58 protein-coding genes, 1 tRNA gene and 1 other annotated feature (1 of these 60 cut by a window edge) are annotated in these 57,671 nt (G+C 31.8%); of the genes, 52 read left to right on the top strand and 7 right to left on the bottom strand.

Annotated features, from left to right (window positions below; translation table 11 throughout):
- The 6 genes from hisB to hisE all read left to right on the top strand — a co-directional run.
- Positions 1-288, top strand: partial view of an imidazoleglycerol-phosphate dehydratase HisB gene (gene hisB, locus ACWW38_RS08330; RefSeq protein WP_456260321.1) — the 3' end only. 303 nt of this gene lie to the left of the window's left edge; the window shows 288 of its 591 coding nt (coding positions 304-591); its start codon lies beyond the left edge, outside the window; the stop codon is at positions 286-288.
- 96 nt (positions 289-384) lie between these two features.
- Positions 385-999 carry an imidazole glycerol phosphate synthase subunit HisH gene (hisH, locus tag ACWW38_RS08325; protein WP_456260320.1) on the top strand — a complete coding sequence of 205 codons (615 nt, stop codon included), beginning with the start codon at positions 385-387 and terminating at the stop codon, positions 997-999.
- Positions 996-1,712 carry a 1-(5-phosphoribosyl)-5-[(5-phosphoribosylamino)methylideneamino]imidazole-4-carboxamide isomerase gene (gene hisA, locus ACWW38_RS08320; protein WP_456260319.1) on the top strand — a complete coding sequence of 239 codons (717 nt, stop codon included), beginning with the start codon at positions 996-998 and terminating at the stop codon, positions 1,710-1,712. Before hisH ends, hisA begins: the two co-directional genes overlap by 4 nt.
- Before the next feature lie 13 nt (positions 1,713-1,725).
- Positions 1,726-2,487, top strand: coding sequence for an imidazole glycerol phosphate synthase subunit HisF (hisF, locus tag ACWW38_RS08315; RefSeq protein WP_456260318.1), 762 nt, complete (start codon positions 1,726-1,728; stop codon positions 2,485-2,487).
- A gap of 43 nt (positions 2,488-2,530) precedes the next feature.
- Positions 2,531-2,869, top strand: coding sequence for a phosphoribosyl-AMP cyclohydrolase (gene hisI, locus ACWW38_RS08310; protein WP_456260317.1), 339 nt, complete (start codon positions 2,531-2,533; stop codon positions 2,867-2,869).
- Positions 2,870-2,942: 73 nt separating this feature from the next.
- A complete protein-coding gene (gene hisE, locus ACWW38_RS08305) occupies positions 2,943-3,275 on the top strand; it encodes a phosphoribosyl-ATP diphosphatase (protein ID WP_456260316.1) in 333 nt (110 codons plus the stop codon).
- Between the two features lie 160 nt (positions 3,276-3,435).
- On the opposite strand, the gene cls is transcribed toward hisE, so the two are convergent.
- Together cls and ACWW38_RS08295 are read right to left on the bottom strand one after the other, a co-directional pair.
- Complete coding sequence (gene cls / locus ACWW38_RS08300; protein WP_456260315.1) at positions 3,436-4,878, bottom strand: cardiolipin synthase; 1,443 nt, start codon at positions 4,876-4,878, stop codon at positions 3,436-3,438.
- Positions 4,879-5,015: 137 nt separating this feature from the next.
- Entirely contained in the window at positions 5,016-5,396 is a 381-nt protein-coding gene (locus ACWW38_RS08295; protein ID WP_456260314.1) for a hypothetical protein, read from the bottom strand.
- 360 nt (positions 5,397-5,756) lie between these two features.
- Between ACWW38_RS08295 and ACWW38_RS08290 the strand changes: the two genes are divergently transcribed.
- Positions 5,757-6,134: a carbonic anhydrase gene (locus ACWW38_RS08290; RefSeq protein ID WP_456260313.1), complete on the top strand. Its 378-nt coding sequence runs from the start codon at positions 5,757-5,759 to the stop codon at positions 6,132-6,134.
- A gap of 106 nt (positions 6,135-6,240) precedes the next feature.
- On the top strand, positions 6,241-7,152 hold the full coding sequence (locus ACWW38_RS08285) for a WG repeat-containing protein (RefSeq protein WP_456260312.1): 912 nt from the start codon (positions 6,241-6,243) through the stop codon (positions 7,150-7,152).
- 17 nt (positions 7,153-7,169) lie between these two features.
- On the opposite strand, the gene ACWW38_RS08280 is transcribed toward ACWW38_RS08285, so the two are convergent.
- The 3 genes from ACWW38_RS08280 to ACWW38_RS08270 all read right to left on the bottom strand — a co-directional run bounded on the left by ACWW38_RS08280 (position 7,170) and on the right by ACWW38_RS08270 (position 9,315).
- Positions 7,170-8,000 (bottom strand): DegV family protein, encoded by an 831-nt coding sequence (locus ACWW38_RS08280; protein WP_456260311.1) that lies wholly within the window; start codon positions 7,998-8,000, stop codon positions 7,170-7,172.
- A gap of 200 nt (positions 8,001-8,200) precedes the next feature.
- Positions 8,201-8,335 carry a hypothetical protein gene (locus tag ACWW38_RS08275; RefSeq protein ID WP_456260310.1) on the bottom strand — a complete coding sequence of 45 codons (135 nt, stop codon included), beginning with the start codon at positions 8,333-8,335 and terminating at the stop codon, positions 8,201-8,203.
- A 224-nt stretch (positions 8,336-8,559) separates the two neighbouring features.
- On the bottom strand, positions 8,560-9,315 hold the full coding sequence (locus tag ACWW38_RS08270) for a tetratricopeptide repeat protein (protein WP_456260309.1): 756 nt from the start codon (positions 9,313-9,315) through the stop codon (positions 8,560-8,562).
- Positions 9,316-9,682: 367 nt separating this feature from the next.
- Here ACWW38_RS08270 and pepV point away from each other — a divergent pair, with 367 nt between their 5' ends.
- The 8 genes from pepV to ACWW38_RS08230 all read left to right on the top strand — a co-directional run bounded on the left by pepV (position 9,683) and on the right by ACWW38_RS08230 (position 17,166).
- Complete coding sequence (gene pepV, locus ACWW38_RS08265; RefSeq protein ID WP_456260308.1) at positions 9,683-11,071, top strand: dipeptidase PepV; 1,389 nt, start codon at positions 9,683-9,685, stop codon at positions 11,069-11,071.
- A gap of 137 nt (positions 11,072-11,208) precedes the next feature.
- On the top strand, positions 11,209-12,465 hold the full coding sequence (locus ACWW38_RS08260; protein WP_456260307.1) for an MDR family MFS transporter: 1,257 nt from the start codon (positions 11,209-11,211) through the stop codon (positions 12,463-12,465).
- 30 nt (positions 12,466-12,495) lie between these two features.
- Positions 12,496-13,134: a histidine phosphatase family protein gene (locus ACWW38_RS08255; RefSeq protein WP_456260306.1), complete on the top strand. Its 639-nt coding sequence runs from the start codon at positions 12,496-12,498 to the stop codon at positions 13,132-13,134.
- 209 nt (positions 13,135-13,343) lie between these two features.
- A complete protein-coding gene (locus ACWW38_RS08250; RefSeq protein WP_456260305.1) occupies positions 13,344-13,931 on the top strand; it encodes an ECF transporter S component in 588 nt (195 codons plus the stop codon).
- 113 nt (positions 13,932-14,044) lie between these two features.
- Entirely contained in the window at positions 14,045-15,010 is a 966-nt protein-coding gene (locus ACWW38_RS08245) for a P1 family peptidase (RefSeq protein WP_456260304.1), read from the top strand.
- Between the two features lie 270 nt (positions 15,011-15,280).
- Positions 15,281-15,475 (top strand): hypothetical protein, encoded by a 195-nt coding sequence (locus ACWW38_RS08240; RefSeq protein WP_456260303.1) that lies wholly within the window; start codon positions 15,281-15,283, stop codon positions 15,473-15,475.
- Positions 15,476-15,558: 83 nt separating this feature from the next.
- Entirely contained in the window at positions 15,559-16,185 is a 627-nt protein-coding gene (locus ACWW38_RS08235; protein WP_456260302.1) for a hypothetical protein, read from the top strand.
- Positions 16,186-16,617: 432 nt separating this feature from the next.
- Positions 16,618-17,166: an NADH peroxidase gene (locus ACWW38_RS08230; protein ID WP_456260301.1), complete on the top strand. Its 549-nt coding sequence runs from the start codon at positions 16,618-16,620 to the stop codon at positions 17,164-17,166.
- A 141-nt stretch (positions 17,167-17,307) separates the two neighbouring features.
- On the opposite strand, the gene ACWW38_RS08225 is transcribed toward ACWW38_RS08230, so the two are convergent.
- Complete coding sequence (locus ACWW38_RS08225) at positions 17,308-18,720, bottom strand: sigma-54 interaction domain-containing protein (RefSeq protein ID WP_456260300.1); 1,413 nt, start codon at positions 18,718-18,720, stop codon at positions 17,308-17,310.
- 254 nt (positions 18,721-18,974) lie between these two features.
- Between ACWW38_RS08225 and ACWW38_RS08220 the strand changes: the two genes are divergently transcribed.
- The 12 genes from ACWW38_RS08220 (at position 18,975) to disA (ending at position 33,866) form a co-directional block, all read left to right on the top strand.
- On the top strand, positions 18,975-20,858 hold the full coding sequence (locus ACWW38_RS08220; protein WP_456260299.1) for an NHL repeat-containing protein: 1,884 nt from the start codon (positions 18,975-18,977) through the stop codon (positions 20,856-20,858).
- A gap of 490 nt (positions 20,859-21,348) precedes the next feature.
- Positions 21,349-21,831 carry a hypothetical protein gene (locus ACWW38_RS08215; RefSeq protein WP_456260298.1) on the top strand — a complete coding sequence of 161 codons (483 nt, stop codon included), beginning with the start codon at positions 21,349-21,351 and terminating at the stop codon, positions 21,829-21,831.
- Positions 21,809-23,347, top strand: coding sequence for a sodium:solute symporter family transporter (locus tag ACWW38_RS08210; RefSeq protein ID WP_456260297.1), 1,539 nt, complete (start codon positions 21,809-21,811; stop codon positions 23,345-23,347). Before ACWW38_RS08215 ends, ACWW38_RS08210 begins: the two co-directional genes overlap by 23 nt.
- 61 nt (positions 23,348-23,408) lie before the next feature.
- Complete coding sequence (locus ACWW38_RS08205; protein ID WP_456260296.1) at positions 23,409-23,828, top strand: hypothetical protein; 420 nt, start codon at positions 23,409-23,411, stop codon at positions 23,826-23,828.
- 68 nt (positions 23,829-23,896) lie between these two features.
- A complete protein-coding gene (locus tag ACWW38_RS08200) occupies positions 23,897-24,937 on the top strand; it encodes a 3-oxoacyl-ACP synthase (protein ID WP_456260295.1) in 1,041 nt (346 codons plus the stop codon).
- A gap of 21 nt (positions 24,938-24,958) precedes the next feature.
- A complete protein-coding gene (locus tag ACWW38_RS08195) occupies positions 24,959-26,287 on the top strand; it encodes an acetyl-CoA hydrolase/transferase family protein (protein ID WP_456260294.1) in 1,329 nt (442 codons plus the stop codon).
- Between the two features lie 305 nt (positions 26,288-26,592).
- Entirely contained in the window at positions 26,593-27,051 is a 459-nt protein-coding gene (locus ACWW38_RS08190) for a CtsR family transcriptional regulator (protein WP_456260293.1), read from the top strand.
- 117 nt (positions 27,052-27,168) lie between these two features.
- Positions 27,169-27,687, top strand: a complete 519-nt coding sequence (locus ACWW38_RS08185; RefSeq protein ID WP_456260292.1) for a UvrB/UvrC motif-containing protein — start codon at positions 27,169-27,171, stop codon at positions 27,685-27,687.
- A gap of 15 nt (positions 27,688-27,702) precedes the next feature.
- Positions 27,703-28,737 carry a protein arginine kinase gene (locus ACWW38_RS08180; protein ID WP_456260291.1) on the top strand — a complete coding sequence of 345 codons (1,035 nt, stop codon included), beginning with the start codon at positions 27,703-27,705 and terminating at the stop codon, positions 28,735-28,737.
- A 20-nt stretch (positions 28,738-28,757) separates the two neighbouring features.
- A complete protein-coding gene (locus ACWW38_RS08175; RefSeq protein WP_456260290.1) occupies positions 28,758-31,199 on the top strand; it encodes an ATP-dependent Clp protease ATP-binding subunit in 2,442 nt (813 codons plus the stop codon).
- Between the two features lie 209 nt (positions 31,200-31,408).
- Positions 31,409-32,767: a DNA repair protein RadA gene (radA, locus tag ACWW38_RS08170; protein WP_456260289.1), complete on the top strand. Its 1,359-nt coding sequence runs from the start codon at positions 31,409-31,411 to the stop codon at positions 32,765-32,767.
- Positions 32,768-32,801: 34 nt separating this feature from the next.
- The gene (disA, locus tag ACWW38_RS08165; protein WP_456260288.1) at positions 32,802-33,866 is read left to right on the top strand and encodes a DNA integrity scanning diadenylate cyclase DisA; all 1,065 of its coding nucleotides are present in this window, start codon (positions 32,802-32,804) and stop codon (positions 33,864-33,866) included.
- A gap of 36 nt (positions 33,867-33,902) precedes the next feature.
- Here disA and ACWW38_RS08160 read toward each other — a convergent pair whose 3' ends face one another.
- Positions 33,903-34,304: a DUF1573 domain-containing protein gene (locus tag ACWW38_RS08160; protein WP_456260287.1), complete on the bottom strand. Its 402-nt coding sequence runs from the start codon at positions 34,302-34,304 to the stop codon at positions 33,903-33,905.
- A gap of 470 nt (positions 34,305-34,774) precedes the next feature.
- On the opposite strand from ACWW38_RS08160, the gene ACWW38_RS08155 reads away from it, so the two are divergent.
- The 24 genes from ACWW38_RS08155 (at position 34,775) to rpsG (ending at position 57,650) form a co-directional block, all read left to right on the top strand.
- The gene (locus ACWW38_RS08155; RefSeq protein ID WP_456260286.1) at positions 34,775-35,854 is read left to right on the top strand and encodes a PIN domain-containing protein; all 1,080 of its coding nucleotides are present in this window, start codon (positions 34,775-34,777) and stop codon (positions 35,852-35,854) included.
- Between the two features lie 26 nt (positions 35,855-35,880).
- Entirely contained in the window at positions 35,881-36,567 is a 687-nt protein-coding gene (gene ispD, locus ACWW38_RS08150; RefSeq protein WP_456260285.1) for a 2-C-methyl-D-erythritol 4-phosphate cytidylyltransferase, read from the top strand.
- A gap of 286 nt (positions 36,568-36,853) precedes the next feature.
- Positions 36,854-38,065 (top strand): threonine ammonia-lyase, encoded by a 1,212-nt coding sequence (gene ilvA, locus ACWW38_RS08145; RefSeq protein ID WP_456260284.1) that lies wholly within the window; start codon positions 36,854-36,856, stop codon positions 38,063-38,065.
- 11 nt (positions 38,066-38,076) lie between these two features.
- On the top strand, positions 38,077-39,474 hold the full coding sequence (gene cysS, locus ACWW38_RS08140; RefSeq protein WP_456260283.1) for a cysteine--tRNA ligase: 1,398 nt from the start codon (positions 38,077-38,079) through the stop codon (positions 39,472-39,474).
- Between the two features lie 194 nt (positions 39,475-39,668).
- On the top strand, positions 39,669-39,923 hold the full coding sequence (locus ACWW38_RS08135; RefSeq protein ID WP_456260282.1) for a hypothetical protein: 255 nt from the start codon (positions 39,669-39,671) through the stop codon (positions 39,921-39,923).
- A 260-nt stretch (positions 39,924-40,183) separates the two neighbouring features.
- Entirely contained in the window at positions 40,184-40,597 is a 414-nt protein-coding gene (locus ACWW38_RS08130) for a Mini-ribonuclease 3 (RefSeq protein ID WP_456260281.1), read from the top strand.
- A gap of 18 nt (positions 40,598-40,615) precedes the next feature.
- On the top strand, positions 40,616-41,356 hold the full coding sequence (gene thyX, locus ACWW38_RS08125) for an FAD-dependent thymidylate synthase (protein ID WP_456260280.1): 741 nt from the start codon (positions 40,616-40,618) through the stop codon (positions 41,354-41,356).
- Between the two features lie 143 nt (positions 41,357-41,499).
- Positions 41,500-42,330, top strand: a complete 831-nt coding sequence (gene rlmB / locus ACWW38_RS08120) for a 23S rRNA (guanosine(2251)-2'-O)-methyltransferase RlmB (RefSeq protein WP_456260279.1) — start codon at positions 41,500-41,502, stop codon at positions 42,328-42,330.
- An 8-nt stretch (positions 42,331-42,338) separates the two neighbouring features.
- Positions 42,339-42,848, top strand: a complete 510-nt coding sequence (locus ACWW38_RS08115) for an NYN domain-containing protein (protein ID WP_456260278.1) — start codon at positions 42,339-42,341, stop codon at positions 42,846-42,848.
- 91 nt (positions 42,849-42,939) lie between these two features.
- Positions 42,940-43,590, top strand: a complete 651-nt coding sequence (sigH, locus tag ACWW38_RS08110) for an RNA polymerase sporulation sigma factor SigH (protein ID WP_456260438.1) — start codon at positions 42,940-42,942, stop codon at positions 43,588-43,590.
- Positions 43,591-43,725: 135 nt separating this feature from the next.
- A tRNA-Thr gene (locus tag ACWW38_RS08105) sits at positions 43,726-43,801 on the top strand.
- A gap of 111 nt (positions 43,802-43,912) precedes the next feature.
- Positions 43,913-45,094: an elongation factor Tu gene (gene tuf / locus ACWW38_RS08100; protein WP_456260264.1), complete on the top strand. Its 1,182-nt coding sequence runs from the start codon at positions 43,913-43,915 to the stop codon at positions 45,092-45,094.
- 234 nt (positions 45,095-45,328) lie between these two features.
- Positions 45,329-45,478 (top strand): 50S ribosomal protein L33, encoded by a 150-nt coding sequence (gene rpmG, locus ACWW38_RS08095; RefSeq protein ID WP_456260277.1) that lies wholly within the window; start codon positions 45,329-45,331, stop codon positions 45,476-45,478.
- Between the two features lie 40 nt (positions 45,479-45,518).
- Positions 45,519-45,740: a preprotein translocase subunit SecE gene (gene secE, locus ACWW38_RS08090; RefSeq protein WP_456260276.1), complete on the top strand. Its 222-nt coding sequence runs from the start codon at positions 45,519-45,521 to the stop codon at positions 45,738-45,740.
- Between the two features lie 46 nt (positions 45,741-45,786).
- A complete protein-coding gene (gene nusG, locus ACWW38_RS08085; RefSeq protein ID WP_456260275.1) occupies positions 45,787-46,308 on the top strand; it encodes a transcription termination/antitermination protein NusG in 522 nt (173 codons plus the stop codon).
- Positions 46,309-46,381: 73 nt separating this feature from the next.
- Positions 46,382-46,807 carry a 50S ribosomal protein L11 gene (gene rplK / locus ACWW38_RS08080; protein WP_456260274.1) on the top strand — a complete coding sequence of 142 codons (426 nt, stop codon included), beginning with the start codon at positions 46,382-46,384 and terminating at the stop codon, positions 46,805-46,807.
- Between the two features lie 54 nt (positions 46,808-46,861).
- Positions 46,862-47,560 (top strand): 50S ribosomal protein L1, encoded by a 699-nt coding sequence (gene rplA, locus ACWW38_RS08075; RefSeq protein WP_456260273.1) that lies wholly within the window; start codon positions 46,862-46,864, stop codon positions 47,558-47,560.
- Between the two features lie 48 nt (positions 47,561-47,608).
- Positions 47,609-47,746: a sequence feature (ribosomal protein L10 leader region), on the top strand.
- A gap of 14 nt (positions 47,747-47,760) precedes the next feature.
- Complete coding sequence (gene rplJ / locus ACWW38_RS08070) at positions 47,761-48,270, top strand: 50S ribosomal protein L10 (RefSeq protein WP_456260272.1); 510 nt, start codon at positions 47,761-47,763, stop codon at positions 48,268-48,270.
- Between the two features lie 58 nt (positions 48,271-48,328).
- Entirely contained in the window at positions 48,329-48,694 is a 366-nt protein-coding gene (rplL, locus tag ACWW38_RS08065) for a 50S ribosomal protein L7/L12 (RefSeq protein WP_456260271.1), read from the top strand.
- Positions 48,695-48,951: 257 nt separating this feature from the next.
- Positions 48,952-52,695: a DNA-directed RNA polymerase subunit beta gene (gene rpoB, locus ACWW38_RS08060; protein WP_456260270.1), complete on the top strand. Its 3,744-nt coding sequence runs from the start codon at positions 48,952-48,954 to the stop codon at positions 52,693-52,695.
- 20 nt (positions 52,696-52,715) lie between these two features.
- The gene (rpoC, locus tag ACWW38_RS08055; RefSeq protein ID WP_456260269.1) at positions 52,716-56,252 is read left to right on the top strand and encodes a DNA-directed RNA polymerase subunit beta'; all 3,537 of its coding nucleotides are present in this window, start codon (positions 52,716-52,718) and stop codon (positions 56,250-56,252) included.
- A 118-nt stretch (positions 56,253-56,370) separates the two neighbouring features.
- Entirely contained in the window at positions 56,371-56,613 is a 243-nt protein-coding gene (locus ACWW38_RS08050) for a ribosomal L7Ae/L30e/S12e/Gadd45 family protein (protein WP_456260268.1), read from the top strand.
- A 57-nt stretch (positions 56,614-56,670) separates the two neighbouring features.
- Entirely contained in the window at positions 56,671-57,048 is a 378-nt protein-coding gene (gene rpsL, locus ACWW38_RS08045; RefSeq protein WP_456260267.1) for a 30S ribosomal protein S12, read from the top strand.
- Positions 57,049-57,179: 131 nt separating this feature from the next.
- On the top strand, positions 57,180-57,650 hold the full coding sequence (gene rpsG, locus ACWW38_RS08040) for a 30S ribosomal protein S7 (RefSeq protein WP_456260266.1): 471 nt from the start codon (positions 57,180-57,182) through the stop codon (positions 57,648-57,650).
- The last annotated feature ends 21 nt before the right edge of the window (positions 57,651-57,671 follow it).

Below are 57,671 nucleotides of genomic sequence, written 5' to 3'. Positions count from 1 at the left end.
GAGACTTTAGCTTCAGTTTCAATGGATATAAGCGGAAGACCATATGTTGTATGCAATTTTAACTTTACTGTAGAAAAAGTTGGACAAATGGATACTGAGCTAGTGGAAGAATTTTTAAGAGCTTTTGCTTTTAATGCAGAGATAACGTTACACTCAATAATCCTATATGGAAAAAATAATCATCATATGATTGAAGCTGTATTTAAAGCATTAGGAAGAGCTATGAGGGAAGCTGTAGACATAGATGAAAGAATAAAAGGGGTTATGTCAACTAAGGGAAGTATATAGGACTAGCAACTATATAAGTAATAGCTTGGTATAAAGTAGATAGTTACTAGCGGAAAGTAATTTAGGATTAGTGGCTAGGTATCAAAGAACGGGGAGTTGAGATTGGTGATTGCAATTGTAGATTATGGAATGGGAAACTTAAGAAGCGTTGAAAATGCACTAGATTCATTGGGGATAAAATCTATTATTACAGATGATAAGGAATTAATATTAAATAGCGACGGAATAATACTTCCAGGGGTAGGAGCTTTCCCAGATGCTATTGATAATATAATAAAATCCGGATTAGATACTATTTTAAGAAAAGCCGTAGAAGAAGACAAATTTATTCTTGGGATTTGTCTTGGAATGCAGCTATTATTTGAAGAAAGTGATGAGGGGAAAAATAGCAAGGGGCTTGGATTTTTAAAGGGAGAAATAGAGAAAATAAAAGGTGATTTGAAGATACCTCACATGGGATGGAATAGCCTAGTTTATAATAAAAAAAGTCCTATATTAAGTGGTATAGAGGAAGGAAGTTATGTATACTTTGTTCACTCATATTATGCAGAAGTTAGTGAAGAGAATATACTAAATGCTTATGTAGATTATGGAGTTAAAATTCCAGGGGTAGTAAGTAAAGAAAATATATATGGATTGCAATTTCACCCAGAAAAAAGCGGAGATATAGGATTAAGAATGTTAAAGAACTTTGGGGAGATGGTTAAATGATTATTTTACCTGCTATAGATTTAAAAGGTGGAAAGTGTGTAAGGCTTTATAAGGGAGATTTCAATAGGTTAGAAATAGTAGCCAACAGTGCTGTAGATACTGCAGAGTACTTTAAAAAGTGTGGAGCAGAATATATACACATGGTTGATCTAGATGGAGCATTAAAGGGAAAAGGTGTAAACATAGATTTGGTTTCCAAGGTTATAGAAGAGGTTAAAGTACCTATAGAGTTAGGGGGAGGAATAAGGGATATAGAGACTATAGATTATTTAATACAAAGGGGAATAAGCCGTGTTATATTAGGGACAGCTGCTCTTAATAACCCTAAGTTGGTTAAAGAATCAGTTAATAAATATGGTGAAAAAATAGCTGTTGGAATAGATGCAAAGAATGGATACGTTGCTGTAGATGGATGGATAAATATTAGTAAAGTGGATTATGTTGATTTTGCTAAAGAAATGGAAGCTATAGGTGTAAAAAATATAATATTTACTGATATAAGCAGGGATGGAACACTAACTGGACCTAACATTAGCGCTTTGGAGAAACTTAAAGAAAATGTATCTTGTGATATTACTGCTTCTGGGGGAATTAAAAGCATTGATGATGTTAAAAAAATAAAAGAAATGAATCTTTATGGTGTAATTATTGGGAAGGCTATTTATTCAAAAACTATAGATTTAAAAGAAGCAGTAACTCTAAGTAAAGAATAAGAGGGGGTAAACTATGCTAACTAAAAGAATAATACCTTGCCTGGATGTGGATATGGGAAGAGTAGTTAAAGGTGTAAATTTCGTAAATTTAAAAGATGTTGGAGATCCAGTTGCCATTGCTGAATTTTACAATAAAGAAGGGGCAGATGAATTAGTATTTTTAGATATTACAGCAACACATGAAGGAAGAGCTACTATGATAGATGTAGTTAAAAGAACTGCGGAGAAGGTATTTATACCACTTACAGTAGGGGGAGGAATTAAAACATTAGATGATTTTAAAGAAATTTTAAGAGCTGGTGCTGATAAAATATCAATAAATTCAGCTGCTATAAGGAATCCAATACTTATAAAGGATGCATCAGAGAAGTTTGGCAGCCAATGCGTTGTAGTTGCTATTGATGGCAAGAAAAGAGAAAATGGTTCTGGATGGAATGTATTTATCAATGGAGGACGAATAGATACTGGACTGGATGCTATAAAATGGTCTAAAAAAGTTGAGGAATTAGGTGCAGGAGAAATTCTATTAACAAGTATGGATGCTGATGGAACAAAGCAAGGATATGATGTAGAATTTACAGATGCTGTGTGCAAAGCTGTGAATATTCCTGTAATTGCATCAGGAGGGTGTGGAAAACTTCAGCATTTTGTTGATGTATTTAAAGAAAGTGGAGCAGATGCAGCACTGGCAGCTTCATTGTTTCACTTTAGAGAGTTAACTATTAATGAAGTAAAAGAATATCTTAATAAGGATGATATTGAAGTAAGATTTTAAAATAGAGTCGCTGGTCACTGAAAAGTTTGGAGGTGTTATAAAGTTGACTACGGAAGAGCTACTAAAAGCAGTAGATTTCAATAAAGGCAATGGATTGGTTCCTTGTATTATTCAAGATTTTAATACTGAGGAAGTTTTAATGATGGCATATATGAATAAAGAATCCCTTGAGAGGACAATAAGTACTAAGACTACATGGTTTTGGAGTAGGTCAAGGCAGGAATTTTGGAATAAAGGAAGCACCTCTGGAAATTTTCAACATGTTAAAAGCATTGCACTAGATTGTGATGGAGACACTCTCTTAGTAAGGGTTCATCAAATAGGGGCAGCGTGCCACACGGGAAACAAAACTTGTTTTTATAGAGACTTAACTATAGAATAGTCTAATTATATCCATATAAATAAGTTGTATGCTAGGGGCAATTAGCTATGTAGTAAAAAGAGGGGGATTATAAATGAATAATATAGATGTAATAAAGGAACTGTTTCAAGTTGTATTAGATAGAAAAGAAAATTCTTTGGAAGGGTCTTACACTAACTACCTATTTGAAAAAGGGATAGATAAAATTTTAAAAAAAGTAGGAGAAGAGTGTACAGAAGTTATTATAGCAGCAAAGAATAGAGATAAGGTTGAACTTGTAAATGAAATATGCGATTTAAGCTATCATATACTTGTGCTTATGGCTGAAGAGGGTATTGAATTAGATAGTATAAGAATTGAGTTGGAAAAGAGAAGAGAGAAGATAGGAAATAAAAAACAAGATAGAAGAGAAATCGAGAATATATAAGAGTTATGTCAATAATAAATTTAAAAGATAAAAAGTTAAAGCAAGGCACTGGCTGTTATAGATATTTAAAAATAAAGACGCTATCTTCACTGAATATATAGAAAATAACGTCTTTATAATTTTAAATTTTAATAAATCACTATTTAATTAAGAAGGTTTTTTATAAAACAGGAGAAAGCAATCTGGAAATGGATTCTTTAAACTTTATTAAAATAGATCTTTCATCGTAACGTATTTTTGTTATTTCTGTACAATCATTTATGTCTTCTTCAAATTTCTGTTCTAAAGTTTCGGATACATTAGAATCATAAATAAAAGCATTTACTTCAAAATTTAATCTAAAACTCCTAACATCCATATTAGCAGTGCCAACAGAAGATATTTTACCATCTACTACAATAGTTTTGCTGTGAATAAATCCCTTGTCATAAGTATAGCTACGAACTCCACTTTTTAATAGTTCTCCAATGTATGAAAGTGATGCCCAATAAACAAAAGGATGATCAGGCTTGCCAGGGAACATAATTCTAACATCTACACCTGATAAGGAAGCTATTTTTAGTGCCTCTAAAATACTCTCATCTGGTATAAAATAAGGAGTTTGAATATAAACATTTTTCTTAGCGGAATGAATCATTTTGATATAGCCATTTTTTATTTGTTCCCATTCTGAATCGGGACCACTTGATACTATTTGAATTCCTATTTGTCCATGAGAACATTTAGGAGGAAAGTACTTCTTATCAAAGGCTATTTTTTCATCAGAAGCATAACGCCAATCAAGTAGAAATCTTTGTTGGAGAGAGTCAACAGCACTTCCCTTTATCTTTATATGGGTATCTCGCCAATAACCAAACTTTTTATTTTTTCCTAAATATTCATCTCCAATATTAAATCCACCTACGTAAGCTTCGTTACCATCTATTACTGCTATTTTTCGATGATTTCTATAGTTTACACGGACGTTTACCAATGGTAGTAATGAAGGAAAAAAGCAGGCTATTTTCCCACCAGATGCTTTTAATCTGTCAAAGAAATGCTTTGGTAGTCTTAATCCACCCATCCCATCGTAAAGAAATCTAACTTCAACACCTTCATCAGCTTTTTTAGACAGAATATCTATTAGTTTATTACCTAAAGTATCATTTTTAATAATATAATAAACCATATGAATATGATCAGTTGCATTTTCTATTGATTCAAATAATGCATTAAATTTATCATGGCCATCAGTAAATATTTCTACTGAGTTATTCTGTGTAAATACGGATTGGCTGTTGATTAAATTCATATACATCATATCTTTATATTCATTCATAGCCTTATCATGAAACTCTATAGTATCTTCAGAAAGTTGTTTACCTTGAACCAATAGCTGCTTATGAAATCTATCTTCTTCAGTTTTTAATTCAAACATCTTTCTCCTGCTTAAGTTTTGACCTAATAGAAGATATAATATAAATCCTATACCAGGTATTAGTATTAGAACCATTAGCCATGCCCAAGTAGCAGAAGGATTTCGTCTTTCAAAAAATATAATTAAAAGGGCAAAAACCAAATTTAAGTAGGTTAATACTTTTAATAAGGTAAGTAAAAAATGCATAAATATTTGCCTCCCTTAAAATAAGTAATTTCCAAAGTTAATGTAAATTATATCTTAATATAACATATAAATACCAACTTAGCTAGTTTTAAGAATAAAGCTAACAGAACAAGTTATCTGTTAGCTTATTATTTAAATTAATTATGATTACATCCAGTACATGAATTCTTTTTTCCACTAGAACCGCAGCCGCTAGGGCAATCAGAGCAGCTTTTATGAACATTATTTACTGGTGTAGCCTTAAGCATAAAAGAAGAATTTTTATAAATGATTTCTACCTTTTTTATATTAGTAGTTAATAAATCATCGTATATAAAAGGTATTCCTCCTATATTATCCACATTATATTCTTCTTTATCAATTAAATCGTCTAAATATATATCAACTTTGGAGCTTTTGCAACAACCATTAGAGTAAGACAGTTTCACACAAGAATAATCTTCACTATGATGCTTTAATAATGTTATTAATTGACTATAAGCTTCATTAGATACAGTTATTTCTAAAGGATTAATCAAAATATCACCTTCTTACAAAATTGATTTAAATATGACAAAATTAGAATTAAACATATTTAACTACTATTTTAACATAATTACTAATAAAAAAATAAGATTATTATTATGAAAATATATCAAAATGAGTATAAAAATGTTGTATTGTATTATGTAAAATATTTATACATATAATTACAAACTCTTATAATTATTAAATTTTAAACATAAAAAAAGTTACTTTATAGCCTAAAATAAGCTATTTTAGTTGATTTTAATTGAAATAGCATAAAACCTTATAGTAAAATAGTGAATAAATATTCTATAGATAAATTTAATGATCTATGTAAAACATTAAAAATGGGTTAAAAGGGGGACTTTTTAATGAAAGAAGAATTTGCAGCTGCTATAAGCTGTATAGATGGAAGAGCACAGCAACCTGTTATTGATTATATGAAGAATAAATATGGTATTAAGTATTTAGATATGATAACTGAGCCAGGCCCTAACAAAATAGTAGCAGATCAGCAGGATATAACAGTGATTAATTCAATTAAGAGAAAGTTAGATATATCTATTGGGGTACATGGGTCCAAAGTAATTGCAGTGGTAGGGCACTATGATTGTGCAGGAAATCCTGTAGGTGAAGAAGAACACATAAGATACATTAAATCCGCAGTTAATAACGTTAAAGAATGGGGGTTAAATGTAGAAGTTATAGGATTATGGGTTAATCATGAATGGCAAGTTATTGAAATATAATAATAATGATGTAATAAAAATATATTAGGGGATATAATGTAAATACGCTATAATATAATGAGAACGATTAAAAATAATAGTATATACCTGCTTAGGAGGGGAAATAATGAGTACAACAAAAAAATTGTATCCAGTGTTGGTCAATGGTAAATATGGTTATATTGATAATTTAGGAAGCCTAGTTATTGAAGCTAAGTTTGATTATGCAGAGGACTTCTATGAAGATTTAGCTATAATAGGAATAGACAATAAATTAGGATTTATAAATAAAGATGGTGAAATAGTAATAGAGCCAAAGTATAAAGAAGTAAATCTATTTTCAGAGGATTTAGCTGCTGTACAGATTACTTACAAATGGGGATATGTAAATAAAAAGGGAGAGGAAGTTATCCCCCTATCATTTATAGATGCTTATAACTTTAGTGATGGATTAGCACTAGTTCAAATTGGTGGGAAGCAAGGATATATAAATAAGCAAGGAGAACTGGCAATAGAAAATAATTATAACTATGCTCATGGATTTAGTGAAGGATTAGCAGCGGTAGATATAAATAAAAAATATGGATATATTGATAAGAATGGGAATGTAGTTATAAAACCAAAATATTCTGTAGCCAATGACTTTAAAGATGGATTAGCATCTGTAGAATTAAAAGAAGGATATGGTTTTATAAATAAAGCAGATGAGATAGTTATAAAACCTGAGTATGAAGAAGCCGATGATTTTTTTGAAGGATATGCAGCAGTATGCAAAAATGACAAATATGGATATATAGATAAAACTGGCAAAGTTATAATCCCTTTAGAATACGAAGATGTTGATGTAATTAGTGAAGGATTAATAGGAGTTCAAGTAGATGGTAAATGGGGATATATAGACATGACAGGAAAAATGATAATAGAACCTAAGTTTAGCGAAGCTTACGAATTTGTTGATGGAATTGCAATGATAGAGTTAGGCAACAAGATAGGTTATATAGATAAGAACGGAGAATATGTATGGAAACCTCAAAAGTAACTTTGAGGTTTCTTATCTTAGAATGAAATAATCATTCCATTCTTTCCAGCATAAGTACTCATAGTACATCCCATAGTATTTATTATTACATCCTTAGGATTGAAATTTTCTATAATTAATTTTTTTAATAACAGTGCATCATCTAAGTCGCTAACATGTGTAATACCAAAGACTCTATCTGAAAAATCTGAACACTTATTTCCTATTGATTCTATAGTTCTATTTATAAATTTCTTTTTACCTCTTACTTTTTCTATTAGTTCCACTTTACCATTTATACCTTCAAGTATTGTCTTTATGTCTAGTATACTAGCTAAAGTACCTTTAAATTTGCTAAGACGTCCACCTTTTACTATATTATCTAATGTGTCTAAAAGTATAAATATAGTAGTTTCATTCTTGATTTTCTCTAGCTCCTCTATAATAGTAGAAACAGGTTTACCTTCAAGTGACATTTTGTTTGCTTTCAAAATTTGAATACCATGACCTAAAGATCCTGCTAAAGTATCAAAAATAAAAATATTATCTTTATTTTTACACATATCCCTTCCTAGAGAAGCGGATTGATATGTACCACTAAGTCCAGAGGATATTGTCATGCAAAGAATAGAATCTTCCTCTGAGAATTCTTCAAAGGCTTTAGCAAAGTTTATAGGAGAAGGTTGAGAGGTTTTTGGAAGTTCTTTAGATGTTAACATTTTTTTATGAAATTCTTCAGCGCTAATATCTATACCTTCCTTATAATCTTTTCCATCAATTGATATTGTTAATGGAACAACTTTTATATTGTTTTCTTCTAATATATTCTTAGGTAAATCACAAGAACTATCTGTTACTATATGCAACATCTTATTCACTCCTTACTCTATTTATAAAATTAGATTTAAAGTATATATCAACTTTCTATTAAATTTAAGAGAAGATATGTCTTATAGTTTAATTTTAACACATTATGTAATAATTTAATAATCAATGCTAAAATTAAGAAGAAAGAAAGCAACTGATTTACAAGTGTTGTCAGTTGCTTTCTTCCTATTAAATTTGTTTATCATAGACATGTTGATAAACAGTCCTCTATTACATCTTCTGTGATTTTAAAAGTTTTTTTTATTTTAATATCATTGGTTGGCTTAGGAGCTTTTTCTATAGTAGTATTATTATTAATTTTAGAGCAATCTTCCATGATAATTTAGCACCTCCTGAATATAGACATAAAACAATATAATTTGAAATATATCCCATATTATATTGTTTGTGGTAAAATATTGCAATAGTCTTTTTTATTAAATTTAGAAATAAAGAAATCACATACTTTTTTATTTTAAAAGTATATGATTTACTCAAGCAATTTGTTACACTTATAAAAATAAATACTGCATATTTAGAGTTGATAATCTACCATATATACTAAATATGTTTAAATGGTATAACAACTCCTTTAGTTTTACCATTAAGTTTTTGCTTATTCAGAATATCTTTTATAATTGTGTAGTAACACTTACACCATTCGTCTTCAGGATTTAAACTATAAGCTTTTTTAGCTAATGGGAATGCAGAGTGATAATCTTGAAGATCCATATATACAAGAGCCTTACCAATATAGGCATCACTTTTTTGATTATCTACGCTTATAGCTTTATCATAGCTTTTCAATGCTCCTTTATGATCACAAAGAGCAGTTAGAAGCTCTGCTTTTTCGCAATATGCCTCATAATATTTAGGCTGAAGTTTTATACTTTTATCATAGGATCTAATAGATTCACTTATCATATTAAGCTGTTTTAATATGTAAGCTTTTTTATAATAAATCAAAGCATCATTAGGACGCAGCTTTATGACTTTGTTGCAAAATAAAAGAGCTTTTTCAAAGTTACCGCTTGTAATATATATTTCTATCATATTCAAATAGGCTCTATATGTATCAGCACTAATTCTTAAGTAAGACTTTATACATTCCTCAGCTTTTTCTACGTCAAATAATGCAATATAAGCTTCACATTTAGCTAAATAGGTTTGGGCATAATTGCTATTAAGCTGCAAGGCTTCATCAAATTTAGCAAATGCCTTGTCAACTTCATTATTTTTAAATAGTTTTCTACCATCAGATATATGTTTTATTATTATGTCTTCAGTTTTTTTATCTGTTTTTAAAGAATCTTTCATACATAGCACCCTTTCATAAATACTTAGATTTACTTTTACTTCAAATGAGCATTTATCTTTACATTTATTTAAAGATATCTATTAAGTTAGTATGTTAAGACATACGGCTTTATACTTTAATTATTGACTAGCAGATATTTTTTAAACTAGATTGTATTGGATAAGTTAGTGATATTCATAGATATGTATGTTTCAAATTAAATAGGGTATAATACATTATCTAAAATATTTAGTTTATATTAAGGTATTGTAAAATAGTAATAGCTTGTTATTTTTATTGAGAGAGGTTATTAATAAATTTGGTAATTATGGTATAATAAAAAATAAGAAATTTTACATTAAAATTATTTTGGATGAGGCGATAATTATGGAAATAAATTTAAAAATTGATAAAATGAAGGATGATATAATAAAATCTACTCAAGAATTAGTTAGGATTAATAGTGTTGAAGGAAGTCCAAAGGATGGGATGCCTTTTGGAGAAGGGCCTGCAAAAGCATTAAACTATTGTCTTCAACTTTGTAATAATCTAGGGTTCAAAACTGTAAATTTAGATAATTATATTGGATATGCAGAGTATGGTGAGGGAGAAGAATATGTAGGAATTCTAGGGCATGTAGATGTAGTTCCAGAGGGAGATGGATGGATATATCTGCCTTATGGTGCAGAAATACATGATGAAAAGATATATGGTCGTGGAACAATGGATGATAAGGGGCCAATAATTGCTTCAGTGTATGGACTTAAAGCTATAAAGGATTTAGGACTTAATCTTTCTAAGAAAGTAAGAATAATTTTTGGAACTAATGAAGAGAGTGGATGTGGTGAGATAGAACATTATTTTAAGACTGAAAAACCACCTATATCTGGATTTACTCCGGATGCAGAGTATCCAATTATAAACGGGGAAAAGGGTATAACAATTTTTAATTTAGTAAAAGAATTTTGTAATGCAGGAGAAGAAAATAAAATAAAATATGTAAAAGGTGGAAACAAGGCGAATATGGTTCCGGACTATTGCGAAGCTGGAATATTAATTAATGATGCTAATATAGTTATAAATGCTGCAAAAGACTTTGTGGAAAAAACTGGATATAAGATAAGTGTAGAGCCAAAAGATGAAGTGGTTATTGTAAAGTCAATTGGTGCATCAGCCCACGGAAGTATGCCTCAATTAGGGAAAAATGCAATTATGCAATTGTTTGCGTTTGTAGAAGAACTCCCACTAGAGGATAGTGACATCACTAAATTTATAAGATTTATGAATAAACATATTGGTATGGAGGTAAATGGAGAATCTTTTGGAATAGGGTTTGAAGATAGAGTATCAGGTAAACTTTCATTTAATGTTGGTGTTATAAATATGGAAGATAATAAGGTTACAATGACGCTAAATGTAAGATATCCAGTTACATGTAAATATGAAGATATGTTAAGCGGAATAAATAATACAATAAAAGGTACTGAGATTAAAATAGAAAATATGGAACATCAACCACCATTATATTTTCCGGAGGATCATGATACTATAAAAGTACTTTCTAAAGTATATGAAGAACAAACAGGGGATAAGGCACAACTATTATCAATTGGAGGAGGAACTTATGCAAAGGAGATGCCTAATATAGTTGCCTTTGGACCTATATTCCCGGGAGAACCAGATTTAGACCATCAACCAAACGAGTATATCAGGATAGATCATTTGATTAAAAATGCTCAAATTTATGCACATGCTATATATGAATTAGCAAAGTAAATAGAGGCCGTCCTATAAGGACGGCTTTTAAAACCAAAGGAATGATAATGTAAGTAACAAGCATGAACAATACATAGATTATAATAGAATAGATTATGTTATATAGGGGTATTAATAGAAAGTTAGGGGTAGATAATATGACAATTGTAAAGGCATTTAAAGATTATCTGAAGTTGCCGAGAAGTATTTTAGTTTTGTTTTTTGCAAGAATTATCAATAGTTTAGGAGGTTTTGTGTTTCCTTTCCTTACCATGTTTCTTACAGAAAAGATGGGAATGACTTCGGATAAGGTTGGAAAATTTATGATGATAGCTGCTATAGGTGGGGCATTAGGGTCTATTATTGGGGGAAAGTTAGCTGATCATGTGGGAAGAAAAAGAATAATAATAGTTTTTCAAGGGATGGCAGCCCTTACGCTAATACCATGTGGATTTTTGGGCCATTCAATATTAGTACCATGGCTTTTAATTATATCTACTTTTTTTAATGGAGCTGTCCAACCTGCAAATGCTGCAATGGTAGCAGACTTAACAAATACTAAAAATAGACAGCAAGCTTTTTCTCTTTTATATTTAGGAATAAACATTGGAGTTGCTATAGGACCATTGATAGCAGGAGTACTATACAAGAAATATATTAGGTGGATATTTTGGGGAGATGCATTAACCACTATGGTGTCTCTAGCTTTAGTAGCCTTATTAGTTAAAGAGTCCATATTAAATAATGAGAAAAGTGATAATATAAATGAAAATGAAAAAGGAGAGAGCGGAAGTCTTCTTTCAGTTATATTAAAAAGGCCAGCTTTATTAGCGTTTTCACTAGTTTCAATGATATATTCTTTTGTTTACTCTCAGAGTAATTTTTCTATACCACTTCAAGTAAAAAATATTTTCCCAGAACAAGGCTCTGTATTATTTGGTTCCTTAATGTCTGTAAATGCTGTTGTAGTAGTAACATTCACATTTGCCATTGTGTTTATTACTAGAAAAAATAGACCTATATTTAATATAGCTGTATCAGGAATATTCTACGCCATTGGTTTTGGTATGCTTTACTTTGTCCAAAGCTATAAATTTTTAGTTTTATCCACAATAATTTGGACAATAGGAGAAATTTTATCTTCAACTAATCAGGGAGTATATATAGCTAATAATACTCCAATGTCACATAGAGGAAGAGTAAATTCTGTTTTACCTATAATATCAGGTGCTGGGTTTGCTATAGGACCGAGTGTTATGGGAATATATATAAAAGATAGAGGTGTAAGAATGGCTTGGCCGCTTACTTTTGTTTTAGCTTTAAGCGCTGCTATTCTTATGTATGGATTATATATAAAAGATAAAAATACACAAAAATCCAAATTAAATGAAAATATAAGTTCTTTAAAAAGATAATTATAGCAGATTGTAAATGGAGGGAATAATATGACTACTTTATATTTGATAAGACATGGACAAACTATTTGGAATGTTCAAAAAAAGATGCAGGGATGGAATGATTCTCCTTTAAGCGAATTAGGGATACAGCAAGCAGAATGGCTTTCTGAAAGGCTTGAAAATGTATCCATTGATATTATTTACTCTAGTCCATCAGGTAGAGCACTTAAAACTGCAGAAATAGTAAGGGGTACTAAAAATATAGATATTATATCTAGGGATAATTTAAGAGAGATAAATGGAGGAATATGGGAAGGCAAGGAGCAAGAATATATAGAGAAGGAATTCAAGGAACAATTACATAAATATTGGAATGCACCACATTTATATGTTCCTTATGGTGGGGAAAATTTTGAGCAGGTAAGGGACAGGGCTGTAAAAGAAATAGAAAATATTATTAATGAAAATGAAGGAAAGAACATATTAGTAGTAACACATGGTGCAACATTAAAATGTTTTATGTCTTATGTTAGAAATATTTCAATAAAAGATTTATGGGAACCACCGTATATACACCAAACTAGCTTAACCAAAATAGAAGTAGATAATAAGAAAATGAAAGTAATTATGTATGCAGATACATCACACTACAGAGAAGTAGAAGTGGAAAATGTAGAGCTTACTTAAGATTAGACTTGGTATAAATATTTTTATATATAAGTATTTATTAAAATCGAAAAAAAATCTTTGAATTTGAATAAAAAGGTGTTAAAATGTTTACAAGTCGGTATTCTAATATAGAAACTGAACTTAAATCTTAATACATAATTTAATATTTAAGTTCAGTTTTATTCGACTTATATCCTAAAAGGAATAAGAACGGAGGTAGAAAATTTATGGAAAGAAACGTTGTCACTGCAGACAAAAAAAGAACAAGAAAACTTACGACTTTTGCAATGTTAGCTGCTATATCAGCAATACTTGGGCTTACACCGCTAGGGATTATACCAATTCCGCCAGTAGGAGCCACTATCATGCATATACCAGTTATAATAACTGCAATATTGGAAGGGCCGGTGTTAGGGGCATTAATGGGACTTGTATTTGGAATAATTAGTTTTGTTAATGCAATCATTAGACCTACTCCAATTTCATTTGTAGCCATGAACCCATTGGTATCAATAGCACCAAGAATACTAATTGGTATTGTTGCATACTATGTGTATAAGGGCTTACCTTTAAAAAATGAAACAGTTAAAATTGGAAGTGCGGCAGCAATAGGAACTCTTATGAATACTGTTGGTTTCTTAGGAATGATATATTTACTATACGCAGAGCCAGTTGCAAAAGCTCTTGGCCAGAAGGTAGATACAATAGGGAAATTTTTACTAGCCCTAGGAACAACTCATGGTATTCCAGAAATAGGAGTGGCAGTAGTTATTACTATTCCAATAGTTTTTGCAGTTAAGAAAATAAGAAGATAAGAATAATTATATAAGTAAAATACAGAAAGTAGTAAAATCACAAAAGGTTTTTACTACTTTAATTTTAATCTTAGGTTTTTTATATTACATTAATTAATTTGGAAGGTGACAAAATGGAAATAGTAAATTTTATAGATATTGAGGGAATTAAAGTTGGTCATGCCCAAGACTTAGAGGCAGCTACAGGGTGTACTGTAATTATTTGCGAAGAAGGAGCTGTAGCCGGAGTTGATGTAAGAGGAGGGGCACCTGGAACAAGAGAGACAGATCTTTTAAATCCTATAAATATGGTTGATAAGGTACATGGAATACTATTAACTGGAGGCAGTGCATTTGGCTTGGATGCCGCTAGCGGAGTAATGCAGTACCTAGAGGAAAAGGGCATAGGATTTGATGTGGGAGTAACAAAGGTACCTATTGTGTGTGGAGCAGCACTTTTCGATTTAGTTATTGGAAGCCATAAAATAAGGCCAGATAAGAAGATGGGGTATAAAGCATGTATAAATTTACAAAATAAAGGATGCTTAGAAGGAAATATAGGAGCAGGAACTGGAGCTACAGTAGGTAAGGTGCTAGGTCCTGAGTTTTCGATGAAAGGCGGGCTTGGTACTTATACAATTAAAGTAGGAGAATTAATTGTAGGAGCTATGGTGGCAGTTAATTGTTTGGGAGATGTAATAGAGCCTGAAACATCAAGGATAGTTGCTGGTGTACTAAGCGAAGATAAAAAAAGTTTTAGAAATACAGAAGACATAATGGTAGCTAAGTACGATAATAAGAAAAATTTATTTAATGGAAATACTACTATTGGTATTATTGCAACCAATGCAAAACTAACTAAGTCAGAAATAAATAAAGTAGCTTCTATGGGGCATAATGGTTTTGCTAGAGCTATTTATCCAGTACACACAATGTTTGATGGTGATACTATTTTCTCTATGGCTACTGGAAAAGTTCAGGCTGATATTAATGTTGTAGGGCTTTTAGGTGCAAGAGCCATGGAGAAAGCCATCATTAGTGCTGTAAAAAATGCAGATAATCTTTGTGGATATAAATGTTATAGAGATTTTGCAAAATAGTTTAGGATATATGCTATTTATTTAAATCTAGATTAGACATGGACTTTATTTAAATGAAGCATTACTTGACAGGATATTTTATAGAAGCTGATAGAGGATTATTTCTTTAAATAATCCTCTATCAGCTTCTATATTAATAATTGTATATGTGTATATTAAATTTTAATTAAATTTAAACGATATTTAAATAGTAATATTTTCTAAGGAGTTTGTAAATTAAATACATATACAGCTTATTATAGCCGTGTTAAAGTAGGGAGACATCAAACCATGAAAGAAATCGGTCTTATTATTATAAATTTTATAGTGGCTAGCTTAATTGCATCTACAATTATATGCTTAATAGAAAGAAGCATTTTAATTAAAGGATTTAAGCTTACAGACATATCTAAATATATTATTTTTGGAATAATACTTATAATTTCGGGTATAGCTTGGGGGCAAATTATGGCATATTTTAATTAAATTTATAAAAATATAATGAAAAATATATAAAGTTATATTAGAATATAACATATAAAGAAATAACAGGGCGGGGTGATATACCTATGGAAGAAAAAAAATCGATTTTTGAAAAGTTTAGACTAGTAGATAAAGTTAATAAAGAAGAAATAGTAAAAATTCCAGATGAACAAGATATACATACAGATAAGAATAATAATGAATTAAATATTATTAATGAGAAAGAAGAAATGGGAGAGGTGGTAGAAGTTAAAAGAGATATAGAGTTAAATTCACCAAAAGATAGTACAGAAAAAGAAGTTAATAAACTTTTAAGTGTGGATGAAATTTATAACAGATTTAATATAGAAAATAAAAAAATTAACACCATATTCTTAATAGACAGTTATGTTAAGGCTTTACCAGAAACCCTTCCAACAGATATTAAAAAGCAGTCGGTTTTAAATATAGTTAAAGCATCAGGGATGAATGTTCAGGAATTAATAAAAGATGGACAAGATAGAGTTAAGGTATTAGGCTCATTTACTTCGGATGTTAGCGCTAAAACCAAAAGTATAATTGATGAATATGAAAAAGAAATAGGAGAACTCCTAAAGAAAATTGATGAGTATAAAAATATAATAAATAATAGAAAAAACTTTCAAGAAGAGCAAAAAGCATGTATAGATTATGAAGTTCAAAAAATTAATAACATAATAGGCTTTATAAAATAGATAAATATATAGTAAGTCAAAGAATGCTGAATACCAAAATAAATAAGGTTATTTCAGTATTTTTTATTTGTTAAAAGGTTACAAGTAATTCTGTTTTATCTGATGACTACCATCCGTAATACTCCCACTTCTAAAGTGGGAGATAACGGCTGTTACGTCCCTAGATAAGGGCTTCTAACCTTCAGTTGGAGAAAAAAACTCCACCTGAAGCCAAGAATCCTCTTTATGGTAAAGTATATAAATTAAACTAAAGATAGTAGAAATAATAAGAAAATAAGAGTAATTTAAATATAATTTGATTAAATGCTTAAAATTAAAAAAAAATTGATTTGAAAAGATGCCTAAATAAATGTATGATTGTAAATGTAGTAGTTAATAATAATTATTAAATAATATAAATTATTAAAAGATTTAATCGGGAGGAAGATCAATATGAAAAAGTTTGTTTGTACAGTATGTGGTTATATTCACGAAGGAGAGGAAGCTCCAGCAGTATGCCCTCAATGTAGAGCATCAAAAGATAAATTTGTAGAAAAGAAAGCAGATGAAAAATTAGAGTGGGCAGATGAACACAGAATAGGAATTGCAAAAGATGTAGACCCAGAAGTTTTAGAAGGATTAAAAGCAAACTTCATGGGAGAATGCACAGAAGTTGGAATGTACTTAGCAATGAGCAGACAAGCGGATAGAGAAGGTTATCCAGAAGTTGCAGAAGCTTATAAGAGAATAGCTTGGGAAGAAGCAGAACATGCTGCTAAGTTTGCTGAATTATTAGGAGAAGTTGTAACTAACGATACAAAGACAAACCTTCAAATGAGAGTAGATGCAGAACATGGAGCATGTCAAGGAAAGAAAGATTTAGCAACATTAGCTAAAAAGTTAAATTATGATGCAATTCATGACACTGTACATGAAATGTGTAAAGATGAAGCAAGACATGGATCAGCATTTAAAGGATTATTAAACAGATACTTCGGTTAATCAATAAATAGTACTCTAATATGTCTATAAAATAATATGTTATATAATTAAAAGTAAATAGTTTTCTTATATTAGGTGTGTAGAGCTTAGCCTTATGTATTTATATCATAAGGCTAAGCTCTTTTAATAGATTATTTTTTATTAAACATTACCATCTAATTGCATTTTCTTTAATTTTCTATATAGAGTCATTCTAGGAATTCCTAAAGTATCGGCTGCTTGAGATTTATTAAAGTTACATGATATTAATGTATCCTTTATAATCTGAGTTTCTACTTCTTCTAAAATATTGTTTAAAGAACTTTTATTAGAAGATTGAGAAGGGGCATAGTTTTTCGCGGCAACTTTATAACTTGATTCTAAGATATATGAAGGTATTATATCCTTTGTAACTTCTTCGCCACTAGAAATTACAGCGAGCCTTTCAACTATATTTCTAAGCTCTCTTACATTACCAGGCCAATCATATTTAACTAGAACATCAATTATTTCATTAGAAAATGATTTATATATGCCACAACGTTGATAGAAAGAAGTTATGAAGTGGTCAACTAGTAATGGAATGTCCCCAGACCTTTCTCTAAGAGAAGGGACATTTAAATGAAGTACATTAAGTCTATAAAATAAATCAGCTCGGAATTCTTTTTTAGCAACCTTTTCTTCTAAATCACAATTTGTAGCGGCTATTATCCTTACATCAGTATTTACTATTCTGTTAGTACCAATTTTTTCAATCTGATTTTCTTGTAACGCTCGTAACAGTTTAGCTTGCATGTTTAAAGGAAGATCTCCTATCTCATCCAAGAATATTGTTCCGCCGTTTGCTAGTTCAAATTTACCAGGTTTACCAGATTTACTTGCACCAGTAAAGGAACCAGCCTCATAACCAAACAATTCAGATTCAATAAGCGGCTCAGGTATTGCAGCACAGTTTAAACTTATAAAAGGTTTATTACTCCTTTTGCTGAAGCCATGAATTGAGTGAGCAAAGAGTTCTTTACCTACACCACTCTCTCCAGTAATTAATACTGGTAGATCAGTTATAGCATAAGATTTAGCTTGAGCCTTACACTTTTTGCCTGAAGGTGATTGAGATAATATATCTTCAAATTTGTACTTAGGTCTAAATGTTTCTAAAACGTTTTCAGGAGCCTGAGGTTTTATAGTGTTGATAATGCTGTTTCTAAGCTCCCTGTTATTAAGGTCATCTACTAGTATGATGCCTACACCACCCATAACTTTACCATCATCTACAATAGGTATCCTATCTACAATAGCTTCTTTGCCATTACTAAATTTATGTTTTCTGCCCAGTTCTGGCACACCAGTCTTTAGAACTAAAGGAAGTCTTACTGTAGGATCTACCTCTGTAAGATGTTTTCCAACTACGTCTTTTATTGAACTGCCTATATAATCTAAAAAGGCTTGGTTCATAACAATAACGTTACAATTTTCATCCACAAAGTTAATTGGAAGAGGTAGCCTGTTAAAAATTGAAGGTGGTATGGATGTAAGCAACTTGTCTACGTTGTTATTTATAGTATGTTGGTACATCTTATTTCCCCCCCTTTTAAAGTTATATGTTACTATTATACCATTATTTGAATTATGTGGAAAGTGAAAAAGTATTACAAACTAAATATTAAAGAATTAAAAATAAAATGTAACAAAATGTATAAATGTAACGATTTGTTACATTTATTAGAAAATAAAGAAAAATATTGAAGAAAGTTTGGAATATTGTTACAATATATATATACATTATTTTAATTAATGTATAAAAAAAATAATAGGAGGTAAATAAGTGTATGAAAAAGACAAGAATTAAGATTTTGTCAAGTGTCTCTACTTTGTTTCTCATCTTAATTTTATTGGCATCTACTGCTTTTGCAACTACTCCATACAACTATGCTGGGCAAATAGGGGTTACTTCTGGAGCAGCAGCACCGGGTTATACTTTAGGTAATCCTGTGGCGATTTCAAAGGACACTAATGGAAACTACTTTGTAGCAGATTTAGCTAATAATCGAGTAGTAAAACTGAACTCAAGTATGCAAAGAATTGCTACATTAGACGGAATAGACATGCCTTTGTTTGTTTATGTAGACAAAGACAACAATGTTTTAGTTAATGAATTAGGCACAAATAAGATTAAAAAGTATACTAACAACTTCCAGTTTATAAGAGAATGGGGAGGTCCTGGAAAAGGAAATGGACAATTCGACATTCCTCGTTCAATAGTTCAAGACAGTAAAAGAAACTATTATGTAAGTGATGAATTAAATCACAGAATACAAAAGTTCGATGTAAATGGAAATTTTTTAGCTGCATATGGTTCTTATGGAGCTAATAATGGACAATTTGCAGTTCAACAAGGTCTTTCAATAGATTCTAATGATAGACTTTATGTTGCAGATACCTATAACAATAGAATACAAGTATTTCAAACTTCTCCATCATGGCAGCATTTAAAATCATTTGGAACTTTCGGTTTATATGATTATTATAATATATGGTCATATCAATCAGACATATTCAATCATCCAAGAGGAGTTTACGTAGAACCTACTAATAACAAAGTTGTAGTATCAGATAGTGGTAACAATAGGGTTATGGTATATGATACTTACGAAAAGAATTTCGGATTCTTACAGATGCAAAATGGTGATTTAAAGATGGCTCTTCCAGCTCATGCTATACTTGAAGGAAACTATGTAACATGCGTAGATTCTCATAGTAGAATAATGAAGTATTATGGTAGCAGCAATAACACAACTTTATACAACAGTTATGGAACATTGAGAACTGCTAATGGTATATTCTCAAATGCTGGAAGTGTTGCTATTAACCAGGCTAATGGAGATATTTATGTATCAGATTCATTTAACCACAGAATACAAAGATTTAATTCTAGTGGAACTTGGATAGAAAATTACGGGTACAATGATGGACAAGGTGGACCGGATGGGTTTGGATCAATTTACTTGTTCTATAATTTCTTATTCCCAAAACAGATAGCTGTAGATGGCCAAAGCAGGTTATATGTAACAGACTTTGGAAATTCTAGAGTAGTAAGAAAATATGGAAGTTCAAGATTTGACTTTGAACTTGTCGCTGGAACTGCTATAGTAGACAACCCTTGGGGAGTTGCTGTTGACACTGATAATGAAACAGTTTATATAAGTGACTGGGGAGACAATAAGATAAAAGTAGTTAAAAATCAGACTCTATTAAGAGAATGGGGTGGAACTGGTTCAGGTGATGGACAATTTATTTGCCCAGCTGACATAAAAATAGGAGTATATAAAGGACAAAAGGCTATATTTGTTGTAGATAGCAAAAATAGCAGAGTCCAAGTATTTAAACCAGATGGTACTTTCCTAGGTAAAATAGGTGAACCTACAGTTGATCCAATTCAATATTACGAAGAGGGTCATGCAGCTGGAATGTTATTCTTACCATTAGGAATAACTATTGATGCAAATAATAATATAATTGTATCAGATACTTCACATAAGAGAATGCAGAAATTTGATTCAAATGGCAACTTTGTAGCAGAATGGGGAACAATGTCTAATACTCCAGGTAATTTCTTCTCACCAATGGGATGCGATATTAATAAAAACACTGGTAGATTATATGTAACTGATGGTGTATTACAAAGGTTACAGTTCTTTGATCCTGCCAACTAACTAATATAAACAATTAAATTACAGAGAATCTATATAGATTTATATAAATCTATATAGATTCTCTTCTTTTATATATAGATAGAGAATCTATGGTGAATGGGTATTAGTAATACTCAGAATTAAAAATATACAATTATTTTGCTGCAAAATATGTATAAAAAACTAAAATAAAAAAATTAAATGCATTTAAGCTCTCAAAGTAAAAGTGTAACAATTTAGCAACTGTAACTTTTAGGTGTAATTCACACTGAAACAATGCATTTTCAAAGCTTACAAGGTAAACGTTTTCTAACAGTAACTATTTGTTCCTAATTTAAATCAATATAGAAATATTAAAAAATACGGAAATGCATTGAATAATAAGGGTTTATAGCTGATTTTATAAATTTGGCACAATATCTGCTATTAATATAGTCAAAGAAAAAATGATGCTCCATAAGAAAGGGGGATAGTAGGATTTTCCATAAATAAACTAAAGGAGGTAATTTTATTGGATAAGAATCAAAAGTATGTAATCGTTCTCTTGTTAACGGCTATAGTATTTGTTGTTGCACAGTTTACTAAAAACAACTATTTATTTGCAGTAGCAATGCCACTCCTTCTATTTACTTGGTTATTTGCAGGTGCTGCTAGAGGTGGGAAGGTTCATGGAGTACAAAAAGTTTGGTGGATTATTTCTTTCATAATTATGGTTGGTTCTCTTATAGCAATGCTAAATATAACTGCAGTTCCTGAAAACATAACTAAGAGTCATTCGTTTGGTTATCCATTGCCAACAGGAATTATGTTCTTTGTTTACTGGCTTGTTTTAATAGTAACAGGTACTTTAACATTTTGTTTTAGATTTGAAAAGGACTATTTAAGAGATGAATGGATAAAAGAATTTGAAGAAAAAACTGGGGCTAAGTTACTCCCAGATTCAAACAATGTAAGCAAAGGAGTGGGAGCAAATGAGTCTACTTTTAGCAAGTAATTCAGGTAGTGGTATGGGTGTTATAGGTGCAATAGTAATTATTTATATGATTATAGTTTTAGCTATTGGTGCATGGGCAACAAAGAGAACTAAAAGTTCAGCAGACTTCTTCATAGCAGGAAAGTCAATAGGCCCTATTCCGCTAGCACTAGCAGCGTTTTCAGCAACTATGTCAGGATGGCTATTCGTTGGATGTCCAGGCTTAATTTACAGTGTTGGTACAGGGGTAATATGGTTAACAATTTCAACTGGTATGGCTTACGTTATTCTATGGGTTATTGTAGGAAAGAGAATGAGATTATTGGTTGAAGTTAGTGATTGTATGACAGTTGCAGATGCTATATATGTAAGATACAAGAGTAAAACAGCATCTGGACTTGCAGCAATAGCAACTATAGCTGGTACAGTTTTATACCTAGCTACTCAATTACTAGCAATGGGAGTTATCATAGGATATGTTTTCAACATATCAGTTGTAACTGGATTAATTATAGGTATGGTAATAATGCTTATCTATGCTATTGGTGGAGGAATGCTTGCAGGTATATATACTGACGTATTCCAAGGAACAATGATGGCAGTAGCATCTATAGCAATATTTGCATATGTACTAAAAACAGGAAATGGAATAATGAATATTACAGAAACAATAGCTAATGCTCCAGCTCTAGCTAAAGGTGGAGCAGGATATAAGTTCGTAGGACCTTTCGGATTAGGTTCACCTATTGGGGCAATGTGTTCTTATTTCATAATGGCAATGGGTGTAGTTGGTCAACCTCACTTAGTTCATAAGTTCTTTATGGTTAAGGACATTAGAAAGTTAAAATGGGGAGCTTTCATGACAACAGTACCTGCAGTACTAAGTGGATTCTTAGCATTTGGTGTTGGTGTTGTAGTTAAATCTTTAGTTGTATCTGGAAAATTACCAGCACTTGCTAATCCAGATGACGCTATAACAGTATTTTTGATGAACTTTACAAATCCTGTATTAACAGGACTTGCTTTCGCTGGTATAGCATCAGCAGTAATGTCAACAGGAGATTCATTCATAAATATAGCTTCTGCTGCTATAGTACGTGATATACCTTTTGCTCTTGGCAAACAATTAGATAGTAAACAAGAACTTTTCTTAGGAAGAATTGCTTCAATAGGTTGTGGAATATTATCAGTTGTTTTAGCAGTTGGTCTTGGTAAAGATGGTATAGCTTTACTAGGAGCCTTTGGATGGGGTACTTTTGCAGCTGCATTAGCACCATCAATAGGGCTTGGATTTAACTGGAAGAGAGCTACAAAAGAAGGGGCAATTGCATCTATAGTATCAGGACTTGGAGTAGCTGTTATATTTGAAATGGCTAAAACCTTAAAAGCTGCTTGGTATATGAATTCCTTAGGTAAAATTGGGCTTCACAATGGAAGCTTTGCCTTAGCTATATCATTAATAGTATTCATAGCTGTATCTATGGCTACTACAGAAGTTAAATTGGACAAAAACTTAGAAGCGGTTATTGATTGTTAATTTAATATTTATTGGCAAATGGGCTAAAACCCATTTGCCAAAATAAATGGGGGAATATTGTATGGAATATGACATAGCTAAAAATGGAGTTATTAGTGTCATGGAAAATATGCTTAGAAACTGTCCACTAAATATGGTTTATTACAATGTGGTCTTTACTGATAAGGAAATAGTCATAGATTATTTAATAAAAAGCTATAGGACTTGGATATTACATGTAAGACCAGTAAAGGAATTTGAATATGATGGCATGAGTGCTATTGATATATTAAAAAAGAGTAGTGAAAATTTTACAATCAAATATGAGGATATTGAAAAAATAGTATTTAAAAAGAGGACATTTTTAACAAATGCTAGGATAGAAATCAATGCAAGAGGTTTAGATGAAAAGCTAGTTTTGTTTAGTAAAGACAGGATTGACACTGAGGCATACTACAATTTAGTTAAGTCGTATTTAAAGGAAAAGGCTGAATTTAGATAGAGATTACAAAATTAGCATAGCTAATTTTAAAATATTAAATTTATAAAAACATGTAGGAGGGTTTTATTATGAAAAAAGATTTTCACGTAGGTATAGTTGATTTTGAAACTTATTTACCAGAACAAATTATGACTGCTGAGGAACTATCAGAAATAGTAAATATTCCAGTAGATGTATTAAAAAACAAGATGGGAGTTAATAGTAAGCATATAGGTGGACCGGAAGACCATCCTGGAATGATGGCAACTAAAGCAACTAAAAGATTACTAGAAAGAACAAAAATAAATCCAAAAGAAATTGATATGATATTATATGCAGGAGAAACATATTGTGAATATACTTGTTGGACAGTAGCTATAAAGATACAAAATGAAATAAAAGCAGATAATGCTTATGCATGGGATTTATCATTTAGATGTGCTGGTACTCCGCTAGCTTTAAAGGTTGCTAAGGATATGATGTATGCAGATGATAGTCTAAATACAGTATTAGTTGCAGGTGGAAACGCTAATGCTTATTTAATAGATCTTGAAGATCGAAATCAATCTAATATGTTTGATATGTCTCCAGGAGGATTTGCTCTTATTTTAAAGAGAGACCATATGGAAAATGAGCTTTTAGGATCTGGTATAATAACTGATCATATTTTCTCCGATGATGCAGTAGGAAAATGGGGTGGAACACTAAATCCAATTACTGATGAAATAGGACAAGATCCAGAAAAGTTAAAGAAAGCAAGATTACTTCATATGGCAGACCCTGAAAGAACAAAGAAGAACTTAGCAACTAGATCTATACCTAATTTTACTGGAGCTGTTAGATTAGCACTTAAAGATTCTAATTTAAATGAAAGAGATATAGACTTTATAGGAATAACTCACGTAGCTCCAAGAGCACATTATGCTATAATGGACGACCTTGGAATAAATAATGAAAAAACAGTATATCTAGCTGATGATGGACACTGTGGACATGTTGACCAGCTCTTATCAGTGCAGTATGGATTAGAAAAAGGATTGGTAAAGGATGGAAGTGTATGTGCTCTTCTAGGTGCTGGTACTGGATATGCATTTGCATGTAGCTTAGTTAGATGGGGAAAAAGGTTATAATTAAAAAGTGGGAGGATTATAATGAAAGACATTTATGAACTATATAAGAGTAAGACAAAGAGTATGTCAGAAGCTTTAGGTATGATAGAGTCAGGTGACTTTATCGTAACAGCCTTAGGTGGCAGTGAACCTATGTCTATCTTGAACGAACTTCATAAGATTAAAGATAATAATGTTAGAGGATGTACTCTTACTAATTGTTTACCAATGGGAAATTATGAATTCATAAAGAATCCAGAATATGTAGATACAATTTTTGTAGCTGGATGGTTTTATTCACCTTCTTTAAGAAAAGCTCATATGAATCAAAATGTAAGTCATGCACCACAACACTTACATTCTGCCCTTACTAAAAGATTGTATGCTACAGATGGTAGAAGAAAAGTGCTTTTAGCTACTGCTTCACCTATGGATAATCACGGATACTTAAGCTTATCCTTAGGAGCTACTTATGAGAAACAGCTTATAGATGAGGGAGCATTAGTTATTGTTGAAGTAAATCCATATTTACCAAGAACATTTGGAGATACTACAATAAATATTAATCAAGTAGATGCTATTGTAGAAGTAAGTTATGAAGTACCATCTCTTCCAGTAGTGCCTTTCACACAAAAAGATGCAACTATTGGGCAATATATTGCGGATCTAGTAGAAGATGGGGCTACAATTCAATTGGGTATTGGTGGAATTCCTAATGCAGTAGCAGAGGCATTAAAATTAAAGAAACATTTAGGAATTCACACAGAGATGTTTACAGATGGAATGGTAGATCTTATTGAATGTGGAGCAGTTGACAATTCTATGAAGACCTTGTATAAAGGAAGTTCAGTTGCTACATTTGCATTGGGAACAAGAAGATTATATGATTTTATAGATGATAATCCATCAGTATGCTTTAAGAATGGCATGTGGACAAATGATCCTTATGTAATTTCACAAAATCACAAAATGACTTCTATTAATACTACTTTAGAAGTTGATTTATGCGGTCAATGTGCTTCTGAATCTATAGGCCATGTTCAATTTTCAGGAACAGGCGGGCAAGCAGATACTGCAATAGGAGCACAGATGACTAAGGGCGGAAAGTCTATAATTGCACTTTATTCTACTGCAAAAGTGAAAAATGAACAAGGAGAAAAGGTTGAAGTATCTAAGATTGTTCCAATGCTTAAGCAAGGAGCAGTAGTAAGTTTATCAAGAAATGATGTGGATTATGTAGTTACAGAGTATGGGGTTGCATGGCTTAGGGGAAGAGCCATAAGAGAAAGAGTTGAAAGATTAATTAATATTGCACATCCTGATTTCAGAGAAGAATTAAGGTTCGAAGCAAAGAAAAATGGAATTTGGTAATATAGTATTTTAAAATAAGCCTACCATATTATAATAATTTATATAAGGTTGTTTTTACATCTTTTAATAGTGTAAAAACAACCTTTTGTTGTAGTTAAATTTGTAATTTATAATTAATGTTAATTTAAAGTAAAACTGAATATATAAAGAAAGTTTGAGTAATAATAAGGAAAATGGAGTTAATAAGAGATAGATACGGAATAAAATCAAAATTGTTTGATTATTGCAATTGAATATGGCGTGCAAAAATATTATCATAAAATTAATGAAGGTCAAAGAAAGACAAAGTCAATAGAGGTGAGGTAATGGCAAGACTATCAGATGTAATTGAAGAATTTATTAAAGAGCTTTTAGAACAAAGTGGCACTAGTGAACTTGAAATAGGAAGAAACGACTTAGCAAATCAATTTAAATGCGCTCCATCTCAAATAAGTTATGTTTTAACTACTAGATTTTCAACAGAAAGTGGATATTACATAGAAAGTAGAAGAGGTGGAGGCGGATGTATCAAAATTAAAAAAATTGTGCATGAAAATAATGGTGCCATAAGGAAGTTACTTGAAGATAAGATAGGAAATAGTATTACTTATGATAGTGCCTATAATATAATTAATGTACTCCTAGAAAGAAAAATTGTAACTTATAGGGAAGCTAATATTATGAGAGCTGCTATCAATGATAGAAATTTAATGGTGCCATCAGATCAAAGAAATGGTATTAGAGCACAAATATTAAAAGGAATGATTGGAATCATATTGTTATAATCTTAGATTGATGTGGTAAAAATTAAAAAAGGATTAACGTATATTTAATTTTAGCATTAATTCATAAATAATAGCTAATATTGTATATAGTTTTATGTAAATAAAAGGGGTGAGTTTATGATTTGTGAAGTTTGTAAACAAAATGAAGCTACAATTCACGTAACTAAAGTAGTCAATGGGGTAAAAAAAGAAGCAAATTTATGTCATAATTGCGCTAGCAAAAGTAAAGAATTTAATTTAGTTCCTGATATGGATATTATAGCTCCATTTTCTTTTCAAAGTATTTTAGGTGGATTAATGGATTATGTAAATAAGGCTCCTCAGACTAATAAGAGTATTGAATTAAGATGTAAAAACTGCAATCTATCATATAGAGAGTTTAAAGAAAATGGATTACTTGGATGTAGTGAATGTTATGAAAGTTTTAAACCTGCTATCTTGTCTGTTATAAAAGGAGTTCAGGGAAATGTAGAACATGTAGGTAAGGTTCCTAGCAAAAGCGGAAAAGATCTAATCCATAAGAAAAAGTTATTGAAGCTAAAAGAAGAATTACAGAAGGCCATAACTTTAGAAGAATATGAAAAGGCAGCAGAACTAAGAGATCAGATTAGAGAAATAGAAAAGGATATAAAATAGGCTGGGGGTGTAGAAATGAAAAATTGGTTAGAGGCCCAAACTAGCAATGACGATATAGTTTTAAGCAGTAGAATAAGATTGGCAAGAAATATAAAAAATACTCCTTTCCCAAATAAGTTAAACGAATATGATGGAAGAGATGTAGTAAACAAAATTGAAGAGGCAATATATTCATCTCCTTATACTGAAGAAAAGTTTAAAACAATTTATTTATGGCAAAATGATGATACTGCCAATTATTCTTATTTAGAAAGACATTTGATTAGCAATAAACTTATAAGTAATAAAAATCAATCGGCTTTTATATTAGACCAAGATGAGATAGGTAGTATTATGATAAATGAAGAAGATCATTTAAGATTGCAAAGCATAACTGGAGGACTTAATTTAAAGGAAGCTCTTGAATATATAAATAAATTAGATGATTTATTAGAGGAAAAGCTAGAATATGCTTTTGATGAAAAGTTAGGATATTTAACTGCTTGTCCAACAAATATAGGTACGGGACTTAGAGCCTCTGCCATGGTGCATCTCCCTGCACTTACTATAAATAAAGAAATAGTAGGACTTCTAAATGCTCTAACGCAGGTTGGAATGACTATAAGGGGATTGTATGGAGAAGGTTCTCAAGCTGAAGGCAACTTATACCAGATTTCTAATCAAATTACATTAGGACTTACTGAAGAAGAAATTTTGAGCAATTTAACTGGAGTTATAAATCAAATTATAAGTAGAGAAAATTTAGCTAGAGAGAGAATGTTAAGCAAAAATAAATATGAAATAGAAGATAAGATATATAGATCGATAGGTATATTAAAATCTGCAGTTGTTTTAGAAACTAGAGAAGCTTTAAATTTACTTTCAAATGTAAGATTAGGAGTTGAATTGGGAATAATTAAAGATGTTGATAAAAACTCATTGAATAAACTTCTTATAGATATTCAACCTGCAACTCTTCAAAAATTATTAGAAAGTAAGTTTTTAGATAGAGAAATAGACATAAATAGGGCAAACTTAGTTAAAGAAAGATTAAAAAATGTACAACTATAAGTTAAGGAGGTGTATTGCCTATGATGTTTGGCAGATTTACTGAAAGAGCACAAAAAGTTTTATTTTATGCTCAACAAGAAGCTCAAGAGTTCCAGCATGGTTATGTAGGAACTGAGCATATATTACTTGGAATTTTAAAGGAAAATGATGGACCATCTAAGAAGTTACTTAACGAAATGAATATAACTGAAAAGAATGTAAAGAACTTAGTTGAAGAATATGAGGGAAAAGGAGATTTTGATATTAATAAAAAAGAAATCCCTTTAACACCTAGAACTAAAAGATTGCTTGAACTTAGCTTGTTAGAAGCTAGAAAGTTAAATCACAATTATATAACTCCTGAGCATATACTATTAGCTTTAATAAAAGAATCAGAAGGAGTAGCATTCACTATTCTAAATAATCTAGGGCTAGATTTTGAAAGACTAGAAAAGGAATTATTAAAAGCATTTGATCCAGAGCATGTTCAGGGATCATCAACAACGGGAAAAGCTAAGGCTGGAAATAATACTCCTACACTAGACCAATATGGAAGAGATTTAACCCAAATGGCGGAAGAAGAAAAGCTTGATCCTGTTATAGGTAGAGATAAAGAGACAGAGAGAGTACTTGAAATTCTATGTAGAAGAATAAAAAATAACCCATGTTTAATAGGAGATCCAGGAGTAGGTAAGACCGCAATAGCGGAAGGGTTAGCTCAAAGAATTGCAAGTGGAAATATTCCAGAGATCTTAAGAAATAAAAGAGTAGTAACTTTAGATATTTCTTCATTAGTAGCAGGCTCAAAATATAGAGGAGAATTTGAAGATAGACTTAAGAAGGTTATGGAGGAAATAACCAAAGTAGGCAATGTAATTCTATTTATTGATGAAATTCACACTATAATAGGGGCCGGCGGTGCAGAAGGAGCAATAGATGCATCTAATATATTAAAGCCAGCCCTTGCAAGAGGAGAAATCCAATGTATAGGTGCTACAACAATAGATGAATATAGAAAATATATAGAAAAGGATGCAGCGCTAGAAAGAAGATTCCAACCTGTTAATGTAGGAGAACCAACTAAAGAAGAATCCCTACTAATATTAAAAGGATTAAGAGATAAATATGAAGCTCATCATGGAGTTAAAATTACAGATGAAGCAATAAAAGCAGCAGTTGAATTATCAGATAGATATATTACAGACAGATACCTTCCAGATAAAGCTATAGACTTAATAGATGAAGCTGGAGCTAAGGTAAGAATAAGAAATCTAACAGTTCCAGATGATTTAAAAGGACTAGAAGAAGAACTTGAAAAATCAAAAAAAGAAAAGGAAGATGCAATAAGAGTTCAGGATTTTGAGAAGGCAGCAGCTTTAAGAGATAAGGAAAAAGAGCTAAGAGAAAAGTTAGATAGCTTTAAGAATGATTGGAAGAAGCAAAATCAGGTTTCAACTCAAATTGTTACAGAGGAAGAAATAGCCTCAGTAGTAGCTAAATGGACAAATGTTCCTGTTGAAAAACTTACTCAGACTGAATCTGAAAGACTATTAAAATTGGAAGAAATACTTCATAAAAGAGTTATTGGGCAGGAAGAAGCTATTAAATCAATTTCAAGAGCTGTTAGACGTGCTAGAGTAGGACTTAAAGATCCTAATAGGCCTATTGGTTCATTTATATTTTTAGGACCTACAGGAGTAGGTAAAACAGAGTTATCTAAAGCTCTTGCAGAAGCCATGTTTGGAGATGAAAATAATATAATTAGAATTGATATGTCTGAATATATGGAAAAGCATGCTGTATCAAGGCTTATCGGATCTCCTCCAGGATATGTAGGATATGATGAGGGAGGTCAATTAACTGAAAAAGTAAGAAGACAGCCTTACTCAGTAGTTCTATTTGATGAAATTGAAAAAGCTCATCCGGAAGTATTTAATATTCTTCTTCAAATATTAGAAGATGGTAGACTTACAGATGGAAAGGGTAAAACAGTAAACTTTAAAAATACAATAATAATAATGACATCAAATGTAGGTGCTTCAACAATAAATAGACAAAAGTCTTTAGGGTTCTCAGTTTCAGAGGATGTATCGGAAAGTGAATACGAAAGAATGAAGGAAAATGTAATGGCAGAACTTAAAAATTCTTTTAGGCCTGAGTTTTTAAACAGAATAGATGATATAATCGTATTCCATGCTCTAGAAGAGAAACATTTAAGACATATAGTTAAGTTAATGTTAAAAGAAGTAGGTTACAGATTAAGTAAACAGGAAATAAATATTGAATTTGATGAAGAATCAGAAAAAATGTTAGCAAAAGAAGGATTTGATCTTACTTATGGAGCAAGACCTTTAAGACGTGCTATAACAAAAACTGTAGAAGATAAATTATCAGAGGAGATTTTAAAAGGAAGTATAAAAAGAGGAGACAATGTTCTTGCTTCAGTAGAAGATAACAAGTTAGTATTTAAAAAATTAAGTTAGTTATGATATAGGAACCGGCAGAATCAGGATAGCACTGACTGCCGGTTTCAAAATTATATTTAGATATTTTTAAATATAAGTACGCGATTATACATGAGGTAGTATTTGTACTAATATAAATTTAATAAAAAATTTTGTATTTCATTACAATTTTGTATTAAAGTATTGTATAATATTAATTTGGACAAATAAATAGGAGTGATATAATTATGGCTAAGAATAGGAATGTGTTCATATGCCAAGAATGTGCATACGAGGCTCCTAAGTGGTTTGGAAAATGCCCGGGATGTGGTTCATGGAATACCATGGTGGAAGAGAAAAAAGAATCGCAGATTATAAGCAGAAGTACTGGAATAAGTAGTAATAACAAACCAGAAAGTATATTGGATATAAAATCAGGAGAATTTGAGAGGTACGATACTGGAATAAATGAATTAAATAGAGTATTAGGGGGAGGAATGGTAAAAGGATCCCTAACACTAATATCTGGAGAACCTGGTATAGGAAAATCTACTCTATTATTACAAACTGCTAATAATATTGCTCAAAAATCAGGAAAGGTACTGTATGTATCAGGAGAAGAATCAGGTGAGCAAATAAAAATAAGAGGAGATAGGATAGGTAATATATCTTCTCAGCTATATATCCTTTCAGAAACTAATTTAGAATTAATAGAACAACATATAGATAGCATGAATCCAGCGTTTATTATTATAGACTCTATACAGACTCTATTTAAGCCTTCTATTACATCCGCACCAGGTAGTGTTTCACAAGTTAGAGAATGTTCAAATGAACTTATGAGAATTGCTAAAACAAAAAATATACCGCTATTTATAGTGGCTCATGTTACTAAGCAAGGAGAATTAGCAGGACCAAGAGTACTAGAACACATGGTGGACACAGTCCTTTCATTTGAAGGTGAAAGAACCCAGGAATTCAGGATATTGAGGACCTTAAAAAATAGATTTGGAACTACTAGTGAAATTGGTGTTTTTGAAATGAGGCAAGAAGGTCTTAAAGAAATATCAAATCCATCCGAAGTATTCTTAGAAGAGACAAATTTTAATAATGAGGGATCAGTAGTAATTGGAATCATGGAAGGAACTCGACCAATCCTAGTTGAAATACAAGCTTTGGTTAGTGAAACTAAAGCAGTTATGCCAAGGAGAACTGCTGTTGGAGTAGATAATTCAAGATTAAACCTAATATTAGCTGTATTAGAAAAAAAGCTTAGAATACCTTTTTATAATTGTGACGTATATGTAAATGTAGTAGGAGGTCTTAATATAGAAGGGACCTTTGGAGACTTAGGGCTTGCATTAGCCTTAATATCTAGTGTTAAAGGTAAAAATTTTAAGTTAAATAAAACTATTGTGTTTGGAGAAGTGGGACTTACAGGAGAAGTTAGACCTATTTCAATGTGTGAGAGATTGGTAAATGAGGGAATAAAAATGGGATTTGAAAACATAGTTATACCAGCGAGAAATAAAGGAAAGATGCAAATTAAAGACGAAAATATTATAGGTGTATCATCTTTAAAGGAAGCGGTAACTAAGGTTTTTTAATATAAAAAATAAAACTTAGAAGAGGAGGTGCAAAATGAGACTTGAAAAAGATAAAAAATTAATGGATATACTAAAAATTATGGCACCAGGAACTCAACTTAGAGAAGGACTTGACAATATTTTAAGAGCAAAAACAGGAGGACTTATAATTCTTGGAGACTCTGAAGAAATTTTAAAACTTGTTGATGGTGGTTTTAAGATTGATTCTGAATATAGCTCCTCATATATATATGAGTTAGCAAAAATGGACGGGGCTATTGTTCTTAGTAATGATTTAAAAAAGATACTTTATGCAAATACTCAACTAATACCAGATGCTTCTATACCTACTTTTGAAACAGGAACAAGGCATAGGACAGCTTATAGGGTTACTAAACAAACAGGATGTATAGTAATTGCTATTTCACAGAGAAGAAATATAATTACTGTCTATAAAAATGACATTAAATATATATTAAAAGATAGTAGTGTAATACTAGCAAGAGCTAACCAAGCACTACAAACCCTTGAAAAATATGTAGTTGTTTTAGATAGAGTAATGGGAAATTTGAATTTGCTTGAGTTTCAAGACTTAGTTACTCTATTTGATGTAATGACTGCAATTCAAAGAACAGAAATGGTTATGAGAATAGTAGATGAAGTTGAGAGACATATAATTGAGCTTGGCAATGAAGGTAGACTTATATCTATGCAATTAAGTGAACTTATAAGAAGTGTTGAGGAAGATGGAATTCTTTTAATTAGAGATTATTGTCAAAACAATATGGAACATAATAAAATATATGAACAAATTCAACATATGTCATCGGATGAAATTATTGATTTAGATACTATATCTAAGGCTTTAGGATATAATGGCGTTCCGCTGGTAGATACGTTAATTTCTCCAAGAGGATATAGGATGCTTAGCAAAATACCTAGAATACCTGTAAATGTAATTGAAAATGTTATAAGCAATTTTAAAGAACTTAAAGGAGTTATGGAAGCTTCATATGAAGAATTAGATAATGTTGAGGGTATAGGAGAAGCTAGAGCTAAAGCTATAAAAAATGGATTGCGAAGACTTAGAGAACAATTCATGATAGATAAACAATTATAGCACAAAATAAGATGATCCTTATTTTGTGCTGTAGAATTATCTAAAAGTATATTTTCCCAAAGTGTTAATTTTATCATATTCTTTTAACAGAATATCATAAAGATTTAAGTCTAATAAATTACATAGTGATGTTAAATAAAATAAGTTATTTCCAATTTCTCTTTCTAGAACGTCTCTGCAATTACCACATATATGTCCTTCAAGATGTGTGTTCAAATGCTTTCTCAAGCTATCAATATCTATGTTATCATCTTTTGATAATGTTTGCTTTGTTGCTTCAATTTTTATGCAGCCGCAGTTGGTAACTGACTTAGCAATTGCTCTATTTATTCTTCCTTCAGATTCCTGAAGCTTTGTCATTATATCTAGTAAGCTTCTGTGACGAAGAAGACACTCATCTACAGCATTTTGAAAATCATCAAAAATAACGTCCTTCATGGTCTCACTCCTTATAAGTAAATTTAAATAATGGGTATTATAATAATTATAAATATTTTCAGATAATTTTGTCAACAAAGCTAAGTATATTTATCCTATGGCTAGCATTTGTAATATTTCTACCTTTAAAGTGGAAGATAAGGTATAATACGTTCCTAGTGCCATTAGATGATGGCTTTTAGTTTCAGTTAGAGAGAAAACTCTATCTGAAGCCAAGAACAATCTTTATTGGTACATGTTATAAATATATAATAAATCAATATACTTTTTATGAATAGGGGGATTAAAAAGTTAATTATTGGACGAAAATATATATAGATACCTAGGGATAAAGTTAGTGAACAAATTATAAACAATAATGAGCTTAGTTGAAATAGAATATATAATGTTATATATTGTTATTAGCGATATTGCTGGTATTATAAAAAAACTATAATAAAGTAATAAGTTTACCAAGGGGGTGAAATAGTTTGTTTAAAAGAATTTTAAGAGGCCTTTTTACTATAATAGGTTTTATATTAGGATTTATATCAGGAGAATGGTTGTTACAACTAGAGAAGTTGGCATACTTCAATAGTACTACCATTTTGAAAGCTTTATTTTTAATTTTTTCAACTTTCTTTTTTGGACTTATATTATTTTTAGTTTCGCCGATGCTTAGTGCATTAATAACCAAGGTTATGGATTATTTTGAAGATAATATACAGAAGATGCCTACAGTTGAAATATTAATAGGCACTTTTGGAGCTGTAATAGGTCTTTTTATATCAGTGCCATTTGTAAGTCTGTTTAATGATATACTTATAGGAAAAATTGTAGGAGTAGTTGTTGTTTTAGTAGTAACTGCATTAGGTGCTGACATAGCTGTAAAGAAAAAAGAGGAAATAATAGGTGCCATATCTAACATAAAAAAAGTTGGGACTTCTAAAGAAAAGAAGGCAAAAGTCCAATGTAAAGGAATCCCTAAAATATTGGATACATCAGTTATAATAGATGGAAGAATTTTAGATATATGCCAAAGTGGGTTTATTGAAGGAACCCTTATAATACCGCACTTTGTTCTAGATGAATTAAGGCATATAGCAGACTCTTCAGATAGTCTAAAAAGGAATAGAGGAAGAAGAGGGTTAGATATATTAAATAGTATTCAAAAGGAGCTAAGTATTGAAGTTACTATAACTGATAAAGACTTTCCAGAAATAGAAGAAGTAGATAGCAAACTTTTAAAATTGGCCCAAGTCTTAAAAGGTAAAGTCATCACCAATGATTATAATTTAAATAAGGTTGCAGGGGTTCAAGGAGTTCCAGTTTTAAATATAAATGAACTGGCAAATTCAATAAAACCCGTAGTCCTTCCGGGAGAAGAGATGACAATACAAATAGTGAAGGATGGCAAAGAGCAGGAGCAAGGTATCGCTTATCTAGATGATGGAACAATGATTGTTGTAGAAGGCGGAAAGAGACACATAGGAGAAATTATGGATGTAATAGTTACATCAGTATTGCAGACTGCTGCGGGTAGAATGATATTTGCTAAGCAAAAAAAATAAAGTTCATCCTAAGAGAAGGTGCTTTAATGGGAAAAAATTGTGCAATTATTGTAGCTGCAGGTAAAGGTACTAGAATGAAGGCTAATATTAATAAGCAGTTTTTAGAGCTGAAAGGGAAGCCTATTCTCTACTATACTTTAAAAGCTTTTGAAAATAATGATCTTATAGATGATATAGTTTTAGTGTTGTCTTCTGAAGAAGTAGATTACTGTAAAGTAAATATAATAGATAAGTATCATATTAAAAAAGTTAATAATATAGTTGAAGGAGGTTCTACAAGACAAGTTTCAGTATTAAGCGGATTATTAGCTGCAAAAGACTGTGATCTAGTTTTAATACACGATGGTGCTAGGCCTTTTATTGATAATAGACTTATTGAAGAAGGACTAATGTATGCTAATTTGTATGGAGCCTGTGCTTGTGGAGTGGAACCTAAAGATACAATAAAAATTAGAGCAATAGACGGATTCTCTGCAGAAACATTAAAGAGAGAGTTTTTATTTTCTGTACAAACTCCACAGTGTTTCAAATATGATTTAATCGTAAAGGCTCATAAAAATGCTGTTAAAGATAAGTTAGAAGCTACAGATGATACTATGGTTGTAGAAAATTACAATAACAGAGTGTACTTATACAGTGGAAACTATAATAATATAAAGATAACTACACCTGAGGACTTAATAATTGCTGAAAAAATCTTAGAAGATCTATAGCTATAGATTTTGCATACATTGTATAAATCTATTTTATATAATGTAAAACAGTAATTATATAATTGTTTGCAAAGGCCAGAAGCCTTATATATAGCACAATATAACTCGCCATAATAATTTTATTAGGGCGAGTTTATTTTTAAACGTATTAGAAAAAAATTAAATTAAAACTATAAAATAGTTTTAATTTGTGTATAATTAAAGTATATTTTAAATATTTGGTTTTGACATGTAATTATCATATTAAGCAATATAACAATAATAATGTTGTATAGGAGAAAATTATATGGAAATAACATTGGAAAGCGTAAAAAAAGCGCAAGAGAATATAAAAGGAGTGGCAAGGAAAACTCCTCTATTTTACTCCAGTACTTTTTCGAATAAAAGTGGATACAATATATACTTTAAGTGTGAGAATAAACAAAAAACTGGGGCTTTCAAGATAAGAGGTGCCTATAATAAGATTGTAAATCTTTCTAAAGAAGAAAGAGAAAAAGGCGTAATTGCATCGTCAGCAGGAAATCATGCTCAAGGGGTTGCTTATGCAGCAGCTGCATTTGGTATAAAATCAACTATAGTAATGCCAACTACTGCGCCACAGGCAAAAGTTCAAGCCACAAAAGGTTATGGAGCTGAAGTGGTCCAATATGGAGAAGTTTATGATGAATGCTATGCAAAAGCTTTAGAAATACAGAAGGAAAGTGGAGCAACCTTTGTACATCCATTTAATGATGAAGATGTTATTGCTGGTCAAGGAACCATAGCCCTAGAAATTTTAGAAGACTTACCGGAAACTAATGTAATATTGGTTCCTATTGGCGGAGGTGGACTTATCTCAGGGATTGCATTAACAGCAAAGACACTAAAACCTGATATAAAGATCATAGGAGTTCAGGCTGAAAAAATAGCTTCAACCAGGGCATCTTTAGAAAAAGGGAAATTGGTAACATTAAATGGGATAAAGTCTTTAGCTGATGGAATATCAGTTAAAACACCAGGAGATATTACCTTTGAATATATGAAAAAATATGTAGATGAAGTTGTCACTGTCAGTGAAGACGAGATAGCTTATGCTGTATTTTCACTTATAGAAACAAGTAAACTTATATCAGAAGGGGCAGGTGCAGTAGCTCTTGCTGCTATATTAAGTGATAAAATTAATATAAGCAGTAGCAATATAGTAGCATTAATAAGTGGCGGCAATATTGATATTGCCATGATTTCCAAGATAATAGATAGGCAATTAGTACTTTTGAGAAGAAGAATATGTTTCAAAGTTAAGCTTCAAGATAAAGTTGGTCAGTTAGGAAGTCTTATAAATAAAATAGGTGTTATGGGAGCAAATATTGTAAGAGTTAGACAAGAAAGAAATTGGGAAGAAAGTGGATTGGATTTTGCAAATGTAACTTTTGAAATAGAAAGTGAATCAAAAGAACATTCTCTAAAGATAATAAATACACTAAAAAATAGTGGTTATGAAGTTGATATAATTTGTTAGGAGGCAATAGGATGAAGATATTTAACACGATGACAAGACAAAAGGAAGAGTTTATTCCTATCAAATCTGGGGAAGTAAATATGTATGTTTGCGGACCTACAGTTTATAATTACTTTCACATAGGAAATGCGAGGACATTCTTAATATTTGATACAGTTAGAAGATATTTTGAGTATAAAGGATATAAGGTTAATTATATTCAAAATTTTACTGATATTGATGATAAGATGATAAAAAAAGCTAATGAAGAGAGTATAACAGTAAAAGAATTAGGTGACAAATATATAGATGAATATTATAAAGATGCAGACGGACTTAATATAGAAAGGGCAACAGAAAATCCAAGAGCTACAGAGTATATGGATGAAATAATAGAGTTTGTTAAAGACTTAATAGACAAAGGATATGCATATGAAGTTGATGGAGATGTGTATTTTAGCACCAAAAATTTCAAGGAGTATGGAAAACTTTCAGGACAGAATTTAGATGATTTACAAGCAGGAGCTAGGATTTCAGTTGATGAAAGAAAGCAAGACCCTATGGATTTTGCTATATGGAAAAGTGAAAAACCAGGAGAGCCTTCTTGGAATAGTCCATGGGGGAAGGGAAGACCTGGTTGGCATATTGAATGTTCTTGCATGGCTCACAATATTTTAGGAGAAACTATCGATATTCACGCTGGTGGTGCTGATTTAGTATTCCCACATCATGAAAACGAAATAGCCCAAAGTGAAGCTAGAACAGGTAAAGCTTTTGCTAATTACTGGATGCATTCAGCTTATTTAAATATAAATAATAAAAAGATGTCTAAATCTCTAAATAACTTCTTTACAACAAGGGAAATATTACAGAAGTATGATGCTGAAGTAATAAGACTGTTTATGCTTTCTGCACACTATAGGACACCTTTAAACTTTAGTGATGAATTATTAGAAAGTACAAAATCATCTAATGAAAGATTGTATAATGCTATAGGGAATTTAGAGAGACTTTTAGATGAAGTTAAAATTGATAAGCTTACAGAGGAAGAAAAGAGCTATATAGAAAAAATGAATTCCTATAAAGCTAAATACATTGAAAAAATGGATGATGATTTTAATACAGCTGATGCTATAGCCATAATTTTTGATTTAATAAAGGATATAAATACTAATGTTACTGTTGATTCTTCTAAAGAATTAGTTAACTATTCTTTAGGGTTAATAAGAGAACTAGGCAAGCCATTAGGAATACTTCAAAAGTCTACAATATGTAATTTAGATGATGAAATAGAAGCCCTAGTTGAACAAAGGCAGCAAGCAAGAAGAGATAAAAATTGGGCTTTATCAGATAAAATAAGAGATGACTTAAAGGAAATGGGTATAGTGCTTGAAGATACTCCACAAGGAGTTAGATGGAAAAGGGTTTAGTAAAAAATAAAAGAAACAATGGATTTATCCATTGTTTCTTCTATTTTTTATTTTTAAACGTTTTCATAATTGGGCTTACAAAATATGCGATATTTGTTGATAGGTGACATAATTTGGATTATAATATTAGATGGCTTAGGTAAAAAGTGTTTTATAAAACATTATTATTTAAATAGGATATGTATTTACATACATTGAATATAAATAATGCTATAGGCAATGTATCTAAAGAAACAGAAAAAGTTATAGTTACAACTGGTGAAGTTAATGATGAATTGAATAGGCAAATAGATATTGTTAATACATCTATAGAATCTTTTAAAGAAATAATACTTGCAATAAATAAAATTATTCCTAAAATAGAAAGAGTAAATAAATCTACTGAATTAATTTCGGATAAAAAAGATAGTATTTTAGAAAAAGTAGAAGAAGCCTCTTCCATAGCATAAGAGATATCTGCGTCTTCGGAAGAAATAGCTTCTTCGGCAGAAGAGACAAATGCATCCACTCAAGAAGTAGCTTCAACAGCAGAGACATTGAATAGTATGGCTAAGCAAATGATGGATGATTTAAATGCATTTAAATTAGAATAATATATAATAGAGTGTAGCCTGTGCTTTATTGGTATGGTGCTACACTTTTAAATTTATATAAATTATAGTATTATAAATTTAATGACCTAAAAGTTTATAAAAGGAGACAAATTTTAATGGAATTTGATATATTAAAAAATAAATGTTCCATAAGTGATGCAAAGCAACTAAGTCCTTTAGTGCTGGCTTTTGTTGGAGATGCTATATATGAGCTTTTTATAAGAACTTACCTAGTAACTAGCAACAAAGAACTTTCGCCTCACAAACTGCATATTAAAGCTATATCATTTGTAAAGGCTCATTCTCAAAGTGAACTTATAAAAAAGATTGAGAATGTATTGACTGAAGAAGAGTATAGTGTATTTAAAAGGGGAAGAAATGCTAAATCTGGTTCTGTTCCTAAAAATGCTGATGTACAGGAATATAGAATGGCAACTGGATTTGAAGCTTTAGTGGGTTTTTTATATATAACTGAGCAAGTAAGTAGGCTTAATGAAATACTTAATATGGTAATAGAATTAAATGATTAATTAAAAGGGGATAATAAAATGGCTATAAAAGTTAGATTAATAGAATATACTCCAAATCCAGATAAAGTAATTGCTTCTGCGGCAAAGCTGTGCTACAGTGCTGTAGGAGTAGATGAAATATTAGATGGCTTAAATGAAGTAAACACAGAAAAATTTTTAAATAGACTAATGTCCTATGGACATATGTCGCCTATTGAACATGTATCATTTACTTTTGCGGTGGAAGGAGTTTCTAGAACTTTGACTCATCAATTAGTAAGACATAGGATAGCATCATATTCTCAGCAAAGCCAAAGATATGTAAAGTTAGATCAATTTGAATACATAATTCCTCCAGAAATTGAGGAAGATGATATTGCAAGAAAAATATTTATTAAATCTATGGAAGAATGCCAAAAGAATTATGATGATATTACGAAAATACTAAAGAAAAAGTATATAGAACAAGGCATGAAAGAATTAAATGCTGAAAAGAAAGCTATAGAAGATGCTAGATATGTTTTCCCAAATGCATGTGAAACAAAAATAATGGTAACAATGAATGCAAGAAGCTTAATGAACTTTTTTGCACATAGGTGCTGTAATAGGGCACAATGGGAAATACATAATTTAGCTGATGAAATGCTAAGACAAGTGAAAAAAGTTGCTCCAATTTTATTTAAAAATGCAGGCCCAAATTGTAATGTTGGTGCATGTCCTGAAGGTTCTATGACTTGCGGAAAAATTAAAGAAGTAAGAGAAAAATACTCAAATATATAAACTTAATAAGTGTACATTCATTTTATCTGATTACTAGTGCTTCTTATACTTTATTTATGAAATGATAAGATTTTGTAGTAAGCTGGATAGAAATATTTTATAGATGATTTTAAAATAAATTTAAAATGAAAGAGGTATCTAGAATGAAGGATTTTAAGAAAAATGATTTTCAAAGGCAGAATTTTAAAAATAAAAAAGAATTCACAAAAAGAGATTTTAATGAAGAAAATTATGAGGTTAGAGAAGATTTAATAGAGGGAAGAAATGCAGTAATAGAAGCTTTGAAAAGTGACAGGACTATAGAGAATATATTATTAGCAAAAGGAGACACTACTGGTTCTATAAGTAAGATTTTAGCTATAGCAAAAGAAAAAGGAATAGTAGTGAAAGAAGTTGATAGAAAAAAATTAGATTCAATGTCTTCAACGGGCTCACATCAAGGAGTAATGGCAATTGTAACTCCTTATAAGTACTTTGAAGTTGAAGAGATATTAGAATATGCAAATGAAAAAGAAGAAAAACCTTTTATTGTAATATTAGATGAAATTGAAGACCCACATAATTTAGGGGCTATAATAAGAACTGCTGAAATTTGCGGAGTTCACGGAATTATAATTTCTAAAAGAAGAAACGTAGGTATTACTCCTACTGTATACAAAACTTCAGCAGGTGCTATAGAATATATGAGAATAGCAAAAGTATCTAATATAAATTCAGTTATAGATGAGTTAAAAGAAAAAGGAATATGGGTGTATGGGGCAGATATGGATGGCGAAAGCTATTGCTTTCAAGCAAATTTATCAGGAGCAGTGGCTTTAGTAATAGGAAGCGAAGGAAAAGGAATTTCAAAATTAACTAAAGAAAAGTGTGATGCACTGGTAAAAATACCTATGGTAGGGAGTATAACATCTTTAAATGCATCTGTAGCAGCCGGCATAATGATGTATGAGGTACTAAAACAAAAGATGGAATAAGTTTAATCGTGAGAACTGTATTTGTAGATGGATATAATGTAATAAATAGCTGGCCGGAGCTAAATAAAATCAAGGACTATAGTTTCGAAGCAGCTCGAACAAAACTTGTCGAAGCTATGCAGAACTATTCAGCATATAATGGATATAAAATTTTTATAGTTTTTGATGCACATATGGTTAAAGGAAGTATAGAAAAAAGAGAAAAAGTCAACAATGTTATAGTAGTTTTTACAAAAGAAGGAGAAACAGCTGATAGTTTTATAGAAAAGTATGTAAATTCAATAGGGAGAAAGTCAGAAGTTTGTGTTGTAACATCTGACTCCCTAGAACAACAAGTGGCATTCCAAAGAGGAGCTATTAGAATGTCGTCCCTAGAGTTTTATAATGAAGTTAAGGTAACAAATGAAAAAATAAGAATAAATACAAAAAAAAGTACTACTGCAGATAGAGTGTTGGTAGAAGATAGAATCGATAAGGATATACTAGAAAAACTTGAAAAAATTAGAAGAAGTCGTTGAAATTCCTTGACTATAAATTTCCTATTAATGTATAATCAAATATGTGATATAATCTAATCTTGGGTTATGTATATGTGGAGGGGATATTTTGATAAATAAGATAGGCTGTGGCGAAGAAAACGCAGAAAACGAAGAGAGACTTGATGAAGAAATAGCCTTAGAGGCTAAATTAGGCGATGTACAAGCTCAAGAATACTTAATAAATAAATATAAAAACTTTGTAAAAGCCAAAGCAAAATCTTATTTTTTAATAGGAGCTGACAAGGAAGATATTTATCAGGAAGGTATGATAGGGCTTTACAAAGCCATTAGAGATTTTAGACCTGACAAATTATCATCTTTTAAAGCTTTTGCAGAGCTATGCGTTACGAGACAAATTATAACAGCAATAAAGACTGCTACAAGACAAAAGCATATACCTCTAAATACATATGTATCTCTTAATAAACCAGTGTATGATGAAGAATCGGATAGGACTTTACTTGATATACTATCTACAGTTAAGGTATCAGATCCTGAAGAATTGGTAATAAGCAGAGAAGAGGTTAGTAAGATAGAAGATGAAATAGAGGGAGCCTTATCAGAGTTAGAGCTAGAAGTTTTAAATTCTTATCTTCAGGGGAAATCTTATCAAGAAATAGCTTGTGATTTAGATAGACATTCGAAATCTATCGATAATGCTCTTCAAAGAGTGAAAAGAAAGCTTGAAAAATGCCTAAACAAAAAGATGAAAAGCTGTTGACAAAAAAAAACGAAAATAGTAAAATAAATAATTGGTGTAGGGACTTTTAGAAGAATAAGATAGATTTGCTTTAAAAGATAGTGCTTATCTATATTAGGGCTAAGGGTTATAGATATATTGACACAAATATGAGATGCCCATGTAGCTCAGCAGGTAGAGCGTCACCTTGGTAAGGTGGAGGTCGTCGGTTCAAGCCCGGTCGTGGGCTCCATGAATTTAAAATAACTAACAACACACCAGGACAAGTTTACGAAATTAATTTAATTAAGGTCATAACTTAACTAAAATGAATTTATTTTATAATGAAGAGGAGGAAGAATAAATGGCAAGACAAAAGTTTGAAAGAACAAAGCCACACGTAAACATAGGAACAATTGGTCACGTAGACCATGGTAAGACAACAACAACAGCAGCAATCACAATGACGCTTGCAAAAGAAGGAAAAGCACAAGTACAAAAATACGACGAAATAGATAAAGCACCAGAAGAAAAAGAAAGAGGAATCACAATCAACACAGCACACGTTGAATACGAAACAGATGCAAGACACTATGCACACGTTGACTGTCCAGGACACGCTGACTATGTAAAGAACATGATTACAGGAGCAGCACAAATGGATGGAGCAATCTTAGTAGTATCAGCAGCAGATGGTCCAATGCCACAAACAAGAGAACACATACTACTAGCATCAAGAGTTGGAGTTAACCACATAGTAGTATTCTTAAACAAAGCAGACCAAGTAGATGATCCAGAACTATTAGAATTAGTAGAAATGGAAGTAAGAGATCTATTAAACGAATATGGATTTGACGGAGACGGATGTCCAGTAGTAGTAGGATCAGCATTAAAAGCAATTGAAGAAGATGATGATGCATGCATCCACGAATTAATGAAAGCAGTAGATGATTACATTCCAACTCCAGAAAGAGCAACTGATCAACCATTCTTAATGCCAGTAGAAGATGTATTCACAATAACAGGAAGAGGAACAGTTGCAACAGGAAGAGTAGAAAGAGGAACATTACACGTAGGTGATGAAGTACAAATCGTAGGAATGAAAGAAGAAATAGGAAAGACAACAGTAACAGGAATAGAAATGTTCAGAAAGATGTTAGATGAAGCAATGGCAGGAGATAACATCGGAGCATTACTAAGAGGTGTTCAAAGAGATGAAATCGAAAGAGGTCAAGTATTAGTAAAACCTGGCTCAGTAACACCACACAAGAAATTCGTAGGTCAAGTATACGTATTAAAGAAAGAAGAAGGTGGAAGACACACTCCATTCTTTAACGGATACAGACCACAATTCTACTTCAGAACAACAGACGTTACAGGATCAATCAATCTACCAGAAGGAGTAGAAATGGTTATGCCTGGAGACCACATAGATATGACAGTAGAATTAATAACTCCAGTAGCAATGGAACCAAACCTAAGATTCGCTATCAGAGAAGGCGGAAGAACAGTTGGTTCAGGAGTTGTTACTACAATATTAGAGTAGTTTAAACTTATAGGACTAAGGTTTAAAACTTAGTCCTTTTCAAAGATAGATTATGTTATGAGTGTATGAGCCTGTACTACAAAGCTTATACACTAAAAATAAGTTGACATATACAGCAACTTGTGATAAGTTTGTTAAGTGACACGCAATAAAAATAATAAAAATAATGCTTAACAATATAATAATAAACGTAGCAATGCCTGTGTGTGTACGCAGAATCAGGAGGTGTAGATTGTGAGAGTGAAAGTAACTTTAGCTTGTACAGAATGTAAACAAAGAAATTACAATACAATGAAGAACAAGAAAAATGATCCAGAAAGACTAGAAATGAGAAAGTATTGCAAATTCTGCCGCAACCACACACTTCACAAAGAAACAAAATAGTTGCTAGTATTCACTAAAAAAAGCTGGGGATGTGAATAATATGGCTTTGAATGAAAAAAAGCAAATTGGAGAATCATCAATGGGGATAGGCAAGTTTTTTAGAGAAGTAAAGGCAGAAACTAAAAGGATAACTTGGCCGCCTAAAGATCAAGTCAAAAAGTCTACCATAATAGTTTTACTTTTTTGTGCTGCTAGTGCAGTACTAGTAGGGTTGATGGATTATGGTTTTAGTGGTCTTTATAGACTGATATTCACCAAATAAAGAGAAAAAGGGAGGTAGGAATGAGGTGTAGCCTCATCCTAAAGTTATGGCAGAAAAAGCTCGATGGTATGTTGTTCATACTTATTCTGGTTATGAGAATAAAGTAAAAGTGAATTTAGAGAAAACAATAGAAAATAGAGGATTGCATGACTTAATTCACGACATACAAGTCCCTATGGAAGAAGTTGTTGAAGTTAAAGATGGGAAGAAAAAAGTAACACAGAAAAAAGTGTTTCCTGGATATGTCCTTGTGAATATGATTATGTCAGATGATTCTTGGTACATAGTTAGAAATACTAGAGGAGTTACGGGATTTGTAGGCCCTGGTTCAAAACCAGTTCCCCTCACTGATGAAGAAGTAGCAGCTATGGGAATAGCAGAAAGAACTGTAAATATAGATGTTTCAGTAGGAGAAAGTGTTCAAGTGGTTTCAGGACCGCTGAAGAACTTTGTTGCATTAATACAAGAAATTAATATTGAAAAACAAAAAATTAAAGGATTAGTTAATATGTTTGGCAGGGAAACACCTGTTGAACTTAATTTTAATCAAATAGAAAAATTAGACTAACCTACTATAAGACTAAGTCTTATAAAGTGGGAGAGCTTAAGCTCGCATTACCACATATGAGGAGGTGTAAACTATGGCAAAAAAGGTAGTAGGAATGATAAAACTTCAACTTCCTGCAGGAAAAGCAACTCCAGCACCACCAGTTGGACCAGCGCTTGGACAACACGGCGTTAACATCATGGCATTCTGTAAAGAATACAATGCTAAGACTGCCGATCAAGCAGGATTGACAATTCCAGTTATAATTTCAGTATACCAAGATAGATCTTTTAGCTTTATTCTTAAAACTCCTCCAGCAGCAGTTTTAATTAAAAAAGCAGCTGGATTAGAAAGCGGTTCAGGAGAACCAAACAAAAAGAAGGTAGCAAAGATCAATAAAGAACAATTAAGACAAATAGCTGAAACTAAAATGCCTGATTTAAATGCAGCTTCAATTGAAGCGGCTATGAGCATGATAGCTGGTACTGCTAGAAGTATGGGCGTAACTGTTGAAGAATAATATAAATTAGTTAGTGGGAGGTAAAAACCGCTAAAACCACAAGGAGGCAATATTATGGCAAAACAAGGTAAGAATTACTTAGAAAGTGTTAAGCTTATAGACAAAAACACTTTATATACACCTTCTGAAGCTATAGACCTTACTTTAAAAACAGCAAAAGCTAAATTCGATGAGACAATAGAATTATCTGTAAGACTTGGTGTTGATCCAAGACATGCTGATCAACAAGTTAGAGGAGCAGTAGTTCTTCCTCATGGAACTGGTAAAACAGTTAGAGTTTTAGTTTTCGCTAAAGGTGATAAAGTTAAGGAAGCAGAAGCTGCAGGAGCAGATTATGTTGGAGCAGAAGAGTATATTGACAAAATTCAAAAAGAAAACTGGTTTGAATTTGATATAGTTGTTGCTACACCAGATATGATGGGACTAGTAGGAAGATTAGGTAGAGTATTAGGACCTAAGGGATTAATGCCAAACCCTAAATCAGGAACTGTTACATTTGATGTTGCAAAGGCAATAGCTGATATTAAAGCTGGTAAAGTTGAGTATAGAGTTGATAAAACTGCTATCATTCACGTTCCAATAGGAAAGAAATCATTTGGAAATGAAAAGCTTTCTGATAACTTCAGCGTATTGATGGAAGCAATAATTAAAGCTAAACCAGCAGCAGCTAAAGGACAATATGTTAAGTCAGTAGCATTATCAAGCACTATGGGACCAGGAGTTAAAATAAATCCATCAAAAGTTTTAGGTTAACCTTGACGTAGTTATTTGATTCTGATACAATATAGCATGTTGTATGAAAATTAATAAGATAATACTCCGTAGACAGTAGGTGCAAAAGCATAACGGGGAACCAACCTACCGAGGATTAAGATATTCGGTGAGTCGATATTTTAGCCTCTTTGCATCTGTCTGCAAAGAGGCTTTCATTTTTATTTAAGGAGGTGGCTACAGTGACAACTAAAAACAGACAACTTAAAGAAGCTAAAGTTCAAGAAATAAAAGAAAAGCTTGAAAAAGCAGAAGCTGTTGTACTTGCTACTTATCAAGGACTAACTGTTGAAGAAGATACAGAGCTTAGAAAAAAATTAAGAGAAGCTGGTGTAGAATATAAAGTTTATAAAAATACATTAGTTACTCTAGCAGCTCAAGAATTAGGGGCTGAAGGAATAGTAAAATATTTAGAAGGACCTGTATCTATAGCAATAGGATATGAAGATGCAACTGCTCCAGCAAGAATACTTAATGATTTTGCAAAAGATCACAAAAAGTTAGAATTAAAAGCTGGTATAGTTCAAGGTGAAGTATTTGATCAAGACAAAATCAAAGAACTTGCAACAATACCACCAAAAGAAGTTCTTATTGCAAAATTACTTGGCAGCCTAAAAGCTCCAATGTCAAACCTTGTATACTTATTAAATGCTATAGCAGAAAAAAATGGATCAGCTGAAACAGCTGAATAAGTTTCAAAAGAAATTAATCGTAAAATAGAGTTTTAAAATTTATGGAGGTGCTATTAAAATGACAAGAGAAGAAATCATTCAAGCTATAAAAGAAATGTCAGTATTAGAATTAAACGAATTAGTAAAAGCATGTGAAGAAGAATTTGGAGTAAGTGCTGCAGCACCAGTTGCTGTTGCAGGAGCAGGAGCAGGAGCAGCTGCTGCTGAAGAAAAAACTGAATTTGATGTAGTTTTAGCTAACGCAGGTTCACAAAAAATTAAAGTTATAAAAGTTGTTAGAGAGTTAACTGGATTAGGATTAAAGGAAGCTAAAGAAATAGTTGACGGAGCTCCTAAGACACTTAAAGAAGGCGTAGCTAAAGAAGCTGCTGATGAAATGAAAGCAAAACTTGAAGAAGTTGGTGCTACAATAGAATTAAAATAGAAACTTGACTTAAAAAGGCACTTCTAGTAAGTGCCTTTTTTAAATGTCTTGAAAAATCATTGTTGACACACATACCCTATTATGATATTATAATTTAATGCATGAAAGTCTAATATGTTACTACATCAATAATTAACAATTATTGAATTAATTTAATTTTTTTGGTTATACTAGCAAGATGAGTATGTGTAATCTAGGACCTATAGATCCTAGAGCGTTACATTTTTTGTTATTCTTATGCAAGGGGTGAAATTTTAATGGTACATCCTATTCAAATTGGTAAAAGAACGAGAATGAGTTTCTCAAAAGTTAATGAAGTTTGTCCTATGCCGAATCTTATAGAGGTTCAGCTAAATTCATACCAATGGTTTTGGGAAGAAGGATTAAGTGAAGTATTTGAAGATGTTAATCCTATACAGGACTATACTGGAAATCTTGTTTTAGAGTTTATTGACCATAGTTTAGACAAAGACGCTATTAAATATTCTGTGGAAGAATGTAAAGAAAGAGATGCTACATATGCAGCACCTCTAAAAGTCAAGGTAAGATTGCTTAATAAAGAAACTGGCGAAGTTAAGGAACAAGAAGTATTTATGGGAGATTTTCCATTAATGACACAACAGGGTACGTTTGTTATTAATGGTGCGGAAAGAGTAATAGTAAGTCAACTAGTTAGATCTCCAGGAGCTTATTATGGATACAATGTAGATAAAACAGGAAAGAAACTATTCTCGTCTACGGTTATTCCGAACAGAGGAGCATGGCTAGAATACGAGACGGATTCAAATGATATTATATATGTAAGAATTGATAAGACAAGAAAGCTTCCTATAAGTATTCTAATAAGATCTTTAGGCTTAGGAAGCGACGTTGATATTATCAATTATTTTGGTGAGGAAGAAAGACTAAAGGCAACAATAGAAAAAGATAATACAAAGACTAGAGAAGAAGCTTTACTTGAAATATATAAAAGATTAAGACCGGGCGAGCCGCCAACTGTTGATAGTGCAGTATCACTTATTAACTCATTATTTTTTGATGCTAAAAGATATGACTTATCTAGAGTTGGTAGATACAAATTTAATAAGAAACTAGCTATCTATATAAGATTACTTAATCAAGTAGCAGCACAAGATGTGGCTGATCCATTTACTGGAGAAATCATCGTTCAAAAAGGTGAAACTATAGATAGAGAGAAAGCTCTTCAAATTCAAAACTGTGCTATAAACTCAGTTGATATTCAAGTTGAAGACAAAGTAATTAGAGTAATAGGAAATCACTTTGTAGACATACATAAATTCGTAGATTTCGATATAACAGACTTAAAGATTAAAGAACATGTTCACTATCCGACACTTAAAAAGATACTTGATAATTATAGTGATGAAAACGCAATAAAAGAAGAAATAAAAAAGAATATACATGAATTAATTCCTAAGCATATAGTAATAGATGATATTTATGCAACTGTAAGCTATGAGTTAGGATTACCTTATGGAATTGGAAATATTGATGATATTGATCATCTAGGAAATAGAAGATTAAGGTCTGTTGGGGAGTTACTTCAAAACCAATTTAGAATTGGATTATCAAGAATGGAAAGAGTAGTTAAAGAAAGAATGACCATTCAAGACCAAGAAGTTATAACACCTCAAGCATTAATAAACATCAGACCAGTTGCAGCAGCTATTAAGGAATTCTTTGGAAGTTCACAACTTTCGCAATTCATGGATCAAACAAATCCATTATCAGAATTAACACATAAGAGAAGGCTGTCAGCTTTAGGACCAGGAGGACTTTCAAGAGAGAGAGCTGGTTTTGAGGTAAGAGACGTTCATCACTCTCACTATGGAAGAATGTGTCCTATAGAAACTCCAGAAGGACCGAACATAGGTCTTATTAACTCCCTTGCATGTTACGCAAGAGTTAATGAATATGGTTTTATAGAGACACCATATAGGGTTGTGGATAAGAAAGAAATTAAAGTTAAAGATGAAATTATTTATCTAACAGCGGATGAAGAAGATCAATATTTAGTAGCACAAGCTAAAGAACCGTTAGATGAAGCCGGTCATTTCATTGATCCTAAGGTAACTGTTAGAGTAAGAGAGGATGTTATAGTTGTTCCAAAAGAACAGGTAGACTTAATGGATGTATCACCTAGACAAATAGTATCTGTTGCTACAGCTATGATTCCATTCCTTGAAAATGACGATGCCAGCCGTGCCCTAATGGGATCTAACATGCAACGTCAAGCTGTACCACTTCTAAAGCCAGCAGCACCTATAGTAGGTACTGGAATAGAATATAAGGCTGCAGTAGATTCAGGAGTACTTCCAAAGGCTGAACATGATGGAACAGTTGTATATGTAAGTGCAAATGAGATTAGAATAAAGAGAGATTCAGATGGTGGAATTGATAAACATAAATTACTTAAATATAAGAGATCTAACCAAGGAACCTGCATAAACCAAAGACCTGTAGTTGATAAGGGTGAAAGAGTAAAAGTTGGAGATGTATTAGCAGACGGACCTTCAACAGACTTTGGTGAAATAGCTTTAGGTCAAAATATTCGTATGGGATTTATAACTTGGGAAGGATATAACTATGAAGATGCTATGCTTGTATCAGAACAATTAGTTCGTGATGATATATTTACTTCTATACACATAGAAGAATATGAAGCAGAAGCTAGAGATACAAAATTAGGACCAGAAGAAATTACAAGAGATATACCTAATGTAGGTGAAGATGCTCTTAAAAATATAGACGAACGAGGAATAATTAGAATTGGAGCTGAAGTAAGATCTGGTGACATACTAGTTGGAAAAGTTACTCCGAAAGGAGAAACAGAACTTACTGCTGAAGAAAGATTGTTAAGAGCTATCTTTGGCGAAAAAGCAAGAGAAGTTAGAGATACATCATTAAGAGTTCCTCATGGAGAAGCCGGAATAATAGTAGATGTAAAAGTATTTACTAGAGAAAACGGTGATGAGCTTCCTCCAGGAGTAAATGAATTAGTTAGATGTTATATAGCTCAAAAGAGAAAAATATCTGTAGGAGATAAAATGGCAGGAAGACACGGTAATAAGGGTGTTATATCAAGAATATTACCTGAAGAGGATATGCCATTCCTACCAGATGGAAGACCTCTTCAAATATGCTTGAATCCTCTAGGAGTTCCTTCACGTATGAATATTGGTCAGGTACTTGAAGTGCACTTAGGCTGGGCAGCTGCAGGAATGGGCTGGCATATAGCTACACCTGTGTTTGGTGGTGCATTGGAAAGTGAAATTGTAGACCTACTGGAAGAAGCAGGATACAATAGAGACGGAAAAACAGCTTTATACGATGGAAGAACAGGAGAACCTTTTGACAATAGAGTTACTGTTGGATATATGTATATCTTAAAGCTGCATCACTTAGTAGATGATAAGATACACGCAAGATCAACAGGTCCATATTCATTGGTTACTCAACAGCCACTAGGTGGTAAAGCTCAATTTGGAGGCCAAAGATTTGGAGAAATGGAAGTTTGGGCGCTTGAAGCTTATGGAGCTGCGCATACTCTTCAAGAAGTTTTAACAGTTAAATCTGACGATGTTGTTGGTAGAGTTAAGACTTATGAATCTATTGTAAAAGGTGAAAATATACCAGAACCAGGTGTTCCAGAATCCTTCAAGGTTCTTATAAAGGAATTACAAGCATTATGCTTAAATGTAAAAGTATTAAGTGATACTAACGAAGAAATCAAGATAAAAGAATCAGTTGAAGAAGAAATGGAAGAATTGGGAGTTAACATGGAAGGCATTGAAGATGAAATTGTTCCTGCATCGGGTGATGATATAGAAAATTACAGAAGTGAAGAAGATATAGAAGAAATTGGAGACATGGAAGATGTCGATGACTTTGATGAGGAACTAAAAATAGATTATGATGAGCTGCCATTAGATGAACTTGGAGACGGACTAGAACTAGAAGATTTCAATGATGAACATTAATTTGAAGGGAGGATTTACCCTTGATAGAATTAAATAATTTTGAGGCATTGCAAATAGGGTTAGCTTCACCTGAACAAATAAGAGAATGGTCAAGAGGGGAAGTAAAAAAACCTGAAACTATTAACTATAGGACTTTAAAACCTGAAAAGGACGGTTTATTCTGCGAAAGAATATTTGGACCAATCAAGGATTGGGAATGTCATTGTGGTAAGTATAAGAGAGTAAGATACAAAGGCATAGTATGTGACAGATGTGGAGTTGAAGTCACTAAATCAAAAGTAAGACGTGAGAGAATGGGGCATATAGAACTTGCTGCCCCAGTATCCCACATATGGTATTTTAAAGGAATACCATCAAGAATGGGACTTATACTTGATATGTCCCCTAGGTCTTTAGAAAAGATACTATATTTTGCATCATATGTTGTTTTAGATCCTAAGGAAACACCTTTATTAAAGAAACAACTATTAAGCGAAAAAGAATACAGAGAAAGTGTTGATAAGTACGGCGAAGAAGCTTTTGAAGCTGGAATGGGTGCAGAGGCTATTAAAGTTCTTTTACATGAAATAGACTTAGAACACTTATCAGTTGAATTGAAAGAGGGATTAAAAACTAGCACAGGTCAGAAAAAAGTAAGGACTATAAGAAGACTAGAAGTAGTAGAGTCTTTTAGAAAGTCTAGTAATAGACCAGACTGGATGATAATTGATGTTATCCCTGTAATTCCTCCAGACTTAAGACCAATGGTTCAACTAGATGGAGGAAGATTTGCTACATCAGACTTAAATGATTTATATAGAAGAGTAATCAATAGAAATAATAGATTGAAAAAACTTTTAGATTTAGGTGCCCCTGATATTATAGTTAGAAACGAAAAGAGAATGCTTCAAGAAGCAGTAGATGCATTAATAGATAATGGTAGAAGGGGAAGACCAGTTACAGGTCCAGGAAATAGACCATTAAAATCATTATCAGACATGTTGAAAGGTAAACAAGGAAGATTTAGACAAAACTTACTAGGTAAACGTGTTGACTATTCAGGACGTTCAGTTATCGTTGTAGGACCTGAACTTAAAATGTATCAGTGTGGACTTCCTAAAGAAATGGCACTTGAGTTATTCAAGCCATTTGTTATGAAAAAGTTAGTTGAAAGTGGAGCAGCACACAATATTAAAAGTTCTAAAAAGATGGTAGAAAGAGTAATGCCTCAAGTATGGGATGTACTTGAAGAAGTTATATCTGAACATCCAGTTCTTTTAAACCGTGCTCCAACTCTTCACAGACTAGGAATTCAAGCATTCCAACCAATACTAGTAGAAGGAAGAGCTATTAAACTTCACCCACTAGTATGTACAGCATATAATGCTGACTTTGATGGTGACCAAATGGCTGTGCACGTACCACTTTCAGTAGAAGCACAAGCAGAAGCAAGATTCTTAATGCTTGCAGCTAACAATATTTTAAAACCATCAGACGGAAAGCCAGTATGTGTTCCTACTCAAGATATGGTATTAGGCTCATATTATTTGACCTTAGATAAAGACGGAGCTAAAGGAGAAGGAAAAGTATTCTCTAGCCCAGAAGAAGTTTTAATGGCTTATCAATCAGGCGTAGTTGATATACATGCTAAAATAAAGGTTAAATTATCAAAGATGAAAGATGATGATCTTGTTTATGGCATTATAGAAACAACTCCAGGAAAGCTTATATTTAATGAGTCTATACCACAAGACTTAGGTTTTATCGATAGAAGCAAGCCTGAAAATGAATTTAAATTAGAAGTAGATTTCTTAGTTAGTAAGAAAAATCTAGGAAAGATAATAGATAAATGTTATAACAAATATGGTCCAACGCTAACATCAACAATGCTTGATAAAATAAAAGCAAAAGGATACCATTACTCTACTATAGGAGCTATAACAATATCAGTTTCAGATATGACAGTTCCGGCAGACAAAAATAAATTACTTGCTGATACTGATTTAGCAGTAGATAAAATTGAAAAGATGTATAGAAGAGGATTTATATCTGAAGATGAAAGATATGAAAGAGTAATTGAAAAATGGACTCAAACAACAGAAGATGTTGCTAACGCACTTATGGAGAATCTTGATAAGTTTAATCCTATATTCATGATGGCGGATTCAGGAGCCAGAGGTTCTAAGTCTCAAATCAAGCAACTTGCTGGTATGAGAGGACTTATGGCTAATCCATCTGGTAAGATTATAGAGTTACCTATCAGAGCTTCATTCAGAGAAGGATTAGACGTATTAGAATATTTCATATCTACCCATGGTGCTAGAAAGGGTAATGCGGATACAGCTCTTAAAACAGCTGACTCTGGATACTTAACTAGAAGACTTGTTGATGTAAGCCAAGACGTTATAGTAAGAGAAGAAGACTGTGGTGCTCAAGAAGGATTTGAAGTATTAGAAATTAAAGAAGGAAATGAAATAATAGAACCATTAAGTGAAAGACTTAACGGTAGATATTCAGCTGAGGATATAAAAGATCCATCTACTGGAGAAGTAATAGTACCAAAAGATACTTACATGAATATAGATCTAGCAGAAAAAGTAGAAGAAACTGGAATCAAAAAAGTTAAAATAAGATCTGTATTTACTTGTAAATCAAAACATGGTGTTTGTTCAAAATGCTATGGAATGAATATGGCTACAGCAAGAAAGATAAATATAGGAGAAGCTGTAGGTATAATAGCAGCTCAATCTATAGGAGAACCAGGAACTCAGCTTACGATGAGAACTTTCCACACTGGAGGAGTTGCTGGTGCAGACATAACTCAAGGTCTTCCTAGAGTTGAAGAATTATTTGAAGCTAGAAAACCAAAGGGACTCGCTATAGTATCTGAAGTAGCTGGTACAGTAAAACTTGAAGAAACTAAGAAAAAGAGAATTGTTCATGTTATGGACGATGATGGAGAACAAAAGAGCTATGATATACCATTCGGTTCAAGAATTAAAGTTTCTAATGGACAGAAAATAGAAGCCGGAGATGAAATAACTGAGGGTTCAGTTAATCCACATGATATATTAGCAATTAAAGGACCTAAAGAAGTTAAAAATTACTTACTTTCAGAAGTTCAAAAAGTATATAGGCTTCAAGGTGTTGATATAAATGACAAACACTTAGAAGTTGTTGTAAGACAGATGACAAGAAAAGTAAAGATAAGAGAATCAGGAGATACTGATTTACTTCCAGGAACTTTAGTAGATATATTTGACTTTAATGAAATAAATGAAAAAGCTAGAGAAGAAGGCGGAGAAGAAGCAACTGGAGATATAGCTTTATTAGGAATAACAAAAGCAGCTCTAGCTACTGATTCCTTCCTATCAGCTGCGTCATTCCAAGAAACAACAAGAGTACTTACTGATGCTGCAATTAAAGGTAAGGTTGATCCATTATTAGGATTAAAGGAAAATGTAATAATTGGTAAGCTAATACCAGCAGGTACTGGAATGATGAGATATAGATCAATAAAATTAAGTACTGATAAAAAAGAAGAAGCTGAAGAGTTAGTAAATATTAACGAAGCTTAATATTGATTTTATTGACATAGCTAAAGTAAAATGTTAAAATACATTTTGTATGTTACGTTTATGATTAGGGACAGGGCTTGCTCTTGTCTCTAACATAATGTTTTGAGGGGGTTCTTGAATGGTAAATAGGATTGAGGGTGAAAAAGTTATTGGCCTAAAACAAACTATTAAAAGCATAAAGAACGGTCAAGGCAAATGCTTATATATAGCAAAAGATGCTGATGCTAAGTTAATTTCTCCTGTGATACAATTAGCCAAGGAAAGATCACTTCAAGTAACTTATATAGAAACTATGAAAGAGCTAGGAGCACTATGTGGAATAGAAGTAGGGTCGGCTGTTGCACTAGTCCTAGAGCCATAATTATGCTAATCACAAATTTATATATAGTATAACGCTAAAAACTAAGGAGGTGAAAAAATGCCAACAATTAATCAACTTGTAAGAAAAGGAAGAAAAGCAGTTGAAGAAAAATCAGCATCACCAGCATTAAAACAATGTCCACAAAAAAGAGGAGTTTGTACAGTTGTTAAGACAACTACACCTAAGAAACCTAACTCAGCTTTAAGAAAAGTAGCAAGAGTAAGACTTACAAATGGATACGAAGTTACAGCTTATATTCCAGGAGTAGGACACAATCTACAAGAACATAGTGTTGTTTTAATAAGAGGTGGAAGAGTAAAAGACCTTCCAGGTGTTAGATACCACATAGTTAGAGGAGCACTTGATGCTTCAGGAGTAGCTAACAGAATGCAATCAAGATCAAAGTATGGTGCAAAGAGACCAAAACAAAAGTAATTTTTGAAAATAGTGCTATGTCTTCAGCATTTATATAGATTCATTTATAGATATTTTGCAGAAGAGAGCACTTTGCGGTGGATTGCCGAGTACCTGTGAATTAAATTTATTATGTTAAGGAGGGAAGAAAAGTGCCAAGAAAAGGAAATGCGCCTAAAAGAGACGTTTTACCAGATCCAATGTACAACAGTAAGGTTGTTACAAAACTTGTAAACTCAATAATGCTAGACGGTAAAAAAGGAGTAGCACAAAAAATATGCTACGATGCATTTGCAATAATTGCTGAAAAAACAGGAAAAGAAGCTATGGAAGTTTTCGAAGCGGCTATGAATAATGTTATGCCAGTACTTGAAGTAAAAGCTAGAAGAATTGGGGGCGCTACTTATCAAGTTCCTATAGAAGTAAGACCAGAAAGAAGACAGACTTTAGGAATTAGATGGATAGTAGATGCTACAAGAAAAAGAGGAGAAAAGTACATGAGAGAGCAATTAGCAGGAGAATTAATGGATGCTGCTAATAACACTGGTGCTGCTGTTAAAAAGAGAGAAGATACTCATAAAATGGCAGAAGCTAATAAAGCATTTGCTCACTACAGATACTAATAAATATAAAACTGTTTTGGG

This window comes from Clostridium sp. JNZ J1-5 (genome assembly GCF_053901425.1).
Note: the sequence above shows the minus strand (reverse complement) of the source record. Positions and strands in the feature narration are given on the sequence as shown.

Excerpts from the sequence above, each read along its gene's own strand:
- ispD (WP_456260285.1), top strand. The coding sequence starts at position 35,881 with ATGGGAAAAAATTGTGCAATTATTGTAGCTGCAGGTAAAGGTACTAGA.
- ACWW38_RS08205 (WP_456260296.1), top strand. The coding sequence starts at position 23,409 with ATGGAATATGACATAGCTAAAAATGGAGTTATTAGTGTCATGGAAAAT.
- ACWW38_RS08130 (WP_456260281.1), top strand. The coding sequence starts at position 40,184 with ATGGAATTTGATATATTAAAAAATAAATGTTCCATAAGTGATGCAAAG.
- cls (WP_456260315.1), bottom strand. The coding sequence starts at position 4,878 with ATGCATTTTTTACTTACCTTATTAAAAGTATTAACCTACTTAAATTTG.
- ACWW38_RS08275 (WP_456260310.1), bottom strand. The coding sequence starts at position 8,335 with ATGGAAGATTGCTCTAAAATTAATAATAATACTACTATAGAAAAAGCT.
- hisE (WP_456260316.1), top strand. The coding sequence starts at position 2,943 with ATGAATAATATAGATGTAATAAAGGAACTGTTTCAAGTTGTATTAGAT.
- rlmB (WP_456260279.1), top strand. The coding sequence starts at position 41,500 with ATGAAGGATTTTAAGAAAAATGATTTTCAAAGGCAGAATTTTAAAAAT.
- ACWW38_RS08285 (WP_456260312.1), top strand. The coding sequence starts at position 6,241 with ATGAGTACAACAAAAAAATTGTATCCAGTGTTGGTCAATGGTAAATAT.
- ACWW38_RS08250 (WP_456260305.1), top strand. The coding sequence starts at position 13,344 with ATGGAAAGAAACGTTGTCACTGCAGACAAAAAAAGAACAAGAAAACTT.
- ACWW38_RS08175 (WP_456260290.1), top strand. The coding sequence starts at position 28,758 with ATGATGTTTGGCAGATTTACTGAAAGAGCACAAAAAGTTTTATTTTAT.
- ACWW38_RS08245 (WP_456260304.1), top strand. The coding sequence starts at position 14,045 with ATGGAAATAGTAAATTTTATAGATATTGAGGGAATTAAAGTTGGTCAT.
- tuf (WP_456260264.1), top strand. The coding sequence starts at position 43,913 with ATGGCAAGACAAAAGTTTGAAAGAACAAAGCCACACGTAAACATAGGA.
- cysS (WP_456260283.1), top strand. The coding sequence starts at position 38,077 with ATGAAGATATTTAACACGATGACAAGACAAAAGGAAGAGTTTATTCCT.
- rpsL (WP_456260267.1), top strand. The coding sequence starts at position 56,671 with ATGCCAACAATTAATCAACTTGTAAGAAAAGGAAGAAAAGCAGTTGAA.
- hisF (WP_456260318.1), top strand. The coding sequence starts at position 1,726 with ATGCTAACTAAAAGAATAATACCTTGCCTGGATGTGGATATGGGAAGA.
- ACWW38_RS08200 (WP_456260295.1), top strand. The coding sequence starts at position 23,897 with ATGAAAAAAGATTTTCACGTAGGTATAGTTGATTTTGAAACTTATTTA.
- ACWW38_RS08220 (WP_456260299.1), top strand. The coding sequence starts at position 18,975 with ATGAAAAAGACAAGAATTAAGATTTTGTCAAGTGTCTCTACTTTGTTT.
- ACWW38_RS08160 (WP_456260287.1), bottom strand. The coding sequence starts at position 34,304 with ATGAAGGACGTTATTTTTGATGATTTTCAAAATGCTGTAGATGAGTGT.
- pepV (WP_456260308.1), top strand. The coding sequence starts at position 9,683 with ATGGAAATAAATTTAAAAATTGATAAAATGAAGGATGATATAATAAAA.
- disA (WP_456260288.1), top strand. The coding sequence starts at position 32,802 with ATGAGACTTGAAAAAGATAAAAAATTAATGGATATACTAAAAATTATG.
- secE (WP_456260276.1), top strand. The coding sequence starts at position 45,519 with ATGGCTTTGAATGAAAAAAAGCAAATTGGAGAATCATCAATGGGGATA.
- radA (WP_456260289.1), top strand. The coding sequence starts at position 31,409 with ATGGCTAAGAATAGGAATGTGTTCATATGCCAAGAATGTGCATACGAG.
- ACWW38_RS08190 (WP_456260293.1), top strand. The coding sequence starts at position 26,593 with ATGGCAAGACTATCAGATGTAATTGAAGAATTTATTAAAGAGCTTTTA.
- rplL (WP_456260271.1), top strand. The coding sequence starts at position 48,329 with ATGACAAGAGAAGAAATCATTCAAGCTATAAAAGAAATGTCAGTATTA.
- ACWW38_RS08195 (WP_456260294.1), top strand. The coding sequence starts at position 24,959 with ATGAAAGACATTTATGAACTATATAAGAGTAAGACAAAGAGTATGTCA.
- ilvA (WP_456260284.1), top strand. The coding sequence starts at position 36,854 with ATGGAAATAACATTGGAAAGCGTAAAAAAAGCGCAAGAGAATATAAAA.
- ACWW38_RS08230 (WP_456260301.1), top strand. The coding sequence starts at position 16,618 with ATGAAAAAGTTTGTTTGTACAGTATGTGGTTATATTCACGAAGGAGAG.
- ACWW38_RS08180 (WP_456260291.1), top strand. The coding sequence starts at position 27,703 with ATGAAAAATTGGTTAGAGGCCCAAACTAGCAATGACGATATAGTTTTA.
- ACWW38_RS08270 (WP_456260309.1), bottom strand. The coding sequence starts at position 9,315 with ATGAAAGATTCTTTAAAAACAGATAAAAAAACTGAAGACATAATAATA.
- ACWW38_RS08290 (WP_456260313.1), top strand. The coding sequence starts at position 5,757 with ATGAAAGAAGAATTTGCAGCTGCTATAAGCTGTATAGATGGAAGAGCA.
- ACWW38_RS08050 (WP_456260268.1), top strand. The coding sequence starts at position 56,371 with ATGGTAAATAGGATTGAGGGTGAAAAAGTTATTGGCCTAAAACAAACT.
- thyX (WP_456260280.1), top strand. The coding sequence starts at position 40,616 with ATGGCTATAAAAGTTAGATTAATAGAATATACTCCAAATCCAGATAAA.
- hisA (WP_456260319.1), top strand. The coding sequence starts at position 996 with ATGATTATTTTACCTGCTATAGATTTAAAAGGTGGAAAGTGTGTAAGG.
- ACWW38_RS08235 (WP_456260302.1), top strand. The coding sequence starts at position 15,559 with ATGGAAGAAAAAAAATCGATTTTTGAAAAGTTTAGACTAGTAGATAAA.
- ACWW38_RS08240 (WP_456260303.1), top strand. The coding sequence starts at position 15,281 with ATGAAAGAAATCGGTCTTATTATTATAAATTTTATAGTGGCTAGCTTA.
- rplA (WP_456260273.1), top strand. The coding sequence starts at position 46,862 with ATGGCAAAACAAGGTAAGAATTACTTAGAAAGTGTTAAGCTTATAGAC.
- rpoB (WP_456260270.1), top strand. The coding sequence starts at position 48,952 with ATGGTACATCCTATTCAAATTGGTAAAAGAACGAGAATGAGTTTCTCA.
- rplK (WP_456260274.1), top strand. The coding sequence starts at position 46,382 with ATGGCAAAAAAGGTAGTAGGAATGATAAAACTTCAACTTCCTGCAGGA.
- ACWW38_RS08255 (WP_456260306.1), top strand. The coding sequence starts at position 12,496 with ATGACTACTTTATATTTGATAAGACATGGACAAACTATTTGGAATGTT.
- ACWW38_RS08260 (WP_456260307.1), top strand. The coding sequence starts at position 11,209 with ATGACAATTGTAAAGGCATTTAAAGATTATCTGAAGTTGCCGAGAAGT.
- nusG (WP_456260275.1), top strand. The coding sequence starts at position 45,787 with ATGGCAGAAAAAGCTCGATGGTATGTTGTTCATACTTATTCTGGTTAT.
- ACWW38_RS08210 (WP_456260297.1), top strand. The coding sequence starts at position 21,809 with ATGAGTCTACTTTTAGCAAGTAATTCAGGTAGTGGTATGGGTGTTATA.
- ACWW38_RS08280 (WP_456260311.1), bottom strand. The coding sequence starts at position 8,000 with ATGTTGCATATAGTAACAGATAGTTCTTGTGATTTACCTAAGAATATA.
- ACWW38_RS08185 (WP_456260292.1), top strand. The coding sequence starts at position 27,169 with ATGATTTGTGAAGTTTGTAAACAAAATGAAGCTACAATTCACGTAACT.
- ACWW38_RS08225 (WP_456260300.1), bottom strand. The coding sequence starts at position 18,720 with ATGTACCAACATACTATAAATAACAACGTAGACAAGTTGCTTACATCC.